Below are 57,671 nucleotides of genomic sequence, written 5' to 3' on the forward strand. Positions count from 1 at the left end.
CAGTACTCTTGCTTGGTCAAGCTTTGGCAGCGCGAATCAAACTGGCGAGTCGACGCTCATAACGCCTCATCGGGAGCCTACGGAATTCCACAGTCGCTGCCTGGTGTGAAGATGGCCACCGAAGGCGCTGACTGGCAAACCAACCCAGAGACTCAAATTCGCTGGGGTGTGAAGTACATCAAGGGTCGTTATGGCTCGCCTTGTGGTGCGCTGGCACACTCAGACAAACTCGGCTGGTACTAAGTGCCACGCAGCAATCGCCCTAAGCGCTCAAAAAAAGAAGAGCCCGAAGAGCTAGATTTTTCAACCGTTAGATTTGGTTTTCGCCGCACCGAAATTAAGCGCGGAGTCGAATACACAACACAAACCACCGTGGGTGCCAATGCCGAAGATGACAAGGTATGGGTCTGCCCACATTGCCACCTGCAGATCGCAAAAGGTGTTAGCCACATTGTTGCTTGGGATGAAGTGCGTGGCGTAGAAACCCGACGACACTTTCACAATGCCTGTTGGAAATCATTTCAGGGGCCGCTGCTGTGAGCATTGAAATTCGATCAAGCGTTGAACTGCCTTCGGTTCGTGAGGCCATAACCTTAACCACTCAAGATGGCCTAAAACTGATTGGCGAACTGGCAATGCCTGTTGGGCGTGCTCCAGTTGCCACGCTCGTTACCTTGCACCCGTTGCCTACCCACGGCGGATTCATGGATTCCCACATTTTGCGTAAGGCCGCCAACCGTTTGCCAGAGCTTGCAAACGTTGCTGTGTTGCGCTTCAACACTCGTGGCACATCCTCACCACACGGCACCAGCGAGGGAACCTTTGGTGAAGGAATCACCGAGCAACACGATCTTGTAGCCGCATTGCAGTTTGCGAAAGAGCGTGGGTTGCCAAACCTCTGGCTCGTGGGTTGGTCTTTTGGAACCGAGTTGGCTTTGAAATATGGCTCTGACAAAGATGTTGTCGGCGCAATTTTGTTGTCGCCGCCGTTGCATCGCGCTTCGGATGTTGATTTAGAAAAATGGGCAACCAGCGATAAGCAATTGATTGCCTTGATTCCAGAACACGATGACAATCTAAAGCCGGTCGAAGCTGCAGCGAGATTCTCATTGGTCCCGCACGTCAAACTGATCGCGGTTGAGGGCGCAAAGCATCTTTGGGTGGGCGAAGAATCAACAGCACGAGTGCTTAACGAAATTGTGAAAGCAGTGAATCCAGCCGCTTATCCATTGCCAACCCTGTGGCAGCCAAACGCCTAAAGCGTGTCTTGGCGAGGAACAATAACCTGACGCAAAATCAGCATCACTGATGCTGCCACTGGAATAGCAACCAGCGCACCAAGAATTCCTAGAATCGCACCACCGGCAAGAGCCGCAACCACAACAACAGCACCCGGCACCTGCACCGCGCGGCTCATGATCTTTGGGCTAATCAGGTAAGCCTCAATCTGCATGTAGACCAGGTAGAAAACGCCAACAATAAGAGCCGTGATTGGTGAAACACTCAGTGCAACCAAAGTTGCAATAACCGCGGCGGTAATTGTTCCCACTAGAGGCACCAGGCCAAGCAGCAATGCGATTGCTGAAATGACTAGCGCGAATGGCACGCCGGTGACTGACAGCAAAATGAAGACGAAGAATGACTGGATGACACCGATAACAACTTGGCCCATCACATAGCGACCAACTGATTCGGCAATCTGCTCAGCCAAGTGAGCAAACTTATCGCGACGCGAAGCCGGAACCAACGAGTAAGTCCAGCGCTTGAAGCGGTCGAGTGAAGCCATGAAATACAGCGTGAGAATCAGAATGATTAGCGCGCCAAAGAAGCCATTGAAAATTGACAGGCCTACCTGCCAAAGCCCGCCAAGCATTCCTGGCCAGTTAGCCGAGTTGCCCAGAAAATCCCCAGCGTTTGTAACGGCTTGAGTGATGCTGCCGTTGAATTGACTGTCGAGGTTGGCAATGAATGAAAGGTTAAGAATTGAGTCAAACACCTCAGGTGCTGACTTGATGAAGTGAGCTGCCTGGCTGGCTAGGGGAGGGAACACCGCTGCGAAAAGCACTGCAATCACGGCAAGCAAGCTGGCGATCACGGTGAGAATCGCAAATTTGCGCGGCATCTTGAGCTTCTCGAGTTTTGCAACCACCGGTTCGAATCCGAGGGCAATAAAGATTGAAGCAGCGATGTAGGTGAGCACGTTGGCAATCGATGCAATTGCGCCGCCGAGCAATAATGCTGCGAGCACACCTAGGCCGCCTAGAAGGCCAACCTGGAAGGCATTGGTGATTCTTGTATTCCCCTGCATGCCTCTAAACCTATCGGTTAATAGCGAGAATCTGGGTTTTGCTGGGTTGGCGCTGCCAACACATTTCGAAGGTTTCGAAGGTAGACCTCAACCGATTCGCGTTCTGCCTGAATCTTTTCGAGGGCATCTTTAGCCTCGTTGATTTTGCGCTCAGCGGCCTCTTGCGCTTGGGCAACCAATTGACGTGCCTCGGCCTCGGCTGCGGCGATGATTGCGTCGGCTTTTTTGCGGGTTGCAATCGTGGTCTGTTGGTTGATTGAAATCGCGGCAGCCTCAAGCGTCTCGGCTTCTAGGCGGGCAGCATTCGCGCGAGTCAAAGCGTTCGAAAGCTGAGCGTTCGCGTCGTCCAAGTATTTTTGGGTGGCGGCAACCGCGTGCTGGTGCTTGTCAAGATATTCAGCTTCAGCTTCGGCGCGACGTGCGGTTAGTTCAAGTTCAAGGTCGATTCGCGCCTGCTCACTGATCAGTGCATTTGCAGAATCCATGTCTACGCCACGAGCGATGTCTCTAAAGGTCATCATTTTTTGCTCAGCTAGGTTGCGTTCAACCTTGGCCTTCATCGATTCAATTTCACGCTTGGCATTGGCACGCATTTTGGCAACTTCGGTTGAAATTGCGCCACGGATAGAGCCGGCTTCGCGAGTGGTCTCTTCTGAGATGCGAGTTGCCTCGGTGCGCGCCTGGTTAACAATTTCGTCGTAGTCGGTGCGGGCTGCGGTCATGATGCGGTCGGCTCGACGCTGGGCCTCGGCAACCAGAGAATCGTAGTAACCCTTGGCCTCGCCATGCAGCGCCTCAATCTCGGTTTCAAGTTGAGCGTGCAATTTGGCAGCTTGGTTTTTGGCCTCGGTAAGCAGGGTGGCGGCCTGGTCTTCGGCGGTGCTCAAAATAAGAGCTGCACGAGCGCCCACGCCTGAGTAAGACGGGGTGCCAGCCTCGGCCACCAAAATATCGGCTTGCTCGCGGGCGGCACTGGCTTCTTTTAGTTCTTGTGCCAATTGAGCGTTTTGGGCCGAAAGGCGCATCAGGTCTTTGCGAAGGTCGCGCAGGGCGTCTTCAACCGCAGCGCGCTCGTAGCCACGCATGACTACGGGGAATTCGGTCTCTTCGCCAGACAAGGACGGCTCCTAGGCACTTCGGTAGAATGAACAGGGCAATTCCGCCCTTGGCAAGTTTACCCGATTGGATATCGCATGCGCTTTCTGATTGCTGCTGCGCTATTTATGATTTCGGTGTTTTTGCTGCTTGGTGGTTTGGCTCAGCGCACTATCTGGGCGCCACCAACAGAGATTCGCCAGTCAATCGAGGCCGATTCCGCTTCGGCGCTGGTGTTGATTCCCAATTCGGTGCTCGAATCTCACCCGGGCACTCCAGTTCTTGAGGCCAACGCCGCGGGCCAGATTTTTATGGCCTCAGGTCGCGAATCCGACATTGTTGCCTGGATTGGCAACGCGGAATATCTTCAGGTGGCCGCTGACCCAAAAACCAAGAAATTGGGGCTCGAAAAAAATCTTGGCGTTAGAAACTCGGGCAGCCCTATGGGTTCAGACCTTTGGCGCACCGAGCGCACTGGTCAAGGCGCTGCAACTTTGAAACTTAACCCAGCTTTGGATGGCGCCGGGCTGTTGGCCAGCGACGGCTCATCCTCTGCGCCTCAAAAATTTGAGCTTGTTTGGCGATTGCCAGTAAGCAATTTTTGGTCGAATGCCTTGTTGATTGGTGGCGCTGCATTCTTGCTGGCCGCAATCATTTTGAACACCATCGCCTACAACGTGATGCGTCGCAAGCGTGGCCCAAGACGTCGCACCCCAAGTGCGCCTAAGCCACCGCAGTACCGACCAAAGAAGAAAGCGAATGCGGCACCTGTTCGAGGCCGCCGCTCGGTTCGTCGAGCCAAGATTGCGCTCCCGGCTTCGCTAACAATTCTGGCGTTGCTCACCGGTTGCGTTCCTGCTTCATCGCAATCACCGAGCCCTTCACCGTCAGCTAGTGGGGCCGAGGTTCCACCTGCAGCAGTGACCTATCAGCAGATCAAACGCATCCTTGCCGACACCGCCCAGGTTGCCGCCGATGCAGACCTGACCTCGGATAAAAAAGTCCTGAAATTCCGTTTCGCCGGTGCCGCCCTTGAACAACGCACCGCTCACTATTTGTTGCGCACTCGATCAACCAAGGTTGAAGCGTTGCCAGCGATTGTTGCCAAACCCATTTCATTTAGCCTTCCTTCGGCAACTGCTGGTTGGCCACGCGCAATCATGGCCGTAACCGATGAGGCGGGCAATGCCCTGCCACAAATGTTGGTGCTAGAGCAGCAAACACCGCGAAGCCCATATCTGCTTTGGTACAACATTCGCCTGATGCCGGGTTCAACGCTTCCAGAAATGCCAGCATCTTCTGTTGGTGCAATTCCGGTCGAGTCAAACTCGCTGTTCCTAAAAATGCAGCCTAAGGATGTAGCCGTGGCATACGGTGACGTAATCAACAAGGGTGCCAGCAGTCTTAGCTCAGCACTATTCAATCTCGACAAAGACGAGTTCTACAAGCAGGTTTCGGCTAGCCAAAAGAGCCAGGTGGCAAATCTAAAAACTGCCAACATGAAATTTGTGCACTCGCTTGGCGACCCAAATGTAATTTCTCTTGCTACTTCAAACGCTGGCGCGTTGGTTGCGGTCTACATGAAAGACACTTACACGATTCGCCCCAAGAAGCGCGGTTCTGCAGTGGCAGTCACCGGTCAAGAAAAAATCATGTTGGGCGCAGATGGTTCAACCACTGGTGTTCGCTCGGTTTATGGCGACATGCTGCTGTTCTATGTTCCAGCGCTAAGTGATGATGCTCAGGTTAAGTTGCTCGGCGCCACCCAAGGTCTAGTTAGCGTGCGTGGTTTGTAGTGGCAGATTTCACTTCGCGCGCAAACCTTGCGGGCGCCTACGACCTGTCGTCGTTGCGCAAGCCGGAGGCTCCGGCTCAGCCAACGCAGGCAGCCGCTCCGCAGCAAAATATGGCCGAGGTTGCAGTACCTGATTTGGTTACGGTTGGCACCGAAGCTAACATCAAGGCCTTTTTGAATCTTTCTAAGTCGGTTGCCGTTGTTGTTGAATTTTTTGCAACCTGGAGCGAGCCAAGCAAGGTGCTAGGCGAGAAAATCGAAGCCGCAGTGCGCGCAAAGCAAGGTCAATTGCTGTTGGTTCGTGTTGATGCCGACAGCGCACCTACGCTGGTGCAGGCTTTTCAGGTCAAGTCGGTGCCGAGCGTTCTAACGCTTGTCAAAGGCCAGTCAGTTCCGTTGTTCGAGGGCGATCAAAGTGCCGAATCGGTATCCGCAGTTTTAGACCGTTTGCTAGAAGTTGGCAAAGAGAACGGAATCACTGGCAAGGTTGTGGTTTCTGAGGGCGCCAAGGCACCGGAGCCAGAACTGCCACCTCTGCACAAAGCTGCATTCGACGCGATTGACGCAGGGGATTACCCGGCAGCCGTTGAGTTTTATAAAAGGGCCTTAGCTGAAAAGCCGAGCGACCAACTTGCCGTTGCCGGTTTGGCTCAAGCAAACCTTTTGGTGCGCACCAGCCAATTTGATGTTGATGCCGCCGTTGCTTCAGAGCCAAGCCAACTGCAAGAAATTCTCAACAAGGCAGATGCTTGTGTTGCTTTGGGTCACGCGCAGCAAGGCTTCGATGTGATTCTTAAGCGCTTTGCAATTGCCGATCAAACCGAGCGCGAAATACTGCGCAAACACCTGCTCGAACTATTTCAGGTTTGGCCTCAAGACTCATCTGAGGTTATTGCAGCTCGTCGCGCACTAACCGCGCTGCTTTTTTAATTCGACTACTTAGCCGGCTTGAACCAAACTGCACCCAGTGGCGGAACCGAAATGGTTGCCGAGTGGGGTTGACCGTGCGAGCCTTCGCCGTTGGCAGTGATTCGACCAAAGTTTCCAACACCCGAGCCGCCAAATTCTTCGGCATCGGTGTTTAGCACTTCAATCCATTCGCCACTGATAGGCAGCCCCAACTTGAAGTTGTGGTGTGGGTGCCCAGCAAAGTTGATAACTACTGCAAGCGGGTTGCCAGCGTCGTCATAACGCAAGAAGCTCAGCAGATTGGCGTCGGCGTTGCCACCATCAATCCACACGAATCCTTGGTGCTCGTGATCGCGCTGCCAAAGCGCCGGGGTAGCGGTGTAGATCTTGTTGAGCACGCCAACCAATGAGTGCAAGCCGCGGTGACTTGGTTGATCAAGAATCCACCATTCCAAACCGCGCTCTTGGTTCCATTCAGATTGCTGGCCGAATTCCGAACCCATAAACAAAAGTTGCTTGCCTGGGTGAGACCACATGAATGCCAAATAGGCACGCACGTTAGCCAGCTGCTGCCAGCGGTCTCCAGGCATCTTGGCAAGCAATGAACCCTTGCCGTGCACGACTTCGTCGTGGCTGATTGGCAGGATGAATTTTTCATCGTAGGCATAGAGCATCGAGAAGGTTAGTTCGCCGTGGTGGTAGCGACGGTAGGCCGGGTCTTTCTCAATGTATTGAAGGGTGTCATTCATCCAACCCATGTTCCATTTGAAACCGTAGCCAAGGCCGCCACCGTCGGTTGGCGCACTTACGCCACCCCAACTGGTTGACTCTTCGGCAATCATCATGATGCCCGGGTTGCGGCGATATGCCGTTGCGTTCACTTCTTGCATGAACGCAATTGCGTCTAGGTTTTCTCGACCACCGTATTGGTTAGGCAGCCAGTTGTCACCTTCACGTGAATAGTCCAGGTAGAGCATTGAGGCAACAGCGTCTACGCGAAGGCCGTCGATGTGGAACTCTTCGAGCCAGTAAAGAGCGTTGGCAACCAAGAAGTTTTTAACTTCGGTTCGACCAAAGTCAAAGATGAAAGTGCCCCAGTCTGGGTGCTCGCCACGGCGCGCATCTTCGTGCTCATAAAGCGCGCGGCCATCAAAGCGACCCAATGCCCATTCGTCTTTTGGAAAGTGCGCTGGAACCCAGTCCAGAATTACGCCGATGCCAGCTTCGTGTAGGCGATCGATTAGGTACTTCAATTCATCTGGAGAACCGAATCGCGATGTTGGTGCGTAGTAGCCAGTTACCTGGTAGCCCCATGAAGGTGCATATGGGTGTTCAGCCAATGGCATGAACTCAACGTGGGTGAAACCAGTTTCCAAAATATAAGGAATCAGTTCGTCTGCAAGTGAACGGTAGTCCAAGCCAATTCGCCAAGATCCTGCGTGCAATTCATAGATCGACATTGGTGACTTGAGTGCATCGCGTTTGCTGCGGGCTTCAATCCACTTTGTGTCGTTCCACTTATATGAAGAGTCGGTAATGACCGATGCGGTGTTTGGTGGCACCTCGGTGGCGCGGGCCAGTGGGTCGATCTTTGTGATCCAATTGCCATCCTGGGTAAGAATTTCGTATTTGTATTTATTGCCAAGGCCTACACCTGGGATAAAGATCTCCCAAACGCCACTTGAGCCCATCACGCGCATTGAGTGTGCAACGCCATTCCAGTGGTTGAAGTCGGCGACCACGCGCACAGCTTGTGCGTTAGGAGCCCAAACAGCAAAACGGGTGCCGGCTGTATTGCCAAGGCTGCTGGTGAAGCTAACGATGTGAGAACCCAGTGCTTTCCAGAGTTCTTCGTGGCGGCCCTCGCGAATTAGGTGCAGATCAAGTTCGCCCAGGGTAGGTGCGTGGCGGTATGGGTCGTCAACTCGCCATGTGGTGTCTGCGCCATCGCCTTGATAGGTGGCAACAATGCGATAGTCAGGTGCGCTGTTAGCTGCTACGAATCCCTGCCACACGCCATGCGCAAGGTGCTGCAAGTCGATCATTTCGCCAGCGGTCAATTCGGCCTTAACCGATTTGGCAAGCGGCTTTAGGGTGCGAATTACCCAGCCACCATCAACCGGGTGTGCACCAAGCAGAGAGTGGGGGTCGTAGTGAGCACCATGGGCCACGTGTGAAACATAGTTGCCATCAAGTTCAGGAAGTTTGCCTGTCAATTTCTTGTCTGTCATGAACAGTCCTTTGCCTAAACGAGTTTGCCGATTTTGAAAATGTGTACCGGTTCTAAGAATGCATCAAGTCGAACGTAGTTATCGCTACTCCAAGTAAACACTTGGTTAGTAATCAAATCGGTGACCTCGAAACTTGAACCGTATGGCAGACCGAGTTTGGCAAGATCTAGGTGCACGGTAGTTTCACGCACGGCGTGTGGGTCAACATTGGCCACCACCAAAATCACGTCTTCTTGATTTGCCACGGTGTGTTCTGCGGCAATGCGCTTTGAGTAGGCAAGAATCGCTGAGTCATCGGTGTGGTGAAAATCAATGTTGCGAAGTTGTCGAATCGCAGGGTGTGCAGCGCGAATTTGATTCAACTTTGTGATGTAGCCCGCAATGCTGCGGCCAGATTTCTCTGCCGCTGCCCAGTCGCGAGGGCGGTATTCATACTTTTCGCTGTCGATGTGTTCTTCGGCGCCTGGTCGAGCAACCGACTCGCACAGTTCGTAACCGGCATACATGCCCCAGCTTGGCGAAGCAGTAGCTGCAATTGCGGCGCGAATCTTGTGTGCTGCCGGGCCCCCGAACTGAAGGTATTGGGTAAGAATGTCTGGCGTGCTGACCCAAAAGTTAGGTCTAAAGAAATCAGCGGTGTGCTGTGACAATTCGGTTAGATAGGTTTCAAGCTCGTGCTTGGTGTTGCGCCAGGTGTAATAGGTGTAGCTCTGCTGAAAACCAGCTTTGCCAAGCGCATGCATCATTGCCGGCCGGGTAAACGCCTCAGCCAAAAAGACCACGTCACCAAATTCACGATTTACTTCGGCAATCAACCATTCCCAGAAGGCCACAGGTTTGGTGTGTGGGTTGTCGACTCTAAAAATTTTCACGCCAAATGAAATCCAGTGATTAACCACACGCAAAACTTCGAAGTAAATGCCCTGGGGGTCATTGTCGAAGTTGATTGGGTAGATGTCTTGGTATTTCTTAGGTGGGTTCTCGGCGTAGGCGATTGTTCCGTCAGCGCGGGTGGTGAACCACTCTGGGTGTGATTTAACCCACGGATGATCTGGCGAAGCCTGAAGCGCTAGATCAAGTGCAATTTCGATACCAAGGTCTGTGGCGGTTTTAACGAAAGCTTTGAAGTCAGCTTCGGTGCCAAGGTCTGGGTGAATCTTGTCGTGGCCGCCATCTGCTGAACCAATTGCCCACGGTGAGCCTGGGTCTTGTGGCCCAGCCTGCAAAGTGTTGTTCGGGCCCTTGCGATAAGCCACGCCAATTGGGTGGATAGGCGGCATGTAAAGGATGTTGAAACCCATAGCCTTCACGGCTGGAAGTCGAAGTGCAGCAGTCTTAAAGTTGCCCGACTTCCAGGTTTTAGTCTTCGCGTCGAACACTGCGCCTTCACTGCGCGGGAAAAATTCATACCAGGCACCAACTCCGGCGCGTTCGCGTTCGCAATCGATCACCCACTCATCGCTGAGGGTAATCAGGCTGCGGATAGGTTCTGCGGCCACGGCCTTCAAGACAACATCGGCTTCTGCAATTGCTAGGCGGTCTTTTGCCGGGCGCTTTTGGTTTGCCAATTCCTCAGCCAGAGTCAGAAACAGTTTTGCGCTTTGCGCACTGCGGCCCTTTTCGGTTGCGCCACGATTGAAAAGCGCGATGCCTTCAAGCATCATCAAGTCTTCGTCAATGCCAACGGCAATTTTTACGGTTGCGTTGTGGTGCCAGGTGTCATAGTCGTCACCAAAGGCTCGAATTTGAAAACGATACTGGCCCTTTTCTTGCAACCAAGCAGAGGTCAGCCAGCGGTCGGTGCCAGGGTCACCAGGGGTCATTCGGTAAACCGATTGCTTGCCCGATGGGGCAGTGAGCAACAGTTCTACGCCAAGGCTGTCGTGGCCTTCTCTAAAAACGGTGGCTGCAAATGGCACAACTTCGCCAACTACAGCTTTTGCCGGCCAACGACCTCCTTCAACAGAAGGTGAGACTCCCAAGATTGGCAGTCTGCCGAATGGCTGGTCGTTAAGGTAGCTGATTACGTTCGTTTTGCTCACACTTCATAACTTAGTGAACTTTTTATACCGCTCGGAATAGCTGGATAGAAGTATGCGACATCGTTATCTCGGCACCGGCTGAGAATTTTGCCATTTCGGCCGGAGGAACTTCGTCGGCGCTATTCCAAAGCAACTCAAAGTCATCTGCTCCTAGGCCTTCGGGCAGGCGAACGACCTGGGCGGTTTCAGCTCCATGAATCACCAGCAGCATGGCATTCTTGCCGCCATCGGGCAAAAGGTGCTCGGTGAAGCGGCTGATCGTGCGGCATTCGGTGTTTTGCCAGTCTTCGCCAGTCATGATTTCACCGTCGGCGTTGTACCACTTGACTAGATCTTGGTCGCCGGATGCAATGTTGAAATCGCCAAAGGCCTTAGGGCGAAGCACTGGGTTGCCATGGCGCAACTTAGTTAGGTAAGCAAAGGTCTCTTCGAACTCAATTTCATGTTGCTCTAGGTCCCAGTTCACCCAGCTGAGAACCGTGTCTTGGCAGTAGGCGTTGTTGTTGCCATTTTGAGTCTTGAGGCGTTCGTCACCCGCGGTCACCATTGGAATTCCGGCAGAGAACATCATGGTGGCCATTAGGTTTCGAGCAGCCTTGCGACGCGCAACGCGAACCTCTTGGGGTGCACCGGCACCCTCGTGTCCGTGGTTAAACGAGTGGTTTCCGTTTGTGCCATCGCGGTTGCTTTCACCATTCACCTGGTTATGTTTGGTGTCATAGCTCACTAGGTCACGCAGGCAGAAACCGTCGTGCGCGGTGATGAAGTTAACGCCACCTAGCGGGCCGCTTGGGCCATCGATGATGTCGCGTGAACCAGATAGGCGAGTGGCCAAATCTGCAACGCCGTTCCAGTGCTGTCCGCTATTGCGCGCATTGGCAACATCCGAAAGCCAGAATTTGCGAATGCTGTCGCGGTATCGGTCGTTCCATTCAGCAAAACGGTCAGGAAAGTTTCCGGTTTGCCAGCCACCCAGGCCAACATCCCAAGGTTCCATGATCATTTTTGAGTTAGCGAAAATTGGGTCGTCAACAATTGCCCGCAGCAACGGGTGACCCGGGTCAAAAGTGTTGCTCGCATCGCGCGCAAGTGTGGTGGCTAGGTCGAATCTAAAACCGTCTACCTGCATCTCTTCGGTCCAGTAGCGCAAACTCTCGATGGTGAGCGCAACCACCTGTGGGTTAGCAAAGTTCAGCGAGTTTCCGCAACCGGTGGTGTCGTGATAGTGACCGTTGTCATCTTGACGGTAGTAGTTGGAATTATCTAAGCCGCGGAATGAGTAGGTGAGGCCACCGCCACCACCTTCGGCAGTGTGGTTGTAAACCACGTCAAGAATCACTTCGATGCCATTTCGGTGCAGTTCACGAATAGAAGTTTTTAGTTCGTCGATGATTGCGGTTGGCCCAGCTTGGATTGCATTTCGTGACGCATAGCGAGGGTGAGGCATAAAGAAGTTGATGGTGTTATAGCCCCAGTAGTTGATCAAGCCCATGTTCATCAGGCGAGGTTCAGAAATGAACATGTGAATCGGCAAAAGTTCAACCGCGGTCACACCAATATTTTTTAGGTGGGCGATGGTGCTGTGGTGCCCTAGTGCTGCATATGTGCCACGCAACTCATCTGGAAGGTCTTGGTTGCCGCGGGTTAGACCGCGTGGGTGAGCTTCATAAATAATGGTTTGCTCAAGTGCGGTATTCGGTTTTTCAACGCCTTGCCAATCAAAATCACTGGCAATCACCTGGCAGTGATATTCGCGGGCGCTCTCACGAATCACACCACGGGCATATGGGTCAATCAAAAAGAGTGCGTTGTTAAAGCCATCCCGTGGGCCATCAGGGCCATCGGCGCGCAGCGCATATTTGGCGCCGGCAATCAGTTTGGGGTGCGAGCCAGACCAAATGTGATCCGCTCCCGCTTGCAATTCAACTGACGCGGCAACAGTGCGCGGGTCATCCGAGTTCAGAATGCAGAGTTCAATAAAAGTTGCGGTCTCGCTGTAAACGCGAATGGTGCCGATTCCGTTTTCGATCGTCACGCCAAGTTGACCCTGACCTGCGGCAATAATCGAGCTCATCAACACCACTTATTGTTATTGGCTGCCAAGCGGGCAACCTTACAAATTCTAACCATTGTTACATTTCGCAATGATTAACCGATGGGCAAAACTAGGCTTATCAAATGGCCGTTTATCTAGATCATGCAGCCACCTCGCCGATTCGGCCCGAGGTGCTTTCGGTCTATCTGGCGGCACTGCAAGAGGTGGGTAACCCATCCTCGGTGCATAGTTTTGGTCAAAGTGCCCGCCGAAATCTCGAAGAGGCACGCGAATCATTAGCCAAATCGTTAGATTGCCACCGCAGCGAGGTAATTTTCACTGCTGGCGGCACCGAAAGCGACAACAGCGCCATTATTGGCCTCTACTGGGCTCGAAACACCCCGGATGCCTCTAGGCGGCTGGTTGTAACAGCAGGTACCGAGCACCACGCCGTGATTGAAACGGTGGAATGGCTAGAGAACACACAGGGTGCCGAAGGCGTTTTTGTGCCGGTAACGGCAGAGGGGCAACTCGATTTGAGCTGGTTGCGGCAGTTTGTTGCTGAACGGCACGACGAAATTGCCTTGATTTCCCTGATGTGGGCCAATAACGAGACCGGCGTAATTTTTCCGATTTCTGACATCGTGGCCTTGGCTAAGCCCTATGGCATTCCGGTGCATAGCGATGCTGTGGCGGCTTTTGGTCAGATTCCAATCAGCTTTAAAGACAGCGGGCTCACTGCAATGTCTATCACTGGCCACAAAATCGGCGCCCCGGTTGGTGTTGGTGCGTTGATTGCTTCGCGTGAAGCCAAGATTTCGCCAACTTCACACGGCGGCGCCCAAGAGCGGGGCATTCGCTCTGGCACGTTGAGCCCAGCGCTAGCCACCGCGTTCGCCAAAGCGGCCGAAGTGGCAATTGCCGAGCTTCCAATCAAATCGGGTTCTGTAGCCGCTATGCGCGATCGTCTGGTTGCGGGGGTCAAACAGATTGCCCCTGATGCGGTGTTTAGTCGAGGCAGTCAGCCCGGGTTGCCAGGCACCGCTCATTTCACTTTTCCCGGCTGCAGCGGCGACTCTCTGCTTTTTGTGCTCGACATGAACGATGTCTCTGTTTCGAATGGTTCGGCTTGCCGAGCCGGTGTGGCACAGGCATCCCATGTTTTGTTGGCTATGGGACGCAGTCGTGCCGATGCCTCAAGCGCACTGCGAATCTCAATGAATTGCACCACCACCGAGGCCGACGTTGACGCCTTTTTGGCCCAGTTGCCCAAGGGCTATGAGTCGGCCAAGGCTGCCGGCATGCCCTCCAAATAAGAATTCTCAGAAAGTAGACTTGAACCCATGAAGGTTCTTGCTGCGATGTCTGGTGGAGTGGACTCTGCCGTTGCCGCTGCTAGGGCTGTTGAGGCGGGTCACGAGGTTGTTGGCGTGCACTTGGCGTTGTCACGCAACTCAGGCACATTGCGCACCGGTTCGCGCGGTTGCTGCACAATCGAAGATTCAATGGATGCTCAGCGAGCAGCAAACGTTCTCGGAATTCCTTTTTATGTCTGGGATTTCTCGGAGCGTTTCAAGACTGATGTGGTTGATGACTTTATTGCCGAATATCAGGCTGGCCGCACCCCAAACCCTTGCATGCGTTGCAACGAGCGCATCAAGTTTGCTGCGTTGCTAGAAAAGGCGTTAGCCCTGGGTTTCGACGCAGTGTGCACCGGGCACTATGCGAGTTTGCTTACCGACGCCGATGGCAATCTCGAATTGCACCGCAGTGATGAGTTAGCGAAAGACCAGTCATATGTTCTTGGTGTGTTGACTGCAGATCAGTTGAAGCATTCGATGTTCCCATTGGGCGCAACGGCATCCAAAGACTTAATTCGCGCCGAGGCTGATGCCCGTGGGCTAGCGGTTGCCAATAAGCCAGACAGCTACGACATTTGTTTTATTCCAGAGGGCGACACTCAGGATTGGTTGGCTGAAAAAGCTGGCAAGGCCGAAGGTGAGATTGTTGACCGCTCGGGTGCCGTGCTTGGTCACCATGAGGGTGCTCACGGTTTCACCGTTGGTCAACGCAAGGGTCTTTCTATTGGTCGCCCTGCCGCGGATGGTCGCCCGCGCTATGTGCTTGAGATTCGCCCTAAGACCAACACGGTCGTGGTTGGCCCTCAGGCGGCATTGGCAATTAATGAAATGGTCGGCAATAAGTTCACTTGGTGTGGAGTAGCGCCATCAAATGTTGACGAATGGATGCCAGTTCACGTTCAGGTGCGTGCACACGGCGACGCCATTGAAGCGGAATTTAGAATTCACGAATCACAAATGCAGATTCGCGTGCATGAGCCAATTCTTGGTGTTGCACCGGGACAGACCGCAGTTGTTTATCAGGGCACACGAGTGCTTGGTCAAACCACAATCGATCGAACCGTCAGTGCAATTCCGGTTGATGCCGAATGACTGATTTGATTCAAGCGGCTGCAGCAAAACGCGTAGCCGAGTTGGTTGACGAACTAAATAAACACCGCCGCGCATACTACGAGGGCAACACTGTTCTAATTAGTGATGCCGAATACGACGCGATGCTGCACGAGCTTCAGGTTCTTGAATCGCAACACCCAGAGTTAATCACTGGCGATAGCCCAACTCAAACTGTGGGCGGTGCTGCCAACCAAGCATTCGCTCCGGTAGAGCATCTTGAGCGCATGATGAGTCTCGACAACGTTTTCTCTTTTGATGAATTTAAAACTTGGGCAGAGCGCGCAGGCAGCGGGCCTTATCTTTGTGAATTAAAAATTGATGGCTTAGCAATTAACCTGCGCTACCTCAACGGTCAACTCGTTTCAGCTGCAACGCGAGGCGACGGTGTAGTTGGTGAAGATGTCACAGCGAATGTTTTAACCATCGCATCGATTCCAAAAAAACTGGCTGGCAAAAACCACCCGGCGCAAGTTGAAGTTCGCGGCGAAATTTATTTTGCTTTGGATGACTTTGCAAAACTTAATGCCGGCCTGGTTGCCGAGGGCAAGGCGCCTTTTGCCAACCCACGAAATTCAGCAAGTGGATCGTTGCGCCAAAAGGACCCAAAGGTCACAGCAACTCGACCGCTAAAAATGTTGGTGCACGGCATTGGTGCCTGGCCCGATGCGCCAGCCGCAAATCAGAGCGAGATGTATGCGTTGCTCAAGAGCTGGGGGCTACCGACTTCAGATCGCGTGAGTGTGGTCAACACAGTTGACGAAGTGCTCAAATACATCGCAGATTTTGAAGCACACCGCCATGACCTTGAGCACGAGATTGACGGCGTAGTTGTAAAGATTGACAACCTCGCTCGTCAGCGTGAACTCGGATTCACCAGCCGTGCGCCGCGTTGGGCCATCGCCTATAAATATGCTCCTGAGCAAGTGAACACCAAGTTGGTTGACATCAAGGTGTCGGTTGGTCGAACCGGCCGTGCCACGCCGTATGCGGTTGTTGAACCGGTAAAGGTAGCGGGTTCAGTTGTTGAATTTGCCACCCTGCACAATCAAGACGTTGTGAAAGCCAAGGGAGTGCTGATTGGTGACACTGTTGTGCTTCGCAAAGCCGGCGATGTCATTCCCGAAATTCTCGGCCCGGTGATTGAACTTCGTGATGGCAGCGAGCGAGCGTTTGTGATGCCAAGCACTTGCCCTGCGTGCAACTCGCCGCTGGCGCCGTCATCCGAGGGTGATGTTGATTTGCGTTGCCAAAACGCAAAGAGCTGCCCGGCACAGTTGCGTGAGCGCATTGCCTACATAGGTTCACGTGGCGTGCTTGACATCGAGGCACTTGGTTATGTTGCCGCCACGGCGCTAACTCAGCCAATTGCGCCAGAGGGTGCTGGCCTGAAATCTGAAGCCAAGCTTTTTGATTTAACTTTGGATGACTTGCTGCCAATTCGCACCACCGTGCTTGATGCCGATTCAGGTTTGCCAAAACTTGATGAAGATGGCAATCCAAAGATTGTTGAATTCTTTAAGAAGAAAGATGGCACCCCGGCAGAAGTTGCGCTCAAGTTACTTCGCAATCTTGAAGATGCGAAAACCAGACCGCTTTGGAGAATTCTGGTGGCGCTTTCTATTCGCCACGTTGGCCCAGTTGCTGCACGCGCGCTTGCATCGCACTTTGGTTCGCTCGACGAAATTTTTGGCGCCACTGAAGCTGAGCTCAGTGAGGTTGACGGCGTTGGACCAACACTTGCGCAATCGCTAACCGAATGGATTGCGGTTGATTGGCACAAAGAGATCATTGATTCTTGGCGCGCAGCCGGGGTAGTGCTTGAAATCGAAGGCCATGCTGGGCCGGGTGCGTCAACCAACGACGGAATCTTTAGTGGCATGAGCATTGTTGCTACCGGTTCGTTGAAGCAATTCACGCGCGATCAAATTGAAGAAGCGATTATCTCGAATGGTGGCAAAGCCGCGTCGTCAGTTTCAAAGAAAACATCATTTGTGATTGCGGGTGAAAATGCTGGTTCGAAGTTGGCGAAGGCAGAAGAGCTTGGCGTCGAAGTTATTGACGAAGACGAATTCATAAAGCGACTCGCAAAATAATTCTTAAACAAAAAACCCGCCAATCACGGCGGGTTTTTATTTGCTAAAACTTAGTCTTGCTCTGAAGCCGCGTTCTCATCTGCAGCAACCATTGACTCGGTGGTCATCAGGTTGCGCAAGGTGCCTAAGAAGTCTTCGATGTCGGCGCGCTCGTGCTTCATGCGGCTAAGACGCTCTTCGCTGTCTTTGATTGCGTTCTGTGCGTAGCCTTCAGCCTTGCGAGTGAGCATTTCTGCACGGCGGCGCGACTGATTGATCAAGTTGGTTGCGGTGCGGTTGGCATCTTCTAGCAACGCGTTTGCAGTTGCCTGTGCCTCGCGAGAAATTGACTCGGCTTCGCTGATTAGAGCGGCTGCCTTTGCAGATGCCTCAGAAAGGTTGGCGCTTGATTCATCGGTTACCTGCTGAGCCTGAGCAACGGCGTTTTGGTATAGACGAAGAGCCTCTTGCTCGGTCTCGTCGCGCTTGGCGCGAATCTCGGCCTCTAGCTCAACACGAGCCTGTGCGGTCTTTTGAGTAAGTTCTGTGGCTAGAGCACGCGCCTCTTCGGTTTCGCGGTGAACCTGAGCACGAAGTTCGGCGGCGTAGCGCTCGCCTTCAGACTTAATGGCTGAGGCTTCGCGCTGTGCGGTGCCAATCTTTTCGCCGGCTTCGGTTTCACGAGCCTTGGCTGAAGCAAGAATTTCGGTAGCTAGACGCTCAGCGTCAAGGCGAGCCTCAACTAGCTTGGCTTCGGCCTCGGCCAAAACTACGTCTGCCTTTTGCTGAGCCTTGCGAGTTAGTTGCTCGCTTTCGGCCTTTGCGGTTTCGCGAATGCGGTTGGCATCTTGGCCGGCATCGGCAATAAGTTTGGTGGCCTGCTCTTCGGCAAGGCGCAGGGTCTGCTCAAATTGAGCACCAAGCTCGGCATAACCAGGTGCGCCGCCCTTGCGAATCTTGGCTTTGGCTTCTTCTAGCTCGTTTTTAAGGTGCTCAACCTCAGATGAGGCATTGAAGTTGTACTCGCGAACGTGCTCTAGTTCTGCACGAAGCTCGGCCAAGACGCGGTCGACTTCGTCTTTTTCGTAGCCACGAAATGCAATCGTGAACTGTTCGTTTTCCAAGTTTGAGCCTTTGCAGCTAGGGGATTGGCGTGTCGGTGCAAACACCAGCCACAAGTCCTTAGTTTATAGGGGTTTATCCGAGGCTGAAAAATATTTTCGCCCAATCGGTGCCGTGGTGGCAGAGCCATGTTCGGGTCAGGTCACATTTGCCCGTTTGGTAGGCTGTAAAGCAACCCCGAACGCCTAGCGAGTGGATTTATGTCTGAAATTACCCCGGATTTGGTGAGGCACCTTGCCAACCTGGCCCGCATCGATGTCAACGAAAACGAAGTGGCGCTTTTTGCCGACCAGCTCAACCTGATTGTTGATTCGGTTGCCGCTATTAAAGACGCCGTTGCTGGCGACGTGCCGGCCACTAGCCACCCAATTGCAATGGCAAATGTCTTTCGCGAAGATGTGATCGAGCCTTCGTTGACCCAAGAGCAGGCCCTTTCTGGCGCCGCCGACAGCGCCGATGGCCGCTTTCGCGTTCACGCAATCTTGGATGAGGAGTAGACCATGTCAGATCTCATTCGCAAAAGCGCCTCAGAGCAGGCTGAACTTCTTCGCACTGGCCAGGTTTCTTCGGTTGAACTGACCCAGGCGCACCTTGACCGCACTGCAGCTGTGGATGGCGACGTTCACAGCTATCTTCACGTTGGCCCAGAGGCTGCGCTTGCCGCCGCCGCCGACATTGATCGTCGTCGTGCCGCAGGCGAGCAGTTGCACCAGCTTGCTGGTTTGCCAATTGCCGTAAAAGACAACCTGACAACTACTGATGCGCCAACCACCTCGGGCTCAAAGATTCTTGAGGGTTGGGTTCCGCCTTACGACGCAACTGTGGTTGCCAAACTTCGCGCCGCTGGCATGCCAATTTTGGGCAAGACCAACCTCGACGAATTCGCCATGGGTTCATCAACCGAGTTCTCGGCTTACGGCCCAAGCAAAAACCCTTGGGATCTAGGCCGCATCCCGGGTGGTTCTGGTGGTGGCTCGAGCTCAGTGGTTGCCTCTTTTCAGGCGCCGCTTGCAATCGGTTCAGACACCGGTGGTTCAATTCGCTACCCAGCATTCGTAACCGGCACCGTTGGCGCCAAGCCAACCTACGGAGCGGTTTCACGCTACGGCTTGATTGCGCTGGCAAGCTCGCTTGACCAGGTTGGCCCGGTTTCTCGTAATGTTCTTGACTCAGCTTTGCTGCAGGACGTTATTGCCGGTCACGACCCACACGACAGCACCTCGTTGCCTGAGTCACTTGGCTCAATGGCCGAGGCTGCTAAAAAGCTTGACGTCAAGGGCATGCGCATTGGTGTTATCAAGCAGTTGAATGGTGAAGGTTTCGCCGCTGGAGTTTCAGCTCGTTTTAACGAAAGCTTGCAGCTGTTGCAGCAGGCCGGTGCCGAGATTGTTGAAGTTGACTGCCCAAGTTTTGAATATGCAATCGCTGCTTACTACTTGATCTTGCCTGCAGAGGCCTCTTCAAACCTTGCAAAGTTTGATTCAGTGCGTTTTGGTTTGCGCGTGACTCCAGAAGGCACACCAACCATTGAGCGCGTGATGGCGGCCACTCGTGAGGCTGGTTTCGGTCCAGAGGTTAAGCGCCGCATCATCCTGGGCACATATGCACTTTCAAGTGGCTATTACGACGCGTACTACGGCAGTGCCCAAAAAGTGCGCACCCTGATTCAGCGCGACTTTGATGCAGCATTTGCCAAGGCTGATGTGTTGGTTTCACCAACTGCACCAAGCGTTGCGTTTAAGTTTGGCGAGAAGCTGGATGACCCACTTGCAATGTACCTAAACGACATCGCAACCATTCCGGCAAACCTTGCGGGCATTCCGGGCATCGCGGTGCCAAACGGTTTGGCCGAAGAGAACATGCCATCTGGCATTCAGTTCTTGGCGCCTGCACGTGAAGACGCTCGTTTGTATCAAGTAGGTGCAACCCTAGAGAAGCTTCACGAAGATGTTTGGGGCAAGCGAATGATTGATTTTGCACCCGAGTTGCAGGAGGCTCGCTAATGGCTAAAGACGAGTTGATGAACTACGAGAAGGCCCTTGAGCAATTTGAAGTTGTGATTGGTCTTGAGGTTCACGTTGAACTAAACACCAATACCAAAATGTTCTGTGGTTGCCGCAACGAGTTTGGCAACGAGCCAAACACCAACGTTTGCCCAATCTGCATCGGCCTGCCTGGTTCGCTGCCTGCAGTAAACAAGAAGGCTGTTGAGTCAAGCATCAAGATTGGTTTGCAGCTTGGTTGCGAAATTGCCCCTAACGGTCGCTTCGCACGCAAGAACTACTTTTATCCAGACTTGGCAAAGAACTTTCAGACCTCGCAATTTGACGAGCCAATCGCTTTTGAAGGCGCTTTGGACGTTGAGGTGCCATCTGGCAAGGTTTTCACGATTCAAATTGAGCGTGCTCACATGGAAGAAGATGCGGGCAAGCTGACCCACGTTGGTGGATCAACCGGTCGCATTCAGGGTGCCGAGTATTCACTTGTTGACTACAACCGCGCCGGTGTGCCTCTGGTTGAGATCGTGACCAAGCCGGTTTATGGCGCGGGTGCTGAAGCTCCTGAACTGGCCGCGGCTTATGTGCGATTGATCCGAGAAATCGTGAAGAGCATGAACGTTTCAGATGCTCGCATGGAGCGCGGAAACGTGCGCTGTGACGCAAACGTTTCACTGCGACCACACGGTCAAGAAAAACTTGGCACTCGCACCGAGACTAAGAACGTTAACTCTTTGCGTTCTATCGAGCGTGCTGTGCGTTATGAAATTCAACGTCAGGCAGCACTTTTGGCCAAGGGTGTTGCAATCACTCAAGAGACTCGTCACTGGCACGAAGACAAGGGTGCAACCAGTTCTGGTCGCCCTAAGTCAGACGCCGATGACTACCGCTACTTCCCAGAACCAGACCTGGTTCCGGTGCAGCCTTCAAAAGCCTGGATCGAAGAAATTCGCGCAACCTTGCCAGAAAACCCAGCCGACCGTCGCAAGCGCGTGCAGGCTGAGTGGGGCTTTGCCGATCTTGAGTTCCGCGATGTTGTTAACGCAGGATTGCTAGACCAAATTGAAGAAACCGTAAAGGCCGGCGCAAAGCCACAGGCTGCTCGCAAGTGGTGGACCGGCGAACTTGCTCGTATTGCGAACACTCAAGACCAGGATGTGACCGACCTAGAAATTTCTGGTGCCTACGTTGCCGAACTTGCTGGCTTGGTTGAAGCAGGCAAGATCAACGACCGTTTGGCTCGCGAAGTTTTGACTTTTGTTTTGGCTGGCGAAGGTAGCCCCGCTCAGGTAGTTGCAGCTCGGGGCCTTGAAGTTGTATCTGACGACGGCGCCCTGATTGCGGCTATCGAAGCTGCGTTGGCAAAACAGCCAGATGTGCTCGATGCAATTCGTGAAGGCCGCATGCAGGCCGCCGGTGCCGTTATCGGTGCAGTTATGCAGGCCATGAAGGGCTCTGCGGATGCCGGCCGTGTGCGTGAACTGCTAATCGAAATGGCAAATAAATAATTTGCGTTGGCAAATCGACTGCCTTGGCGATCGATCAATAAATATTGAATCTGGTTTAAATAAATAGGGTTCCACCTGGTTTTAATAACCAGGGCTTCGCCCCAATGAATAAAGTCCCCGGAATTTACTTCCGGGGACTTTAAACATTCATTGGGGTGAGTAACGGGGCTTGAACCCGCGACCCCCTGGACCACAACCAGGTGCTCTACCAGCTGAGCTATACCCACCATGTGCTAAACCTTTGTTTAACAACCAAGTAAGCCTATCAGTTTGAAGCTAGTTAGTGCCCGCGATGTTTGCAGATGCCTCTTTGGCCTGGTCGGTGCTTGGGCCGGGTGCAGGAACCATTACTGTTTGGCGGTAATAACGCAGCTCTTGAATTGATTCACGAATGTCTGCCAGGGCACGGTGGCCGCCGTCTTTTTTAGGCAACTGAAAATAGACCCGCGGATACCAGCGGCGGGTGAGCTCTTTGATTGATGAAACGTCGATGTTTCGATAGTGCAGATGCTCGTCGAGTGCTGGCATGTAGCGGTTGATGAACATGCGGTCGGTGCCAATGGTGTTGCCGGCAAGTGGGGCCTCTTTGGCGTTTGGCACGAAGCGCTTGATGTAGCTAAGCACCACTTCTTCGGCTTCGGCTAGCTCAAGACCATTTTCAACTTCGGTGATGAGGCCTGATTCGGTGTGCATGTTGCGCACGAAATCGTTCATCTGCGCCCATGAATCCTCGCGAGGTTTGATCACCACGTCGATGCCTTCATCCAAGATTTCTAGTTCTGAGTTGGTGATTACGACCGCAATTTCAACCAGGCAATCCTTCTCAGGATTCAGGCCGGTCATTTCACAGTCGATCCAAACTAAGTTGTCAGAAATCTCAATCACGTTCCAAAAATAGGGGAGGTCTCCGACATCAGTCGGAGACCTCCAATTCTAACCAAGCGGATTAGGCAGCCTTGGCCTTCTTGGTGCGCTTCGCAAGACGGTTTGCTGCTGCCTTCTCTTTGCGGCCCTCAACCAATCGGTAAAGCACCGGCACGATAACCAGGGTCAACACAGTTGATGAGAACAATCCACCGATAACCACGATCGCAAGTGGCTGTGAAATGAATCCACCACCACCCGTGATTCCGATTGCCATCGGTGTCAAAGCAAAGATGGTTGCCAACGCGGTCATCAAAATTGGGCGCAGGCGTTGACGTGCTCCATCCATGATGGCTTCAACGAGCGGGCGACCCTGCTTGCGATATTGGTTGATTAGGTCAATCAGCACGATTGCATTTGTGACCACAACACCAACTAGCAACAGCATGCCAATCAAAGAAGGCACACCCAGTGGCGTGTCTGTGGCTAGCAATAGACCAAGTGCACCGGTTGCTGCGAATGGAATCGAGATCAAGAGAATCAGTGGCTGAATCAAACTTGAGAATGTCGCAACCATTACGATGAACACGATTGCAACCGCAGCCAAGAGGGCTACACCAAGCTGCTGGAATGATGATGCCTGGTCGGCGCTCACACCGCCAAGCGTTGCAGATACTCCCAAAGGCAATTCAGTTGCGTCAAGGCGCTTGCTAACTTCAGCTGAGATTGCGCCGAGGTTGTCGCCAGATGGGGTGAGCGATACCTTGGCGGTGCGGTCACCCTTCTCGCTGGTAATTGAAACTGGCACTTCAACCTGTTCAACACGTGCAATCGAAGACAATGACACCAATCCAGTTGCGGTTGGAATCTTGATTGCCTTAATTTCTGCAACCGTGTCTGGAGTATTTGTCTGCACCACATAGATAGAAGTCTCAACATTGTTGAGGTTTACCTTGCCAATGCTCGTTGGCTTCAGCTTCGATGAAACGATGCCACCCACTGCAATTTCACTTAGTCCAAGTTTTGCAGCCGCTAGACGATTCACAGTCACACGCAAGGTGCGCTGCTTCTCGGCTAGCGAGTTAGTTACCTCGGATACATCCGGGGTGCCTTGCATTGCTGTTTGCAACTTGGCAATCGCGTCGTTGAGTTTGATGTCATCTGGGGCTGTCACCTTGATGTCAATGGTGCTTGATGAACCGAAGCCCGGGCCGCCGCCTGAGGCAAATTTAATTGTGCCCAGGCTTGGGTCTTGCTCAAACTTTGTAGTCAGCTTGTCTTGCAATGCTGGCAAGTCTGTGCCGTCTACAGCAGTGGCCTGAATTGAGATGCCTCCGGCCGATGCGCCGAATGCAACGCGACCGTCACCGCTTGAGCCAATTGATGTCTGCACGACTTCAATGGTTTTTTCGGCGAGCAGTAGTGACTCGACCTTGGCTGCGGCCTCATCTTGCTGCTTCAAGGTTGCGCCAGCCGGCAAAGTTTGATTGATCACGAAACCGTTCGAACCTGAAGAGCCAATGAAGTCAGTTTTCAAGAATGGCACCAGCGCAAAGGTGAAAACCAAAACGATGAATGCTGAAACGATAGTGATTACCGGGCGCTTCTGAGTCCAAGTTAGAACTGGCAAGTAGCCGCGCTGCAACCAGCTCTTGCGCTCTTTTTCTTCCTCTGCCAAGCGGGCCTTTTCGGCGAACTTGTCGAGGTCCTTTTTCTTTAGGGCATCACTTTCTTTAGGGTTCTTCAAGAACCAGTAAGCCAAGACTGGAACGATGGTTAGCGACACAAAGAGTGAAGCGACCAGTGCAATGGCGAAGGTAAAGGCGAAAGGTCTAAAGATTTCGCCAATCAGGCCGCTCACCAATGCTATTGGCAAGAACACAGCCACGGTGGTGATGGTGGCTGCCGTGATCGCGCCAGCAACTTCCTTCACTGCGTCAAGAATTGCTGTGCTCTTTGGCTCGCCATAAGAAAGGTGACGGTTAATGTTTTCGATAACCACGATTGAGTCATCGACAACTCGACCGATTGCAATCGTTAGCGCACTCAGCGTCAAGATGTTCAATGAGTAGCCGAATTGGTTGAGGCCAATAAATGTAATCAAAACCGAGGTTGGAATTGAAATTGCGGTCACCAAAGTTGATCGCACAGATAGCAAGAAGAGCAAAATTACGAGAATCGCAAAGCTGAGGCCAAGCAAGCCTTCGGTGCTTAGGTTTTCAAGTGACTTCTCAACGTATGGTGCCTGGTCAAAAACTGTCACAACTGTTACAGCGCCTAGCTTCTTTTGTAACTCAGCAATCTTGTCGTGCACCGCGTGTGAAACGGCAACAGTGTTGCCATCCTGAGTTTTAACAATTGAAATCGAAAGAGCAGCTTTGCCATTTGTGCGGGCGATGCTCGTGGTCGGTGCATCTTCGTAGTTGACTTTGGCAACATCGCTAAGTTTCAGAGCAACTGTGCGAGTACTCACCGTTGGTGTTGTTGAACCAGGAATAGTGAATCCACTTGGAATTCCACCCATTCCAGCAAGGCCGGCGGGAATCGAGGGGGTAGTCGGTGCAGTGACCGTAGTCTTTGTGCCAATTAGCGGAAGTGACTTGAGCTGCTCAAGGCTGTTGACCGGGGTTCCAACTTCAACTGAGATCGACCCATCTTTGTCAGAGATTGTTCCAGCAGGAATGATGAAGCCGTTTACCTGCAGAGCGCTAGTGATTGATTGCTGAGTTAGCCCGTTGGCAGTCATTAGAGAAGTGTTCAACTTGAGGTTCACGCGCTTTTCACGAATGCCCGAAATTGTCACATCGCGAACTCCGCTGATCTCACCAAAGAGTTGTGGTGCCACATCTTGAAGTGTTTGAGCGATTGATTCGTTGTCACCGTTGTTAGCCGAAACGCCTAGAGCAATAATCGGCACTGAATCGAAGCTGCCTGAAAGAACATTTGGTGTTACATCTGCTGGCAACGCCGATTGAATAGAAGCCAACGCAGCTGCCAAGGTTTCTTTAACTTTGGATGTTGCAGTGCCGTAGTCATACTCAACGCGAACGATCGAGATGTTGCTCTGCGAGGTTGAAGTGGTATTGACGATGCCGTCGGTTTGGCGCACCGCATCTTCGATTACCTGGCTGACCTGCTTGTCGATCACCTCAGGCGAGGCACCTGGGTATGCGGTGACAATTGCCGCCTGTGGCACTTCAAACGAGGGGATGAGTTCTTGCTTGAGCGACCCCAAGGAAATGAATCCGAAGATTGCAACGATGATAGTGATTAGGGCAACCACAGAACGGTTGGCAACACTCAATTTGGCAAGACTAAACAAAGCAGACCTTTCAACGGAATACCTCAAGGCTAACCGCCATAAACCGAAAGTAATTCCAATCGCAGTAGCATTTAGTAATGTCTGAGAACCTGCCTCCGTGCCCTAAATGCCAGTCTTTTTATACCTATGAAATGGGTTCGCTCTTGGTTTGCCCAGAGTGTGCAAATGAGTGGCAGCCCGAGGCCGAAGAGGCTGAACCGGTTGCCGCAGAGGTCAAGGATTCGGTTGGCAACGTATTAGCCGATGGCGACACCGTGACGATCGTTAAAGACCTCAAAGTCAAAGGAAGCTCGACCTCAGTAAAGGTTGGCACCAAAGTGCGCAACATTCGGTTAATTAGTCCTGTGGATGGGCACGACATCGACGCAAAAGTCGATGGATTCGGCTCGATGTATCTAAAGTCGAGCATTGTGAAAAAGGTTATTTAAGCAGCGAAGCCATCTGCTTGTAAATCAGGTTCGCAGCAAAGATTGGGTTTAGTCGGCTCAGGCGATCCATCAACTTGGCGTCTGAGCCAATGCAAATGCGTGGCACATTGTGTTCGATGGCATCAACCATTGCACGAGCGGCAACCGGCGCCGGAGTGGTCTTCATTTTTGAGCTCTCAGCTGCATCTGCAGGCATGTCCATGCCCGAGTTAGTTGCAATGTTGGTTGCGATTGCGCCAGGGAAAACTACGGTGACGCCGACATTGGTTCCCAGAAGTTCTGAGCGCAGACCTTCAGTGAACAACTTGACGGCTGCCTTTGAAGCTCCATAGACGCTCTGACCAGGAACCGGAGCGTAGGCGCCCATCGATGAAACGTTGAGAATGTGGGCCTCAGGCTGGGCAAGTAGGCCTGGCAAGAACGCCTTAACCATAAGAAGTGGGCCGGTGAAGTTAACGTTCATTACTCGGGCGGCAGCCTCAAGGCTTAGCTCATTAACTTTCACAAACGGCTGGATGATTCCGGCGTTATTGATGATTGCGTCGATGTGGGCACCCATGCGCTCACCAATTTCTCGCGGCAGGTTGGCAACGTGAGCAGCATCGGTGATGTCAACCACGAAAGTCTCAACTCGACCGCCAAGAGCGTCAGCCAGAGCCTTGGTTTCGGCAAGGGTCTCGGCACGCATGTCGATTGCAGCAACTTGAGCGCCGCGCTTAATCAGTTCAAGGGTTAATTCGCGACCCATTCCGCTGCCGGCACCAGTGACTACAACAACTTTTCCTTGAACCTTCATTTTGCCCCCTCGAATAATGGCTAGATATCTTCATAGTATGCCCGTTTCGGAGAAATTCGCTAAGAGCAGCGGGTGACCAGAAAGTAAACTAATCCTTGGCTCTTTAGGCCATGCCCTCGTAGCTCAGTGGATAGAGCAAGAGCCTTCTAATCTCTTGGTCGCAGGTTCGATTCCTGCCGAGGGCGCACGCTTGCGCGAAATGCTAAAAGTTAGGCAATTGCAGTGATTATTGATGTTTGGTCTGATGTGGTTTGCCCTTGGTGTTTCATTGGCAAACGCCGTCTAGAGAAGGCAGTGGCGTCGTTGCCCGATGGCACTCAGGTTGAAATTCGCCACCGCGCATTTCAGCTGCAGCCAGACATCCAGGGCGTGGTGTCAACTACCGAGCACCTAGCGAGCAAATATCGCCTGGACAGCGAAGCCGTTGCCCGCATGCAGGCCAACGTATGTTCAATCGCCGATGGTGAAGGCCTTTGCTACGACCTTGAAAACACTTTGTCTGGCAACACTAGGGATGCTCACCGCTTGCTGTTGTGGGCACAATCACAAGGCAGGCACGCCCAGCTGCTGGAGGCCATGTATTCGGCCTATTTTGAAAAATCTGAGGCCCTGTTCAGTCACGAAGATTTGATTGCAGTAGCAACTCGAGCTGGTTTCAACAAAGACACAATCGAGGCCGTGCTCAATTCAAATGATTTTGACGGCCAGGTGACCGAAGATCAGCAACTCGCGTCGAACCTTGGAGCAACTGGTGTGCCATTCTTCGTAATCGACATGAAGGTCGGAATTTCTGGAGCACAACCGCAGGAAGTTTTCAATAACGCACTTGCTCAGGCGCTGTCGAACTAAAACTTATCTTTTAGCGAGATCGCGACGCACCTTGATGATGCTGGCAATTGCTGAAACTGCAATCGACGCAACGATGACAATCAACGAAGTGTTTGTTGAAATCTCTGGTGCCCACTCGATGTGCGCACCGCCGTTAATAAATGGCAGCTCATTCACGTGCATGGCATGCGCAACCAGCTTGACTCCAATAAACGCCAGGATAAACGCGATGCCGTACTTGAGGTATTCCAGGGAGTCGAGCAAGCCGCCCAACAAAAAGTAAAGCTGCCGCAGGCCCATCATGGCGAAGATGTTTGCAGTGAACACAATGAATGGGTCAGTGGTGATTCCAAAGATTGCCGGAATAGAGTCGAAGGCAAACATCACGTCGGTCAATGCAATGGCAACAAACACAACAAGCATTGGAGTGAACATCTTTTTTCCGTTGTGAACAGTGCGAATTTTGGCACCGTCATATTCCGGCGAGAACTTGATGCGCTTGCGCAAAGTTGAAATCAACTTGCTTTCAGTTTCTTCATCGTCGTCGTGACCGCGGAAGGCCTGGTGGTAGGCGGTGTAGATCAAGAAGGCGCCGAATAGATAGAAGATGGCGCTGAAGCTTTCGATCAAGGCTGCTCCGGCAAGAATAAAAATGCCTCGCAGAATCAAGGCCATGATTATGCCGACCATCAAAACTTCTTGCTGGTATTTCTTTGCAACATTGAAGCGATTCATGATGATGACGAAAACAAATAGGTTGTCGAGGCTCAAGCTGTATTCCGTTAGCCAGCCCGCATAAAACTGCGATGAAGCTTCGGCGTTTCCTATCCAAAGAATAATCAGACCGAAGATGACTGCCAGCAGTGCATAGAAAACCACGAAAACAGTCGACTCTTTAGCGCTAGGGATGTGAGGGCGCTTAAATATGAGCAAAATGTCGGCGGCAAGAATTGCGAGCAGAACGGCAAATGCGCCGATTTCGAAGGCCAGAGGCAGGTCTAGATGCATTTATTAAGTTTACGAGCAAAGCAGGTTAACTTGGGTGAGTTGCTGGCAGATTGGTGGCAGGATGAAATTGAGTGAGCCTCACAAGGGAGTTTCAAATGCGTATCGCAGTGCCAACCGAAGTGAAAAATAATGAATACCGGGTGGCCATTACACCCGCTGGCGTGCACGAACTGGTTCGGCACGGTCACGAGGTGTTTATTCAAGCCGGCGCTGGGCTGGGCTCAAGTTACAGTGATGTCGATTATCTGAACCAGGGCGCCAAGATCGTTGCCACTGCGGATGACGCTTGGGCCGCCGGCGACTTAGTTCTCAAGGTCAAGGAGCCACTAGCCAGCGAGTACCCGCTGCTTCACCGCGGGCAGATTCTGTTCACCTATTTGCACCTGGCCGCATCCAAGGCCTGCACCGATGCCCTGATTAGTTCGGGCGTCACGGCTATCGCCTATGAAACTGTGCAATTGCCAAACCGGAGTTTGCCGCTACTTCAGCCGATGAGCGAAGTGGCTGGTCGCCTTTCAACCCAAATCGGCGCCTACCAACTTATGAAGAACGAAGGCGGTCGAGGCGTGCTGATGGGTGGAGTGCCTGGTTCGGCCAAAGCCAAGGTAGTTGTGATTGGTGGTGGTGTTGCCGGTGAGAACGCGGCAGCAATGGCTCTCGGGTTGCACGCAGATGTAACCGTGATCGATGTGTCTTTGACAAAGCTTCGTGAACTAGATGCTCGATTCAATGGGGCAGTGCGCACCCGCGTATCTACTGCCTACGAAATTGCTGAACAACTTCGCGATGCCGACCTGGTTATTGGCTCAGTGCTCATCCCGGGTGAAAAGGCGCCAAAGCTGGTCACCGATGCAATGGTGCAAACCATGAAGCCAGGTTCGGTTTTGGTTGACATCGCAATCGATCAGGGTGGCTGCTTCGAGAATTCAAAGCCAACCACGCACGATGACCCAACCTTCAAGGTTCACAACAGCACCTATTACTGCGTGGCAAATATGCCGGGTGCGGTGCCAGTGACTTCAACAAGTGCACTTACCAATGCCACGCTGCCATACGTGTTAAAAATTGCAGACCTCGGATGGCGTGTCGCGTGTGAACAAGACTCGGCTTTGGCCGCCGGTTTAAATGTTCACGAGGGAAAGATTTATCACGCGGGAGTTGCGCACGCGTTTGGCCTTCAACTTACCGAGTTTTAACTCGCAGGTTTTTAGAGAGTTAGTTGGCCGGCTCTGAAAGGTCGCCAATTTCGGCATCTTGTTTTTCAATCTCGGCACGAATTTCGTTCATGTCAAGATCGCGCACAGCGGCGATAAGTTCTTCTAGGCCAGCACCTGGCAATGCGCCTGGGCGGTTGTAAAGCAAGATGCCATCGCGAAAGACCATCAGAGTAGGAATTGAGCTGATGCCCGCTTCACCGGCTAGTTGCTTTTCAGCTTCGGTGTCTACCTTGCCAAAGGTGATGTCTGGGTGCTTGGTCGAAGCCTCTTCAAAGATTGGCGAGAACTGACGGCAAGGGCCACACCACTCTGCCCAAAAATCAACAATGGTGATGCCTTCTTTAACAACGGTGTCGCCAAAAGTTTCAGCGCCTAGTTCAATGCTTGCCATCTTTAAAGTCCTAATCCTTGAATTGCATGTTCATCGATTTGCTTCAGTTCTTGAAGCGTCAAACTAGGTGAACTAATTGCGGCCAGGTTTTGTTCCAGCTGCTGCACAGAACTTACTCCCACCAGTGCCGAAGCCACGGTTGGCTGGCGAAGCACCCACTTCAAAGCCAGTTGGCTCAGGCTTTGGCCACGACCCTTGGCAATTTCATTTAGCGCTCGGGCGTGAGTTAGGTAGTCAGCGCTGATTCTTTCGCTCTTTAGGTAGTGCTCTTGAGCTGCCCTGGAGCCTTTGGGGGCGAATCCCGATAAGTAGCGGTCTGAAAGTAATCCCTGCGCCAATGGTGAAAAGACAATCGCGCCCACGCCTTCGACGCCAAGGGTGTCGAAAAGTGCGGTCTCTGGGGTGCGATCGAACATTGAGTAGCGCGGCTGGTGAATCAGCAGGGGCACGCCCATTGAATCGAGGATTGCCTTTGCCTCGCGAGTCTGGGCAGCGTCATAGCTTGAAATGCCCACATAAAGCGCACGACCAGATTGCACTGCGGTTGCAAGTGCACCCATGGTTTCTTCAAGGGGAGTGTTCGGGTCAAAGCGGTGTGAATAAAAGATGTCAACGTAGTCGAGCTGCATGCGCTTGAGGCTTTGGTCAAGCGATGCCAAAAGATATTTGCGTGAACCCCACTCGCCATAAGGTCCTGGCCACATGTCATAACCGGCTTTGCTCGAAATGATTAATTCATCGCGATATTTGGCGAAGTCCTTTTTCATGTGCTTGCCAAAGTTTGCTTCGGCCGAACCAAAGGGAGTGCCGTAATTATTTGCCAAATCAAAGTGAGTGATGCCAAGGTCGAATGCACGACGCAAGATTGTGCGCTGGCTCGAGAGGCTGGTGGTGTTGCCAAAGTTATGCCAGAGGCCCAGTGAGATTTCTGGAAGTTGCAAGCCACTCTTGCCCACGCGGCGGTATGGCAACTGCTGGTAGCGGTCTTCTTGTGCTTGATAACTCATGCGTCAAGCCTAGGCTAGAGCCATGATGAGTTTCGTTTTGGGTGGCGGTTGCTTTTGGTGTCTCGATAGTTGCTACACGCAATTTAAGGGTGTTCAAGATGCGGTGGTTGGCTACATGGGTGGCTCAATTGCAAACCCCGGATACGAGGCTGTGTGTGGTGGTAATACCGGCCACGCCGAAGTGGTCAAAGTGATTTTTGATGAGTCGGTTATTCCGGCGGATGTGATTCTCGATTTGTTCTTCACCATGCATGACCCAACCCAGTTGAACCGACAGGGCCATGACGTTGGCACTCAATATCGCTCTGTGATGTTTTATGCCGATGATTCGCAGAAGCAAATGTTCGAGGCTGCTATTTCTCGTGCTGCCGAGCTTTGGGATGGCGAAATCGTGACTGAGCTGTCACCGGCAACTGAATTTTGGGTAGGCGAGGAGTATCACCAAGATTTCTTCGACAAGAATCCAAATCAGGGATACTGCAACGCAGTGGTCGCGCCAAAGATGGCCAAGACCCGCGCTGTGTTCACAAATTTCTTGAAGTAGTTATCCACAAATTTCTAACTCGCCGGTTTCGCACCGGCTCAAATTGTCAAACTCAAATCACTCCATCTGGCAGCAGCCAAATGGCAAATTTGAGAAAGGCAATTCATGTCAGAAACTCTTTCGGTCACCGGCTTGGTGGCCACAACACCACGTCACCTGGTTACTCAAGATGGCCTGCCAATCACATCGTTTCGATTGGCTTCTTCGCAGCGCCGCTTCGACCGCAATCAAAACAAGTGGGTTGATGGCGAGACCAACTGGTTCACGGTCACAGCGTTTCGCCAACTAGCAATCAATGCAGCCGGTTCGGTTTCTAAAGGCGATCGCATTGTGACCACTGGCAAATTGCGCGTTCGCGACTGGGATAACGGGGAGCGCGCGGGCACCTCGGTTGAAATTGAAGCGGATTCACTTGGCCACGATCTAACCTGGGGCAGTTCTGTGTTTACTCGCACGGTCTTGGTTCGAGAAGCTGAACCCGAAGACGAACCAGCTGAGGCAGAGCCAGAGCGCGAATTGGCCGGCGCCAAGAAATAAGACCACTGGGTCTTAGAGCGCTCACCCCTCGAACAATCTAAGGCTCAGTTAGCCTCGCCATCGAGGCAAGCACCCTCAATCGTCTAAGTCAGCATTCATGGCCCACTGCGGGCCAATATTGGTCGGGTAAAGTTATACCCATAGCTGACTAAGCGACTGAGGGTGCTTTTTCTATTCGGCTAGCAAACCAACCGAAAGTGATTGATTTTTCATGGCTGAATTCATCTATCAGATGATCAAAGCGCGCAAGGCGCACGGCGACAAGGTAATTCTCGACGACGTAACTTTGGCGTTTATCCCAGGTGCAAAAATCGGTGTGGTTGGCCCAAACGGTGCCGGTAAGTCAACAGTTTTGAAGATTATGGCCGGTCTTGACTCACCAAGTAATGGTGAAGCTCGCCTGAGCCCTGATTACACAGTGGGCATGTTGATGCAGGAGCCACCGCTTGACGAAACTTTGACAGTCTTGGGCAACGTTGAACTTGCTGTGAAAGACACCAAGGCAAAGCTTGATCGTTTCAACGAGATTTCGGCTTTGATGTCTGAGCCAGATGCAGACTTTGATGCGCTACTTGCCGAGATGGGCACTCTGCAAGAGCAGATCGACCACCTTGACGCCTGGGATCTTGACTCGCAGCTGGAGCAGGCGATGGATGCGCTGCGTTGCCCGCCGAGTGACTCGATGGTTACTTCTCTTTCTGGTGGTGAGCGCCGCCGCGTGGCTCTTTGCAAGCTTCTACTTGAGAAGCCAGACCTACTTTTGCTTGATGAGCCAACAAACCACTTGGACGCAGAATCTGTTTTGTGGCTTGAGCAGCACTTGGCAAAGTACCCGGGTGCGGTGTTGGCCGTAACGCACGACCGTTACTTCCTCGACAACGTTGCCGAATGGATTCTGGAGCTCGACCGCGGTCGCGCTTATCCATATGAAGGCAACTACTCAACTTATCTGGAGAAGAAGCGTGAGCGTCTTGAGGTTGCCGGCAAGAAAGATGCAAAACTTGCCAAGCGTCTGAGCGAAGAACTTGATTGGGTTCGTTCTTCTTCTAAGGCACGTCAAACCAAGTCGAAGGCTCGTTTGGCCCGCTACGAAGAAATGGCTGCCGAGGCAGACCGCACCAGAAAGCTCGACTTTGAAGAAATTCAAATTCCAATGGGTCCTCGCTTGGGTGACATCGTTATTGAGGCCAAGAACTTGCAAAAGGGTTTTGATGGTCGCTCGCTAATCAACGGTCTATCTTTCAGTCTGCCGCGCAACGGCATTGTTGGCGTGATTGGTCCAAACGGTGTTGGTAAGTCAACTCTCTTCAAAACCATCGTTGGTCTTGAGAATCTTGATGGTGGCGACCTAAAGGTTGGCGAAACCGTAAAGATTTCATACGTTGACCAGAGCCGTGGTGGCATTGACCCAAACAAATCCCTTTGGGAAGTTGTTTCGGGCGGGCTTGACTACATTCAGGTTGGCAACCAAGAAATGCCTTCGCGCGCATACGTTGCAGCGTTTGGTTTTAAAGGGCCAGACCAGCAGAAGCCTGCCGGCGTTTTGTCGGGTGGTGAGCGCAACCGCTTGAATCTTGCCCTGACTCTCAAAGAGGGTGGCAACCTCTTGCTACTCGACGAGCCAACAAACGACTTGGATGTTGAAACACTTAGCAGTCTTGAAAACGCGTTGCTTGAGTTCCCTGGTTGTGCCGTGGTCATCACGCACGACCGTTGGTTCCTAGACCGCGTTGCTTCGCACATTTTGGCTTATGAGGGCACCGATGAGAATCCTGACCAGTGGTACTGGTTCGAAGGAAACTTTGAATCCTATGAAGAGAACAAGATTGCTCGCCTTGGCCCAGATGCCGCTAAACCACACCGTTCGACCTACCGTCGATTGACTCGCGACTAAAAATTGCAAATAAAAAACCCAGTCACTCGAGTGGGTTTTTTATTTGGGTGCGAGATTATTTCAATTCGGGCACTCGAACCATGCCTTCTTGTGCCACGGTTGCAATTAACTCACCTCGACTGCTAAAGATTCTGCCTAGAGCTAAACCTCGACCGCCTTGCGCACTCGGAGATTCCTGTGCGTAAAGCATCCACTGATCCACGCGCGCTGGTCGATGAAACCACATTGCATGATCAAGGCTGGCTGATTTCAATCCGGGGTGTGACCAAGCAATGCCGTGACGTCGATAGATGCTTTCGAGAATTGAATAGTCGCTGGCGTAAGCAAGGGCAGCGGTGTGCAGTGCTTGATCGTCTGGCAAGTCTCCCAATGCGCGAAGCCAAACCGCCTGGTGGGCAACCGGTTTTCCTTCAACATTGAAATAGATTGCAGATTCAACGTGTCGCATATCAAATGGGCGAGCCTTTGCCCAGTACTGTGCAACCGGGTGTGGGTTGTCACCGATTAGTTCGGCGGCACTTGGTAGCGATTCTGGATCTGGGATGTTCTCTGGAAAGTCATCCTGGTGTTCGAGACCTGGGTCGTGTTCTTGAAACGAAGCAATCATCGAAAAGATTGGCAGGTCCTCTTGAAATGCCTGAACTCGGCGAGTGCTGAACGAGCGACCATCACGCAAGCGATCAACCGAAAATGTCACTGGAAGATTAATGTTTCCCGGGCGCAAAAAATAGCCGTGCATTGAGTGCACATCGCGTTGCTCAATTGTGCGTGAGGCTGCAACCAAACTTTGGGCCAACACCTGGCCACCGAAAACACGTCCGTGCGGCATCCATTGGCTTTGACCGATGAATGTGTCTTCGTTGCTTGCTGAATTGCTGGTTGGCTCAAGGTCGAGCGTTGCAATCATCTCTGCCAATGGGTCGCTAGGAATCTGGTGGCTCAAAATTTCGCTCAATTCTTTGGGGCAACATTGCCAATCTCAGGCTAGTTTAGACAGGTCATGATTAACCCCTTTGTGCTTGCAGACCGCGAAACCGCGGCTGATCTCCAGTCTTTCTTGAATCGCGCCAAGCGTCTAGATCCAGATGGTTTGGTGCGCCTTCGTGCCTTTGGCAACATTCTTGCAGCCTATGTTGCGCCAATTTTTTCTGGCAACCTGATGGATTCGGGGCCGACGGTTTTGGGCCTGCGCACGGCTGAATTGGCAGCTGACGCCGAGCTGGATGCGCTCGTGCCAATCGCAGCAATGCAGGAGCGACTGGCTCACCTTTTGGGCAGCGAAGAAACTGCTGAGTTCAAAGTGCAATTGCTGGACACTCAACGAGCGCCTTGGGCCGGCATTTCACCGCCGCGCCAGGGTTGGCTGCAAATCGGCACCATCAATGAAAACCGACTAACTCAAATTGCTAGGGATGGCATCGCCGAAGTAGCTGCAGCACTTCCCGAGTCAGTGGGTGGGCCAATCGCGGCACGCATCCGCGGTGATATCTGGGGCCGGGGAATTGACCTTGAAACCAAAGTGCCAACCGGCGCGGCATTTGCAGCGGCTGGGTTGGGGTTTCTAACCGAGAACGAAGAGGTTGGCCTTTATCAAGCCGATGGTTGGATTCGCCTGAGCAGTTTGCACGGACACGTGCTGGCTAAAGTGGCAACCCGCTTTTAGGGGTTTGCGAATTAGTCTTCTGCGCTGTTGAGCAGCGATCTTGCTGCGCTGTCTAGGTAGCCCCAAAGTTCAGCTTCTTGCAGTGGTGGCAGTTCAAGAGATTCCAATGCGGCACGCATGTGCAACAACCAAGCGTCGCGAGCAGTTGGGCCGATCTTGAACGCATTGTGTCGCATTCGAAGTCGAGGGTGACCGCGCTGTTCTTGGTAAGTGCTTGGCCCGCCCCAATATTGCTCAAGAAATAATTGCAAACGTTCTACTGCAGGGCCTAAATCCTCTTCGGGGTACATCGGCCTTAGCAATGCATCGCCGGCAACTCCCTCATAAAACTTGTCAACGAGCTTCTTGAAAGTTTGCGCACCGCCAACCATGTCATAGAAACTGCCGCCAACACGTTGGCCTTCAGAGTTTCTAATCTGCACCGATTGAATCTTGCCGGCCTCTTCGAATCCGTTAGCCAATTACTTGACCGCCTTGCCGGCAACTTCAACGTAAATGTTTTGGTTGCTTGCGGCGAGTGAAATTTTTGATGTGTGCAGTGCCTTTTTTATGCGGGCGCGAAGTTCGCGGGCAAGCTCATCTTGTTTCGTTGGTTTTACTTTTTGCACAATGCGCAGCACAACCTGCTCGCCGCTTAGAGCTTCAATTCCCCAAACCTCGGGCTTGCCAATTACTGAACTCTTGAATGAGGCTTCAGCAATTAATTTTTGGGCTGCATCGGAAATCACTGTCGTGGCTTTGTCGACGTTTGTTGAGTAATCCAGTGCGATATCAAGAACAACTCGTGACCATCCCTGCGATGAATTGCCCACTCGAACGATTTCACCGTTGCGCACATACCAAAGCGTGCCTTGCACATCGCGAACCTGTGTAACGCGCATGCCAACAGATTCGACAACGCCGTTTGCCTGGCCCAGGTCAACAACATCGCCCACGCCATATTGGTCTTCAAAAACAATGAAAAGACCTGAGATCAGGTCGCGCACCAGGCTTTGAGCACCAAAACCGATCGCCGCTCCCAAAATTCCGGCACCGGCAATAATGGCACCCACTGCAACACCAAGCTCGCCAAGAATCATCGATGCACCAAGGATGTAGAGGCTCCAAGTAATGAAGTTGCTCAGCACCGAGCCCATTGTTTTAGCTCGTTGAACAACGCGGGCCTGAGTCATAGGTGAGTCAATTTCTTGGCTCAGAGCAGCTTTGTTGGTTTTGCCTTTTACTCCGGCGATGATTCCGCGAACGACTCGTCGAACTGAAATCAGCAGCAGTGCACGAAGAACAATTACACCAATCACCATCAATACGATGCGAATCAGAGTTTGGTAGTCGTGCCAAAAAGCCACGGCCAAATCAATTGCGTTGGTGTAAAAAGTCATGCCTAGCCCTTCAGGTCACGAGCTTGTGCCGCAAGTGCACGCTCAACATTTGCCAAACCTTCTACCAAAATACGCTTCAACGCCGGAATCTCGGCGATTTCGGCGCGTTCGATTGCTTGCTTTGATTTCGCAACCAATTCTGGGCTGGCAATAATGCTCGGGTACAGATTTTCAATTAGGTACTCGGCAATTTTGAAGGTGTTGTCGTTCCAAATTCGAACCACGTTTGCAAAGTATCGATCAACAAATGGCTCAATCAGTGAGCCGTCATTGACCCGAACAAATCCAAGGCTGGCCGCATCAACCAAAACATTTGAAAGTTTGTGTGTCTCGGTTAGCAGTTTCCAGGCAGTCTCTTTATCGGCGGCGGTTGGCAGCGCGGCGCGTGCACCGGCAGCAGCCTTTTGTCCGTTAGCAGTGTTATCGCTTGCCAGCTCGGCATCGATGTCTTGCGCCTTGCGTCGACCGCCCACAACCAAGCCAGCCAACAGCTCCCAGCGAAGGTCGGCATCAATGGTGAGTTGCGGCAACATTTCTTTGCCCACAAATAGCGCTTCGAGAGCATCGAGTTGCGAAGCGGTGCTGGCAAACGATGCAAAGAACTTGGTAAATTGCAATTGCGCATCAGAGCCAGGCTCAGCATTTCGTGCGAGCGCCAAGAGGCCATCGCCGATTTCGGCCAGTGCAGCCTCGCGATTCTGAGGAGCAACATAAAGATGCGCAGCGGTAGTTAGTTGACGAAGCAAAGTCAACATGGTGGTTGATTCGGTTTCGGTAGCAATGTTGTTCAACACCAGCTTGATGAAATCGCGTGGGCTGGTTTCGGCATCGCGAGTTGCATCCCAAGCAGCACCCCAAATTAGCGTGCGGGCGAGTGAGTCGTCGAAGTTCGATAGGTGAGACAGCGCAGTGTTCAATGAGTGGTCGTCAAGGCGAATCTTGGAGTAAGCCAGGTCGTCGTCATTGAGCAAAACTAAGTCTGGTCGGTCTAGACCAACCAACTCATCGACATTCGTGGTTGCACCGTCAACATCGAGCTCTAGGCGGTGCACTCGGGTCAATTTGCCGTCGACCAAGTTGTAGAAACCGATTGCCATGCGGTGTGGGCGAAGAGTTGGGTGTTCATCGATAGCTGTTTGCTTCACCACAAATGACGTGATCTTGTTGCTTTCGTCAACCACGATGATTGGGCGAAGAGTGTTCACGCCTGCAGTCTCAAGCCAAAGCTTTGACCAACTTCGTAGCTCGCGACCCGACTGCGCTTCAAGTTCAACCAGCAAGTCCGAAAGTTCTGTGTTTTGGTAGGCGTGCTTCTTGAAATAACTGGCCACGCCGGCGAGAAATTTTTCTTGACCAACCCAGGCAACAAGTTGCTTCAATACCGAAGCGCCCTTGGCGTAGGTAATGCCATCGAAGTTCACCTGAACATCGGCTAGGTCATTGATCTCGGCAACGATTGGGTGAGTGGATGGCAATTGGTCTTGGCGGTAAGCCCATGACTTTTCGAGTGCGGTAAAAGTTGTCCAGGCGCCTTTCCACTCGGTGGCTTCGGCTGTGGCGAGTGTTGAAGCATATTCGGCGAATGATTCGTTTAGCCAAAGGTCGTTCCACCACTTCATGGTGACCAAGTCGCCAAACCACATGTGTGCCAACTCGTGCAAAATTGTCACCACGCGGCGCTCGCGAATTGCATCGGTCACCTTCGAGCGAAATACATAGGTCTCGGTGAATGTAACCGCGCCGGCGTTCTCCATGGCGCCAGCGTTGAATTCTGGAACAAACAGCTGGTCATACTTTTCAAACGGGTAAGGCTGATCAAAAGCTTTTTCATAGAACTCAAAACCTTGACGAGTCTTCTCAAAGATGTAATCGGCGTCCATGAACTGAGCCAATGACGCGCGGCTAAACACGCCAAGTGGAATTTCGCGACCGTCAGAGCTGGTCAGTGAACTGCGAGTTTCAACATAAGGCCCCGCAATAATTGCTGTGATGTAGCTAGAAATGCGTGGGGAAGGGGCAAAGTTCCAAGTTGCTTTTCCTTCACCGGCGGCATCCGGAGCAGGTGAGGTCTGGTTCGAAACAACTTTCCAGTGTGAAGGCGCTGTGATGCTGAAAGCGAAAGTTGCTTTTAGGTCTGGTTGCTCAAACACTGCAAAAACACGGCGAGAGTCCGGCACCTCGAACTGGGTATAGAGGTATACCTCATTGTCAACCGGGTCAACAAATCGGTGCAGGCCCTCACCGGTATTCATAAACAGCGAGTCTGACTCGACGATCAATTCGTTGCGAGTCTGCAGGTTGTCCAATTGAATGCGAGTGCCATCGGCAACTGCATTCCCATCAAGCTCGACTCCGTTTAGAATCACTCGATGAACTTTGTCGGTGATGGCATCAATGAATGTGCCGGCGCCTGCCTGGTGTGAGTTGAAATTCACTGTTGTGGTCGATTTGAAAACTCGATCACTAACGGTGAGGTCTAAAGCTACTTGGTAGCTTTCTACGCTGAGTAGTTGGGCGCGGGCGGCAGCCTCTGCGCGGGTTAGATTCTCTCCAGGCAATTTACATCCGATGCTTTTGTTTATGTTTGCATAAGCCTAACTCGCGCATTTATTAGCCGATAATGAACCTATGGATACGCTGCTGGCGGCAATTTCATCGTCAGAAACCCAAAGTCTGGCCTTGGCAGAAATTGGCGCGCTTTTATTGGTGCTCGGCATCGCAGCCTTCTTCGCCGTCTGGGTAAAACTCTCCGTCATCCCTTTTTATTTGGTGATCGGCTTGCTGCTGGGCAAGGGCGGCCTTTTTCCTTTGGAACTCAGCGAGGACTTTCTTAAGACCGGCGCGCAGTTGGGCGCCATCTTGCTTTTGCTCATGCTTGGGTTGGAGCACTCCGGGCCAAGTTTGGCTTCGGCATTCATGGAGCGAAAATCCATTGGTGCCATTGATTTTGCTTTGAATGCTTTGCCAGGTGCAGCAATTGGTTTTCTGATGGGCTGGGGCTTTCTCGGCGCCTTCGTGCTCGGAGGCATTACCTATGTGAGCTCTTCGGGCATCGCATCGCAAATGATAAAAGAAACCGGCTGGCAGCGCTCTGAAGTTTCGAGACGCGTCACCACGGTGCTTGTGGTTGAAGACCTCACGCTTGCCCCTTATCTGCCACTTTTGGCAACTATCGTGGCCGGGCTAGGAGCAATCGCTGGTTTTGTTTCAGTCGCAGGCGCCATTTTGATTACCGGGCTTGCTTTGGTGATTGCCTTCCGAGGTGAAAACGCGCTGGGGCGAATTTTGAACACGCAGGCGCAAGGTGGGCTTTTGCTGACCGTTTTTGGCGCAGCCTTGCTTGCTGCCGGTTCGGCTGAACTGATTGGTTTCTCTTCGGCAGTTGCAGCATTTTTGGTTGGCTTGGTGCTCACCGGCGAAGTGGCCTTCGCAGTGCGTTTGCGTCTTGCGCCACTGCGTGATCTTTTCGCGGCAATCTTCTTCTTATTCTTTGGGCTCAGTGTTTCACCAGTCGAAATGTTGCCAGTCCTGCCGTTGGCACTATTGCTCACCGCCCTGGGAATCCTTGGCAAAATGTATGTCGGTTACACCATTGCCAAAGACATGTCAGATGGCTCAGCCTGGAAACGTGCCGGGGCCTTCTTGATTGCGCGAGGCGAATTCTCGATTGTTATTGCCGGCCTGGCGGCCACAACTGCCTTTGGCGGGCAACTAAAGGCCTTGACTCTTACCTATGTGTTGTTAACCTCGATATCGGCATCCGTGGTGCTTCGTGCTTTTCGAAGCACTTTCGAAAAAGCCAGGGCAAAGAAGAAGCCTTAAACTGGTGCCATGCGCATTCACATCGCCACCGATCACGCGGGCCTAGAGCTGAGCCACTTTCTTATTCGCGAACTAACCAAGCAGGGTCACGAGGTTTTTGACCACGGGCCAGTTGAATATGACGCTTTGGATGATTACCCAAGTTTCTGCATCAATGCAGCACTTGCCGTGGTTGCCGATGAGCAAGCGGGAACTCAGGCGCTTGGCATTGTGCTTGGTGGTTCGGGCAATGGTGAGCAAATTGCTGCAAACAAAGTGAAGGGCATTCGTGCCGCCTTGGCCTGGAACGAGTCAACCGCAAAATTGGCGCGCGAACACAACGACGCCAACGTGATTGCTGTTGGCGCTCGTCAGCACAGCCAAGAAGAAGTGCTGCACCTAATTGAACTTTTCATTGCCGAGCCTTTTAGCAACGATGAACGTCACGTGCGTCGCATTGGCAAGATTGGCACCTACGAACAAGCGGGAGACATTCTCTAAGTGCCAGAAGGGCATACCGTTCATCGCATCGCGAATGACTTTAATCGGTTGTTTGCGAAGCAAGTTGTGCGGGTCACTTCGCCTCAGGGTCGATTCGCCGACAGTGCTCAATTAATCAGTGGGCACCAACTTGTCAAAGCTCGAGCAATCGGCAAGCAAATGTTTTTGCTTTTCGATAACCAACTAACTCTTCGCATTCACCTGGGCATTTACGGAAAGTGGAATGTTTCCGAGATTGATCCGGAGGCAATTCCAGATCCGGTGGGGCAGGTGCGCGCCCGGTTTATCAGTGGGCAGAACCTAGCTGACCTGCGCGGGCCAACGGTTTGTGAGGTGCTAACCAAGGCCGAAGTGAAGGTGGTAGAAAAACGCCTCGGGCCGGACCCGCTAAACCCAGATCGGGATGGCACTGAGCAAGAACGCTTCGTGCAAAAGGTGCTCAGTTCGAAAACCGCAATCGGTTTGTTGCTGATGAATCAAGATGTGATTGCCGGCATCGGCAACGTCTACCGAGCAGAGATTCTTTTCCGCGCCAAAATTGATCCGCATCGCCCAGGCAACACGTTGCAGGCATCCGAGGTCGAAGAAATTTGGCGAGACGCAGTAGACCTGCTCAAGGTGGGCGTAAAAACTGGCTTCATGATTACTCGCGATGAGCTGCGTACCAAACGGCCGAAGCGGGCGGATCGCAACTTTGTTTATAAGCGCGAGGGATTGCCGTGCCGAGTTTGTTCGACAAATATTTCGATAGAAATCATGGCGGCCCGAAAACTTTATTTTTGCGTTGGGTGCCAGATTAATTAAAGGCCGTTGGCCGAGTGGCCAATTGGCCAGTGATTATTTGCAGCAACAGAGCGGGCGACGGGAATCGAACCCGCACAATCAGTTTGGAAGACTGAGACTCTACCATTGAGCTACGCCCGCGGGTGGTTGACCAATTTCAGTGAAATCGACGCAACCTCTCTATTCTATGGGATAGAGTTACGGAGGTTGTTCTGGTTTCGATCAGAAAATCAACCGGGGTGTAGCGTAGTGGCTAGCGCGCCTGCTTTGGGAGCAGGATATCGCAGGTTCGAGTCCTGTCACCCCGACCATTCGGTCTAGTTATTGCGAAGACCATTGATAAAAACCGGCTCGTCTCATTTTGGGGCGAGCCCTTTTCAGGAGAAGCCCTTGAAAACCTCTGTAGAACGCATCAAGCCAACCCGCGCGAAGCTAACCATCGAAGTAACTCCAGCGGAATTCCGCCCGAGCATCGATCACGCTTACGAGCACATCGCCGAAACCGTAAACATCCCTGGTTTCCGCAAGGGAAAGATTCCTGCTGCGATTCTTGACCAGCGCGTTGGTCGCCCGGCTGTTTTGGCTCACGCCATCAACGACGGTCTAGACAACATCTATCGCGAGGCTCTTGAAGAGAGTAAGTTGCGCCCATTGGGTCAGCCTGCTGCAGACATCAAGCAGAGCCCAGACGAGAAGACTTTCGAAGGCAACCTAATCGTTGAGATCGAAGTTGAAGTTCGACCAGAGTTGAACCTAAAGGAATACAAGGGTCTTCAGGTTAAGGTCGATGCAATCAAGGTTGGCGGAATCGAAGTTGACGCAGAGCTAGACGCATTGCGTGCTCGCTTCGGCAGCCTAAAGACCGTTGAGCGCCCAGCAAAGAAGGGCGACTTCACCACTATTGACTTGAGCGCAACCATCGATGGCAAAGTTATCGACTCAGCTCAGAACATTTCATACGAGATCGGCGCTGGCAACTTGCTAGACGGCATCGACGAAGCGCTTGACACTCTTACCGCCGGCGAATCAACCACTTTCAAGTCAAAGTTGGTTGGTGGCGAAAAGGCTGGCCAGGAAGCAGAAGTTGCAGTTACTTTGACCGCGGTTAAAGAGCGCGAACTTCCAGAGGCAGACGACAAGTTTGCTCAGCTTGCAAGCCAGTTTGACACCTTGGCTGAGCTAAAGGCAGACCTAGAGGCGCAGATTGCTCGCTCAAAGAACTACGAGCAAGGCATTCAGGCTCGCGATCTACTTACCGACCAGTTGCTTGAGCTAATCGAGGTTCCAGTTTCAGAAGAACTAGTTGAAGCCGATGTGCACCGTCACCTAGAAGGCGAAGGCCGTCTAGAAGACGCAACCCACCGCGCCGAGGTTCTAGAGCAGAGCACTCGCTCATTCAAGGTTCAGATGTTGCTAGACGCAATCGCCGAAAAAGAAGAAATTCAGGTTGGCGAGCAAGAGCTAATTGCTTACCTAGTGCAGAGCTCTCAGCAGTACGGCATGGCACCAAACGACTTCATCAAGGCAATCAGCCAGCAGGGCCAAGTGCCTATGTTCGTAGCCGAGGCAGCTCGTCGCAAGGCTCTATCGATCGTGCTTGAGTCAGCAGCCGTCACCGATTCAAAGGGTGCCAAGGTTGATCTTTCTGAGTTCACCAAAACCGACTTTGAAGCCGCGGATGACCACGCTGGTCACGACCACGACTAATCAAAAGTTTCTGAAATCCCCGTCAATTGATTGGCGGGGATTTCCTTTTGCCTTATAAGGTTGGTTTGGAACACTTGGGGGATTTAAATGGCAAAGGTAGCCAAGCACCACATCATAAATGGGTCTGTGGCGCTTGCAGTTGCATTGATCGTTTCGGCTACGACTTGGTTGGTTGTTGAACCAAACCTAGAAAGCATTGCGGCGGGCAGCTCGCGCACTGCATGTTTCGAGAAAAAGACCGGCCACGTTTACCTGCGCACAATTTGCAAAAGTACCGAAACCAAGTTGGTCATCAATTCTGCCGGCGCCAATGGCGCCCAGGGCTTGCAGGGGCAATCCGCCTATGCGTTGGCTGCCGAATATGGCTTCACGGGAACTGTGACTGAGTGGTTGGCAAGTTTGGTTGGCCCTCCTGGTGCAACCGGTCCACAAGGACCAAGTGGTTACTCTGGTTCAGATGGCGGGCGAGGCTCAACAGGACCACAGGGTCCGGTTGGTCCGGTTGGTCCGGCTGGCACCAACGGCACAAACGGAACTAATGGTTTCGTGCCTGACTATGGCTACTTCATTGACGTGACTTCACAAACCATGACTGCGATTAACACACCAACAGCAATGAAATTCGGTACCAGCCTCATTTCCGACAAAGGCGTGACCATTGTGAATGGAAATGAGATTCACTTTGCCAAAGCTGGAACCTACAACGTGTCGTTTTCAGCCCAGGTATTTAAGGCATCATCCACTGCGCCCGAAGACATTGACATCTGGTTGTCGAAGAATGGCGCAGACGTCTTGAATTCGAACACTCAGCTGACCATCGTGAACGACGTTGCAAAAACCGGAAAGGCCGTGGCGGCCTGGAACTTTTTCGTCACCACAACCGCGCCGAACGAATATTGCCAATTGATGTGGTCTGCAGCCAGCACCGTAATTTCAATTCCTTATGTTGGTCCGCAAACCCTTCCGGATCGTCCGGGCATCCCATCACTCATCCTGAGTGTTAATCAGGTTGGCTGAACCGCTTAGACGCGCACTTTAGCCACGGGCGAACAAGGTAATGAATTGCCCGGTGTTGCGGTTATCTTAGTCAGGCAACCTCAAGACTTAGGAGTACTTCATGGCTGAAAACCCAATGGGCCCAAACAGCACTTTCGAGCGACTGCTCAAAGACCGCATTATTTGGCTGGGCACCGAAGTTCGCGACGACATGGCCAATGAAATTTGCGCCAAGATTCTGCTGCTAGCTGCCGAAGACTCACAAAAAGACATCTTCCTTTACATCAACTCACCCGGCGGCTCAATCACCGCAGGCATGGCAATCTACGACACCATGCAGTACGTTCCAAACGACATCGTCACAGTTGGCATTGGCATGTGTGCCTCGATGGGGCAGTTCTTGTTGTCATCGGGCACCAAGGGCAAGCGCTATGCAACCCCAAACACTCGCGTGCTATTGCACCAGCCACACGGTGGCTTTGGCGGCACCGCATCAGACATTCAGACTCAGGCTGAGCTAATCGTTTCGATGAAGCGTCAGCTGGCTTCGATTACCGCTGAACAGACCGGCAAGACTGTTGAGCAGATTGAAGCCGATGGTGACCGCGACCGCTGGTTCAGTGCGCAAGAAGCACTTGACTACGGATTCATCGATCACATTCAAAAATATGCAGCAAGCCAAACCGGCGTGGGCAAGAACTAAGGGCGGGCACCAACATGACTAAATCAAACATTTTTCAGAGCCCAGAGGCTCGCTACATTCTTCCTACTTTCGAAGAGCGCACCTCTTACGGTTTCAAGCGTCAAGACCCATACAACAAGCTTTTCGAAGACCGCATCGTGTTCTTGGGTGTTCAGGTAGACGACGCCTCTGCGGATGACGTTATGGCGCAATTGCTGGTTCTTGAATCACAGGACCCAGATCGCGACATCACCATGTACATCAACTCACCGGGTGGTTCATTCACTGCGATGACCGCTATCTACGACACCATGCAATACATTCGCCCACAGATTCAAACCGTTTGTTTGGGTCAGGCAGCTTCTGCTGCTGCGGTGTTGTTGGCTGCTGGCGCACCCGGCAAGCGTCTAGCTTTGCCAAACGCCCGCGTGCTGATTCACCAGCCATCAACCGGTGATTCAGGCCGTGGTCAGGCTTCGGATATTGAGATTCAGGCACGTGAAATCATGCGCTTGCGCGAGTGGCTAGAGAGCACCTTGGCAAAGCACACCAAGCGTTCAATTGCCGAGGTCAACCACGACATCGATCGCGACAAGATCTTGACTGCTCCAGAAGCGTTGGAATATGGCCTGATTGACCAGGTTCTAACTTCACGCAAAAACGCGTAAATACCTTTAGAAATAGCGAAATGCGGGTGGGCGAGGCTCATCCGCATTGTCGTTTCTGGGTTATAGAGTTCTTGCATGACCAAGCTCGGTGAATCAGGCGACCTGCTTAAGTGCTCTTTCTGCGGAAAGTCACAGAAGCAGGTTCGCAAACTAATTGCCGGCCCAGGGGTCTACATTTGCGATGAATGCATCGAGCTTTGCAACGAAATCATCGAAGAAGAACTTGGTGCTGCTGTTGCCGAGGGCGTTGAAGAAATCGATCTGCCTAAGCCTCGCGAAATCAAAGGCTTCCTAGACGAATACGTCATTGGTCAAGACCAAGCCAAGAAGGCTTTGGCGGTTGCCGTCTATAACCACTACAAGCGCCTTCGCTCACGCGGCACACTTACTGCTGCTGGCAAAGAGCACGATTCAATCGAAATTGCCAAGTCAAACATTTTGATGATTGGCCCAACCGGTTGTGGCAAAACCTATTTGGCACAAACCTTGGCTAAGCGTTTAAACGTTCCGTTCGCTGTTGCTGATGCAACCGCACTAACCGAAGCCGGTTATGTTGGCGAAGACGTTGAAAACATTTTGCTCAAGCTTTTGCAAGCCGCAGACTTCGATGTAAAGCGTGCAGAAACCGGCATCATCTACATTGACGAAATCGACAAGATTTCTCGCAAGGCCGAGAACCCTTCAATTACTCGCGATGTTTCGGGTGAAGGCGTTCAGCAGGCTCTACTAAAAATTCTTGAAGGCACTGTTGCTTCGGTTCCACCTCAAGGTGGCCGCAAGCACCCTCAACAAGAGTTCATTCAAATTGACACCACCAACGTGCTGTTCATCGTTGCTGGTGCTTTTGCCGGTCTTGAAGAAATTATTTCTCAGCGCTCAGGCAAGAAGGGCATCGGTTTTGGCGCACCAATCTCTGGCAAAAATGACGACATCGAAATCTTCACCGAGGTTCAACCAGAAGACCTTCGCAAATTTGGTTTGATTCCTGAGTTCATTGGCCGCTTGCCTGTGATTGCAACTGTAACTCCACTAGATCGCTCAGCGCTGATGCAAATTCTCACCGAACCAAAGAATGCTTTGGTAAAGCAATACCAGCGCATGTTTGAGCTTGATGGTTTTGAGCTCGAGTTCGACAAGCCTGCACTAGAAGCGATTGCAGATCTTGCAGTTGCTCGCGAAACCGGCGCCCGCGGGTTGCGCGCAATCATGGAAGAAATTCTTGGCCCGGTAATGTTCGAAATTCCAGGCAGCGATGTTCAAGGTGTTGTAAAAATTACCAAGGCCGTTGTTAGCGAAGGTGCTGTGCCTCAAACGGTTCCGTTTAAGAGCAACCGCAAAACTGCTTAAGCTTCTGGTTTTTCTGCCAGCACAACATCAACCATCGCAACAACTTCGCCTTCGGCGTAGCCCAGGGTTGCAATGCGACCAACCGACTTCAAGTCAGTCTCAAGCAAACGCAAACTTGTCAATGTTGCAGTCGGTGCTTCAATAACCGCAGATTCAACATCAGCCTTCATAGAGACCTTGGCGTCAGACTTAGCCTTGCGAACGCCAAGCAGTGCAGTCGATGCAAGCTCAAGCAGGCCAAGGTTGCTGCCATCTAGGTCGGCTGCAATCTCTGCGTGAGTTGGCCAGGCTGCACGGTGAATTGAACCCGCATCTTTCTGCCACCAGCCCCAAACCTCGTCGGTTGCAAAAGGCAAGAACGGTGCAAACAAACGCAACATGGTGTGCAGTGCCGTGCGAAGTGCAATTGCCGCGGATGCCTGCTGCGCAGCGTCAACGCCACCCTGACCGTATGCGCGTTCTTTGACTAGCTCAAGGTAGTCGTCGGTGAAAGTCCAGAAGAACTTCTCGGTCAACTCGAGTGACTTGGTGTGGTCGTAGTTCTCGAATGCTTCGGTAGCCAAGGTCACAACGTTGGCTAGATCAAGCAGCATGGCCTGATCAATAGGTTCAGTCACCTTGGTGTGGCCGGCAGGCACTTCAAATGAAAGTGCAAACTTGGCAGCGTTCAAAAGTTTGATTGCCAAACGGCGACCAACCTTCATCTGACCTTCGTCAAATGCTGCGTCGGTGCCAAGACGAGCAGAAGCAGCCCAGTAGCGAACCGCGTCGGCGCCGTGATTATCAATCGGCTCTGCAGGCACAACAACGTTGCCCTTTGACTTCGACATCTTTTTGCGGTCTGGGTCAAGAATCCATCCGGAGATTGCCGCGTTCGACCATGGCAACTGACCGTGCTCTTGCTCTGAACGCAACAGGGTTGAGAACAACCAGGTGCGAATAATGTCTTGGCCCTGAGGGCGAAGGTCGTATGGGAAAACCTTCGCAAACTTTTCTGGGTCGGCAATCCAACCACCAGCAAGCTGTGGGGTCAACGATGAGGTCGCCCAAGTGTCCATGATGTCCATCTCGCCAATGAAGCCGCCGGCAACGCCGCGCTGCGCTTCGGTGTACCCCGAAGGTACATCGATTGATGGGTCGATCGGGAGCGACTCGGCACTAGGAACCAGGGGAGTCTCAAAGTTAGCTTCGCCGTTGGCATCCAATGCGTACCAAACTGGAATTGGAACACCAAAGAAACGCTGGCGTGAAATTAGCCAGTCGCCGGTTAGTCCGTTTACCCAGTTTTCAAAACGCACGCGCATGAAATCAGGGTGAAAGTTCAACTGCTTGCCAAGTTCGATCAAACGCTCGCGCACATTTGCATCCCGACCACCGTTGCGGATGTACCACTGGCGAGTTGAAACGATTTCGAGTGGCTTGTCGCCCTTTTCGAAAAACTTCACATCGTGAGTGATTGGCTTTGGGTCGCCAACCATGTCGCCAGATTCCTGCAGCAGTTCAACAATGCGTTGCTTGGCAGAGAACACGGTTTTGCCAACAAGTTCTGCATAGGCAGCCTTGCCCTGCTCACTCACAATTGCGTCTGGCACCTCTTCGATGATTCGGCCATCCCAGCCCAAAATTGCGCGGTTTGGCAAGTCAAGTTCGCGCCACCAGACAACGTCGGTGACGTCACCAAAAGTACAGATCATGGCAATGCCCGAGCCCTTGTCAATCTGCGCCAAGCGGTGCGCAACCACTGGAATCTCAACATCGAAAAGCGGAGTCTTCACGGTCTTGCCAAACAAACCCTGGTAGCGCTCGTCATCTGGGTGCGCAACCAAAGCAACACAGGCCGGCAATAGTTCTGGGCGAGTGGTTTCGATGAAAATCTTGCCGTCTGGGCCGTTGAAACCAAGACGGTGGTAGGCGCCCGGTTGTTCACGGTCTTCAAGTTCGGCCTGTGCCACTGCAGTTCTAAAAGTGATGTCCCACAGGGTCGGGGCCATCGACTGATAAGCCTCGCCACGGGCAAGGTTGTTCAAGAAAGCTTTTTGCGAAACAGCAATAGCTGCAGGCGAAATGGTTTGGTAGGTCTGGCTCCAGTCAACCGAAAGACCAAGGCGGCGCCAAAGTGCCTCAAATTGCTTCTCGTCTTCGGTAGTCAAACGTTCGCAAAGTTCAATGAAATTGCGGCGTGAAATGGCAACTTGGTCGGCAGCCTTTGAGCTCTTGTTGTCGCCGCCCTCAAACGGTGGCACGAAGCCATCCACATATGGAAGTGACGGGTCGCAACGAACACCGAAGAAGTTCTGCACGCGACGCTCGGTTGGCAAACCGTTGTCATCCCAGCCCATTGGGTAGTAAACCTCTAGGCCCTGCATGCGCTTATAGCGGGCAACAACATCGGTGTGGGTGTAGCTAAAAACGTGACCCACGTGCAGCGAACCAGAAACGGTTGGCGGCGGGGTGTCGATCGAATAAATCTCATCGCGCGAAGCCTCGCGTCGAAAACGATAGACGCCTTCTTCTTCCCAGCGCAGCCCCCACTTTTCCTCGAGGCCCTCGACGCCCACTTTTTCGGGTGCGTCGGCGGGGCTAAGGATGCTCGATGAGCCGGATTGGGCAGTATTCACGCGTAAAGTCTCCAAGAAAGGGGTTTGTTACAGGTTAACATTGATAACAGAAATCCTTTTGCTTGACTGCCAGAAAGCCCTGCATGTATCCCAAGAACGCCGATTCGACTAACGCCGCGCGCGAAGGTGTAAACCCAAGCCCTAGTTTTCCGGCAGTTGAAGAGCAAATTCTTGATTTCTGGGCTAAGGATGGCACTTTTCAGGCCTCGATTGACCAGCGCAAAGGTGCCGGCGCCGAGGAATTCGTCTTTTACGACGGCCCTCCATTTGCCAACGGTTTGCCTCACTATGGCCACCTACTTACCGGTTATGCCAAAGACATGGTTCCGCGTTTCAAGACCATGCAGGGTTATCGCGTTGAGCGTCGCTTTGGTTGGGACACCCACGGTTTGCCGGCCGAAGTTGAAGCCGAGCGTCAGCTAGGCATCTCGGGCCGACCTGAGATCGAAAAATACGGCATCGACAAGTTCAATGACTACTGCCGCACCTCAGTTTTGAAGTACACCGAAGAGTGGCGCAGCTACATCACTCGCCAGGCTCGCTGGGTTGACTTCGACAACGACTACAAGACGCTAGACACTCCTTATACCGAGAGTGTGCTCTGGGCATTTAGCGAGCTGCACAAAAAAGGTTTGATCTACGAGGGTTTCAAGGTGTTGGCATATTGCTGGCGCTGCGAGACTCCGCTTTCAAACCACGAGCTGCGCATGGACGACGAGGTTTACAAAAACCGTCAAGACCAAACCCTCACCGTGACTTTCCCAATTGCTGAGGGTCAAGAACTTGAGGGTGTGCGTCTACTTGCCTGGACGACTACTCCTTGGACTTTGCCAACCAACTTTGCGTTGGCAGTTGGCCCAGAAATCGAATATTCGATCGTGCCTGCCGGTGCGGCTGGCGCAGCTGATGGCGGCGCCCCTGGCACTCGATACATTTTGGCTAAGTCACTTGCTGCAGGTTATGCAAAAGACTTGGGATACGAATCATCCAAAGCTTTGAACGAAGCGATTGGTGACACCTACCTGGGTCGCGAACTTGCAGGTCTGAAGTATGAGCCTTTATTCAACTACTACGCAGACGATACCAAGTTTGAAATTTCAAATGCTTGGCAAGTTTTGGCGGATGAGTATGTTGGCAGCACCGATGGAACTGGCATCGTGCACCAGGCACCTGCCTACGGCGAGGATGACCAGCGCGTTTGTAACGATGCGGGCATTCCTACTTATGTTTCGATAAACGAGCGCGGCGAGTTCAACAGCATCGTCACCGACTTTGAGGGTCAGCACGTTTTTGACGCCAACAAGCCAATCTCGCAAAAGCTAAAGACTGAAGGTCGTGTGCTTCGCCAGGCTTCTTATGAACACTCTTACCCACACTGTTACCGCTGCAAGAATCCTCTAATTTACAAGGCTGTTTCTTCGTGGTTCGTTGAGACCACAAAATTGCGTGATCGCATGCTTGAGCTAAACCAAGAGATTGACTGGACTCCTGAGCACACCAAGGATGGCTCTTTCGGCAAGTGGCTCGAAAATGTTCGCGACTGGGCAATTAGCCGCAATCGTTTCTGGGGCGCGCCAATTCCAGTTTGGAAATCAGATGACCCAAACTATCCGCGCATTGATGTGTACGGTTCGCTAGATGCTCTTGAAAAAGACTTCGGCGTTCGCCCCGCAGACTTCCACCGCCCGGTAATCGATCAGCTGACTCGACCAAACCCAGACGACCCAACGGGCAAGTCAACTATGCGTCGTGTGCCAGAAGTTTTGGACTGCTGGTTTGAGTCTGGTTCGATGCCATTTGCGCAAGCGCACTATCCGTTTGAAAACCGTGACTGGTTCGACACTCACAACCCAGGCGACTACATCGTTGAATACGTTGGTCAAACTCGCGGTTGGTTCTACACGCTGCACGTTCTTTCAACTGCTTTGTTTGATCGCCCAGCGTTTAAGTCGGCCGTTTCGCACGGCATCATCCTTGGCAATGATGGCCAGAAGATGTCGAAGTCTTTGCGCAATTACCCAGACGTAAACGAAGTGTTCGACCGAGATGGTGCTGACGCAATGCGTTGGTTCTTGTTGTCGAGCCCAATCTTGCGCGGTGGCAATCTGATTGTTACCGAGCAGGGCATTCGCGAAGGTGTGCGTCAGGTGCTATTGCCACTTTGGAACACCTGGTATTTCTTCTCGCTTTACGCCAACGCTTCAAACTATGAGGCCAAGCGTTCAACCGACAGCACCAACGTGCTCGATCGCTACTTGCTCTCAAAGACTCACGACCTAATCAACGAAGTTGAAGGTCACCTAAACAACTTCGACTCTTACTCGGCCGCTTCGGCACTTCGCGATTTTGCCGATGTTCTTACCAACTGGTACGTGCGTCGTTCGCGCGATCGTTTCTGGCAGGGCTCATCCGAAGCATTCGACACTCTCTACACAGTGCTCGAGACAATGTGTCGCGTTGCGGCGCCACTGCTGCCAATGGTCACCGAAGAAATTTGGAAGGGTCTCACCAACGGCCGAAGCGTGCACCTAGAAAGCTGGCCGGTTGCCAGTGAGCTGCCGCACGACGCAGCGCTGGTAGAAGCAATGGACCAAGTTCGCAGCGTCACTTCGGTGGCTTCAAGTTTGCGCAAGGCCAACGGGCTTCGCGTGCGCTTGCCACTTGCCAAGCTAACCGCGGTCACTAAAAACGTTGCTGGTCTCGAAGAATTTAGCGAGATTATCGCCGACGAGCTAAACGTGAAGCACGTGCAGTTGGTTGAGATGTCACTCGATTCCACCACTGAGTTTGGTGTGATCAAGCGTCTGACCGTTAACTCGCGTGCTGCTGGCCCGCGTATTGGCAAGAATGTTCAAGCAGTAATTCAAGCCGCTAAGGCTGGGGACTGGACAGATGTTGACGGTGTCGTAATTGCCGGTGGCGTGCCACTCATCGAAGGCGAATATGTAATCGACTTGGTAGCCGACACCTCAGAGAAACTTGAAGAAACCGGAGTCACCGAATTCATCGGAATTCTGCCATCCGGTGGATTCCTGATTCTGGATGGCAAAGTGACTGCAGAGTTGGCTGCCGAAGGTTTGGCTCGCGATGTAATTCGTGCAATTCAGCAGGCTCGAAAAGATGCAGATCTTGATGTGAGCGATCGCATCAAGCTAACTCTCACCGCGCCCGATGATGTGCTCGCTGCAGTCGCCGAACATGCCGAACTTGTTAAGAGTGAAACTCTGACCCTTGAAATTGAAACCGTAAGCAACTCTGCACCCGCAAACGCGGTTGCGGTTGGTGAAAACCAACAGGTTCAAATTTCGGTGGCAAAGCTTTGAGCGATCACCTAAGCGACGATCACTACTGGCAGTTGCTGGCTGCGCAGGTCGAAGAGGCTTTGCTGTCACGCATGCCAGAGAACAAACTTGAACCACGACTCAGTGCAACCATGCGAGCGGCTGAGCTGCTAGGTGACCCGCAAAAGGCTTACCGAATCATTCACGTCACCGGCACCAACGGCAAAACCAGCACCAGCCGATTCATTGAGCGATTGCTGCGCGAGCACGGTTTGCGCACTGGTCGTTTCACCAGCCCGCACCTTGTGAAAATCAACGAGCGAATTTCTTTGGATGGCGACCCGGTAACTGACGAACGTCTTTACAACGTGTGGACCGAAATCGCACCGATTCTAGAAATTGTTGACGCCGAACTCGACGCTGCTGGCGAAAACAAGTTGACATTCTTTGAGGCGCTAACTGTTCTGGCATTTGCCATTTTTGCCGATGCTCCGGTTGATGTTTTGGTGCTTGAAGTTGGCATGGGTGGCGCTTGGGATTCAACCAACATTGCCGACGGTGACGTCGCGGTGTTCACTCCAATTTCAATCGATCACACAGATCGCCTTGGAAGCACGTTGAAAGAAATAGCGCAAACCAAATCTGGCATCATCAAACCTGGTGCGTTGGTTGTGTCTTCAATTCAAAACCAAGAGGCGCTTGCTGAGCTGCAGAGCAAAGCCAAAGACCTTGCAGAATCATTCAAAATCTACGGTTCAGATTTCGAAGTTATCGACAGCGAACCAAACATCCTTGGTCAAAATGTGAGCGTGCGAAGCATTGCAGGGGAGTATCGCGATTTGAACCTGCCAGTGCATGGCTACTACCAAGCTCAAAACGCAGCTCTTGCGGTTGCCGCCGTTGAGGCGTTTCTCGGTGGCGGTCAACAACGAATTATGGATGACGTAGTTCGTGCCGCGTTTGCCGACTTCTCATCACCCGGTCGCTTGCAGGTTGTTGGTCGTGAACCACTAACGATTCTCGATGCGGCACACAACCCAGATGGTGCGCATTCTTTGGCCAGAGCTTTGAAGGACTCTTTTGGTGCACCATACGCGGTTGGCGTTATTTCAATCCTTGGTGACAAAGAGGCCGGGCCAATTCTTGAAGCGCTCGACGATAGCTTGGTAGAAGTCATCATCACGCAGTCTTCCTCGCTTCGCGCGATTGCCGCAGAAGAGCTGGCGACCCTTGCTCGCAAGATTCTTGGCAACGACCGAGTGACCATTCAAGAGAACCCGCAGTGGGCAATTGCTGAAGCGGCGCTCAAAATTCCTGCTGGTCAACCTGGCGCAATTGTGGTCACCGGTTCGGTCACGCTAGTTGGCGACGTTCTAAAGTTGAAGCAGATAGAGGCAGATCAAGATGAGTAGACCCAAGGCAAAATCAACCCAACGCGCACTTAGTTCAATGCTGTTGGCGTTTGAATCATTCGTAGTCTTTTTTGCAACCCTCGTGGCCTTTGGTCTCAAGGTTGCCGATGGTCCGCTGGTTTGGGCTATTGGTCTAACCATCGCTTTCTTGCTAATCATCACTCCAGCGGTTTTGGGCACCAAAGTTTCTTATTACTGGGGATGGTTCCTGCAGCTTGTAGTGCTTAGCCTCGGCGTTTGGGTTCCATTGATGTGGTTTGTTGGTGGCATCTTTGTTTGTCTTTGGGCGTGGGCCATGATTGCCGGTGTCACCATCGATCGCGCTCGTGCTGCGCTAGATCGTCAAAATGGTTTTGTAGTTGAAGCAGAAATCTCAGAGGAGAAATAAATGAGCGAATCGACACTCGTATTGATCAAGCCAGACGGTGTTGGTCGCAATCTGATCGGTGAAATTATCCGTCGCTGTGAAGCAAAGGGTTATGTGGTTGGCGATCTAAAGCTAATGACTGCAAGCCGTGAATTGCTCGGTGCGCACTATGCCGAACACGAAGGCAAGCCTTTCTATGAGCCACTGATTGATTTCATGATGAGCGGCCCGGTTGTTGCCATCAAGCTCGAGGGCAACAGTGTCATCGAGGGTTTCCGCTCGCTAGCTGGCGCAACGAACCCAACAGTTGCTGCACCAGGCACCATTCGCGGTGACCTTGGCCGTGACTGGGGATTGAAGGTTCAGCAAAACCTGGTTCACGGTTCTGACTCAGCTGAGTCTGCAGCTCGCGAACTGGCTCTTTGGTTCTAAGCATTAAATAAAAAAATCGGGCCTGCAATGCAGACCCGATTTTTTTATGTCTAAAACAGTGTTGGCCAGAATTTCCAGAAACGAATCACGATGGTCAAAATCACGATTGCCTCGGTGATCGCGGTGAAAAGCCAAGCCTTGTTGGCGGCCCAGTCAAAGAATCTTACCCACTTGATTGGGGTGTCAATAAAGCCGTCGTTGGCACCGAAAATAAACACGCGCCAGAACATTGGCACCATGGCCGCCCAGGCAACCATGCAATAAGGGCACAGCACGTTAATCACAAAGGTGCTCTGGCTAAACAGCCAAAGCACAAACAAGAAGCCCACGGTCACGCCAAGGGCAAACAGTCGCCAGAACCACGCAGCAAAGCGGGCGCCGGCGAGAATTGCCACACCCACCACAATTGGGGCAATAAAAGCCGCTAGGCCGATAATCGGGTTCGGAAATCCGAGGAGTGAAGCCTGCGGGGTCAACATCACTGACTTACAGCTAATAAATGGGCTGATGTCGCAGCTTAGGGTGGCATCTGGGTTGCCGGCCACGTGAATGCGCTCGAGCACTAGCGAGAAGGCCGCAAACCAGCCCACGATGCCCGTAATTATCAAATTCCAGGCAAAACTCTTGCTTGGCTGCAGCGTAATTGTGTTTGAAGGGTTGCTCATCAAATCAGTATCGCACGCGTCTTTGGTGACATTTCACGGCCCAGATGGCATACTGATAGGAGTTGCGCCACCACACTGGTGCGACTAAAGATTTTGCAAGTGCTTTGGCGTTGACGTCGCGCAAGACCCATCGGGCAGCGAGAACCGCAAAAAATAAGCAACTTGCACACAGTTTTGGTCATTCACAATCGTGAGTGACAACGGTTTTTAAGCCTTGGAACTAGTGCGTGTGGCCTAGGGCTAGGCAGCTTGGAGTGCACCAGAAATGGTGAAAAACGAAGATTTTGAACAGCCTGTTAAGGCAACCCGCGTTCGCAAGGCAAAGGCAACTGCAGTTGATGCAGTTGCGGCGGCCACCGACGAAACTAAAAAACCAGCAGTCAAAAAGGCAACTGTGCGCAAGCCGGCTGCTAAAAAGGCGCCTGCCTCGGTTGACGAGGTTATAGCCAAGGCCGAAAAGCCTGCAGCAAAGAAGGCACCGGCAAAGCGCGCCACCAAGGCCAAGGCTGAAAAGCCTGCCGAATCAGAAGCTACTGCGGTTGCTGCAGCCCCTGCAGCACTAACCCCGCCATCAGCCACATCGTTGATGTTCATGGCGCCAGACTTGCCAACCCCAAAGATCGACAGCAAGCGCGGTCGCCCAGTTGCCGATGCACCAGAAGGCGATGACAGCCACAAGCGTCGTCGTTCACGTCGTCGCGCCGGTGAAGAGGGCACCGTTGATGCCGTTGACCCAAACACAGTTGTCAAGGTGCGCACCCCGCGCGAACCAAAAGCTCCGAGCAACGAGCCAACCCGCGTTAAGGGTTCAACTCGTCTTGAAGCCAAAAAGCAGCGCCGCCGTGATGGTCGCGATGCTGGTCGTCGTCGCACCACAATTACCGAATCTGAATTCCTTGCTCGTCGTGAAGCTGTTGACCGCCACATGGTGGTTCGCTCTAAAGA

General features: G+C 52.5%; 49 protein-coding genes and 4 tRNA genes (2 of these 53 only partly in view). 33 read left to right on the top strand and 20 right to left on the bottom strand.

Annotated elements, in window-relative coordinates; all coding sequences use genetic code 11:
- The 3 genes in view from Q0L28_RS00315 to Q0L28_RS00325 are tightly spaced (at most 2 nt apart) and all read left to right on the top strand, a layout consistent with a single transcriptional unit that may run on beyond the window.
- A protein-coding gene (locus Q0L28_RS00315) for a lytic transglycosylase domain-containing protein (protein WP_296629991.1) crosses the window boundary here: on the top strand, positions 1 to 243 show its 3' portion. The gene continues 414 nt to the left of window position 1, outside the view; 243 of the gene's 657 nt are visible here — the last part of the coding sequence; the start codon falls outside the window, past its left edge; the stop codon is at positions 241 to 243.
- Positions 244 to 540 (top strand): hypothetical protein, encoded by a 297-nt coding sequence (locus tag Q0L28_RS00320; RefSeq protein WP_296629994.1) that lies wholly within the window; start codon positions 244 to 246, stop codon positions 538 to 540. It begins immediately after the preceding gene.
- Positions 541 to 542: 2 nt separating this feature from the next.
- Positions 543 to 1,259 carry an alpha/beta fold hydrolase gene (locus Q0L28_RS00325; RefSeq protein ID WP_296630213.1) on the top strand — a complete coding sequence of 239 codons (717 nt, stop codon included), beginning with the start codon at positions 543 to 545 and terminating at the stop codon, positions 1,257 to 1,259.
- Here the strand turns inward: Q0L28_RS00325 and Q0L28_RS00330 are convergent.
- Together Q0L28_RS00330 and Q0L28_RS00335 are read right to left on the bottom strand one after the other, a co-directional pair.
- On the bottom strand, positions 1,256 to 2,308 hold the full coding sequence (locus Q0L28_RS00330; protein WP_296629997.1) for an AI-2E family transporter: 1,053 nt from the start codon (positions 2,306 to 2,308) through the stop codon (positions 1,256 to 1,258). The two genes, Q0L28_RS00325 and Q0L28_RS00330, sit on opposite strands and share 4 nt — an antisense overlap.
- Positions 2,309 to 2,325: 17 nt before the next feature.
- Positions 2,326 to 3,426, bottom strand: coding sequence for a hypothetical protein (locus Q0L28_RS00335; RefSeq protein ID WP_296629999.1), 1,101 nt, complete (start codon positions 3,424 to 3,426; stop codon positions 2,326 to 2,328).
- A gap of 75 nt (positions 3,427 to 3,501) precedes the next feature.
- Between Q0L28_RS00335 and Q0L28_RS00340 the strand changes: the two genes are divergently transcribed.
- Both Q0L28_RS00340 and Q0L28_RS00345 read left to right on the top strand, forming a co-directional pair.
- Positions 3,502 to 5,199: a hypothetical protein gene (locus Q0L28_RS00340; RefSeq protein ID WP_296630000.1), complete on the top strand. Its 1,698-nt coding sequence runs from the start codon at positions 3,502 to 3,504 to the stop codon at positions 5,197 to 5,199.
- The gene (locus Q0L28_RS00345) at positions 5,199 to 6,128 is read left to right on the top strand and encodes a tetratricopeptide repeat protein (protein WP_296630003.1); all 930 of its coding nucleotides are present in this window, start codon (positions 5,199 to 5,201) and stop codon (positions 6,126 to 6,128) included. Before Q0L28_RS00340 ends, Q0L28_RS00345 begins: the two co-directional genes overlap by 1 nt.
- Before the next feature lie 5 nt (positions 6,129 to 6,133).
- Here Q0L28_RS00345 and glgB read toward each other — a convergent pair whose 3' ends face one another.
- The 3 genes from glgB to glgX are packed head-to-tail and all read right to left on the bottom strand — an operon-like array spanning position 6,134 to position 12,454.
- Entirely contained in the window at positions 6,134 to 8,338 is a 2,205-nt protein-coding gene (gene glgB / locus Q0L28_RS00350; protein WP_296630005.1) for a 1,4-alpha-glucan branching protein GlgB, read from the bottom strand.
- Between the two features lie 14 nt (positions 8,339 to 8,352).
- A complete protein-coding gene (locus tag Q0L28_RS00355) occupies positions 8,353 to 10,380 on the bottom strand; it encodes an alpha-1,4-glucan--maltose-1-phosphate maltosyltransferase (RefSeq protein ID WP_296630006.1) in 2,028 nt (675 codons plus the stop codon).
- 22 nt (positions 10,381 to 10,402) lie between these two features.
- Positions 10,403 to 12,454, bottom strand: coding sequence for a glycogen debranching protein GlgX (gene glgX, locus Q0L28_RS00360; RefSeq protein WP_296630009.1), 2,052 nt, complete (start codon positions 12,452 to 12,454; stop codon positions 10,403 to 10,405).
- 104 nt (positions 12,455 to 12,558) lie between these two features.
- On the opposite strand from glgX, the gene Q0L28_RS00365 reads away from it, so the two are divergent.
- Genes Q0L28_RS00365 through ligA form a run of 3 tightly spaced genes read left to right on the top strand, consistent with a single transcriptional unit; the run spans position 12,559 to position 16,982 of the window.
- Entirely contained in the window at positions 12,559 to 13,731 is a 1,173-nt protein-coding gene (locus Q0L28_RS00365; protein WP_296630012.1) for a cysteine desulfurase family protein, read from the top strand.
- Between the two features lie 27 nt (positions 13,732 to 13,758).
- Positions 13,759 to 14,868 (top strand): tRNA 2-thiouridine(34) synthase MnmA, encoded by a 1,110-nt coding sequence (gene mnmA, locus Q0L28_RS00370; RefSeq protein ID WP_296630015.1) that lies wholly within the window; start codon positions 13,759 to 13,761, stop codon positions 14,866 to 14,868.
- Positions 14,865 to 16,982 carry an NAD-dependent DNA ligase LigA gene (ligA, locus tag Q0L28_RS00375; RefSeq protein ID WP_296630017.1) on the top strand — a complete coding sequence of 706 codons (2,118 nt, stop codon included), beginning with the start codon at positions 14,865 to 14,867 and terminating at the stop codon, positions 16,980 to 16,982. Before mnmA ends, ligA begins: the two co-directional genes overlap by 4 nt.
- A gap of 50 nt (positions 16,983 to 17,032) precedes the next feature.
- On the opposite strand, the gene Q0L28_RS00380 is transcribed toward ligA, so the two are convergent.
- A complete protein-coding gene (locus Q0L28_RS00380) occupies positions 17,033 to 18,085 on the bottom strand; it encodes a DivIVA domain-containing protein (protein WP_296630020.1) in 1,053 nt (350 codons plus the stop codon).
- Between the two features lie 198 nt (positions 18,086 to 18,283).
- Here Q0L28_RS00380 and gatC point away from each other — a divergent pair, with 198 nt between their 5' ends.
- From gatC to gatB, 3 genes are read left to right on the top strand one after another with little or no spacing between them, the layout of a single operon-like run.
- Entirely contained in the window at positions 18,284 to 18,580 is a 297-nt protein-coding gene (gene gatC / locus Q0L28_RS00385; protein WP_296630022.1) for an Asp-tRNA(Asn)/Glu-tRNA(Gln) amidotransferase subunit GatC, read from the top strand.
- 3 nt (positions 18,581 to 18,583) lie between these two features.
- A complete protein-coding gene (gatA, locus tag Q0L28_RS00390) occupies positions 18,584 to 20,086 on the top strand; it encodes an Asp-tRNA(Asn)/Glu-tRNA(Gln) amidotransferase subunit GatA (RefSeq protein WP_296630025.1) in 1,503 nt (500 codons plus the stop codon).
- Positions 20,086 to 21,588 (top strand): Asp-tRNA(Asn)/Glu-tRNA(Gln) amidotransferase subunit GatB, encoded by a 1,503-nt coding sequence (gene gatB / locus Q0L28_RS00395; RefSeq protein ID WP_296630028.1) that lies wholly within the window; start codon positions 20,086 to 20,088, stop codon positions 21,586 to 21,588. Before gatA ends, gatB begins: the two co-directional genes overlap by 1 nt.
- 151 nt (positions 21,589 to 21,739) lie before the next feature.
- Here gatB and Q0L28_RS00400 read toward each other — a convergent pair.
- The 3 genes from Q0L28_RS00400 to Q0L28_RS00410 form a co-directional block, all read right to left on the bottom strand.
- A tRNA-His gene (locus tag Q0L28_RS00400) sits at positions 21,740 to 21,815 on the bottom strand.
- A gap of 49 nt (positions 21,816 to 21,864) precedes the next feature.
- Positions 21,865 to 22,473, bottom strand: coding sequence for an oligoribonuclease (orn, locus tag Q0L28_RS00405; protein WP_296630031.1), 609 nt, complete (start codon positions 22,471 to 22,473; stop codon positions 21,865 to 21,867).
- Positions 22,474 to 22,534: 61 nt separating this feature from the next.
- Positions 22,535 to 25,756: an efflux RND transporter permease subunit gene (locus Q0L28_RS00410; protein WP_296630033.1), complete on the bottom strand. Its 3,222-nt coding sequence runs from the start codon at positions 25,754 to 25,756 to the stop codon at positions 22,535 to 22,537.
- 95 nt (positions 25,757 to 25,851) lie between these two features.
- Between Q0L28_RS00410 and Q0L28_RS00415 the strand changes: the two genes are divergently transcribed.
- Complete coding sequence (locus Q0L28_RS00415) at positions 25,852 to 26,202, top strand: zinc ribbon domain-containing protein YjdM (RefSeq protein WP_296630036.1); 351 nt, start codon at positions 25,852 to 25,854, stop codon at positions 26,200 to 26,202.
- Here the strand turns inward: Q0L28_RS00415 and Q0L28_RS00420 are convergent.
- Positions 26,195 to 26,998, bottom strand: a complete 804-nt coding sequence (locus tag Q0L28_RS00420) for an SDR family NAD(P)-dependent oxidoreductase (RefSeq protein ID WP_296630039.1) — start codon at positions 26,996 to 26,998, stop codon at positions 26,195 to 26,197. The two genes, Q0L28_RS00415 and Q0L28_RS00420, sit on opposite strands and share 8 nt — an antisense overlap.
- A gap of 112 nt (positions 26,999 to 27,110) precedes the next feature.
- Here Q0L28_RS00420 and Q0L28_RS00425 point away from each other — a divergent pair.
- Positions 27,111 to 27,183 (top strand) — tRNA-Arg (locus tag Q0L28_RS00425).
- Positions 27,184 to 27,220: 37 nt separating this feature from the next.
- A complete protein-coding gene (locus Q0L28_RS00430) occupies positions 27,221 to 27,847 on the top strand; it encodes a DsbA family oxidoreductase (RefSeq protein ID WP_296630042.1) in 627 nt (208 codons plus the stop codon).
- Positions 27,848 to 27,850: 3 nt separating this feature from the next.
- Here Q0L28_RS00430 and Q0L28_RS00435 read toward each other — a convergent pair whose 3' ends face one another.
- A complete protein-coding gene (locus tag Q0L28_RS00435; RefSeq protein ID WP_296630045.1) occupies positions 27,851 to 28,834 on the bottom strand; it encodes a TerC/Alx family metal homeostasis membrane protein in 984 nt (327 codons plus the stop codon).
- Positions 28,835 to 28,929: 95 nt separating this feature from the next.
- On the opposite strand from Q0L28_RS00435, the gene ald reads away from it, so the two are divergent.
- Complete coding sequence (gene ald, locus Q0L28_RS00440) at positions 28,930 to 30,030, top strand: alanine dehydrogenase (protein WP_296630048.1); 1,101 nt, start codon at positions 28,930 to 28,932, stop codon at positions 30,028 to 30,030.
- A gap of 19 nt (positions 30,031 to 30,049) precedes the next feature.
- On the opposite strand, the gene Q0L28_RS00445 is transcribed toward ald, so the two are convergent.
- Both Q0L28_RS00445 and Q0L28_RS00450 read right to left on the bottom strand, forming a co-directional pair.
- Entirely contained in the window at positions 30,050 to 30,442 is a 393-nt protein-coding gene (locus tag Q0L28_RS00445) for a thioredoxin family protein (protein ID WP_296630051.1), read from the bottom strand.
- A gap of 2 nt (positions 30,443 to 30,444) precedes the next feature.
- The gene (locus Q0L28_RS00450) at positions 30,445 to 31,449 is read right to left on the bottom strand and encodes an aldo/keto reductase (RefSeq protein WP_296630053.1); all 1,005 of its coding nucleotides are present in this window, start codon (positions 31,447 to 31,449) and stop codon (positions 30,445 to 30,447) included.
- Positions 31,450 to 31,471: 22 nt separating this feature from the next.
- On the opposite strand from Q0L28_RS00450, the gene msrA reads away from it, so the two are divergent.
- The 3 genes from msrA (at position 31,472) to ettA (ending at position 34,424) form a co-directional block, all read left to right on the top strand.
- On the top strand, positions 31,472 to 31,993 hold the full coding sequence (gene msrA, locus Q0L28_RS00455; protein WP_296630056.1) for a peptide-methionine (S)-S-oxide reductase MsrA: 522 nt from the start codon (positions 31,472 to 31,474) through the stop codon (positions 31,991 to 31,993).
- A 105-nt stretch (positions 31,994 to 32,098) separates the two neighbouring features.
- On the top strand, positions 32,099 to 32,530 hold the full coding sequence (locus Q0L28_RS00460; RefSeq protein ID WP_296630059.1) for a single-stranded DNA-binding protein: 432 nt from the start codon (positions 32,099 to 32,101) through the stop codon (positions 32,528 to 32,530).
- A gap of 211 nt (positions 32,531 to 32,741) precedes the next feature.
- Positions 32,742 to 34,424 (top strand): energy-dependent translational throttle protein EttA, encoded by a 1,683-nt coding sequence (gene ettA, locus Q0L28_RS00465; protein ID WP_296630062.1) that lies wholly within the window; start codon positions 32,742 to 32,744, stop codon positions 34,422 to 34,424.
- A gap of 55 nt (positions 34,425 to 34,479) precedes the next feature.
- Here the strand turns inward: ettA and Q0L28_RS00470 are convergent, their stop codons facing one another.
- Positions 34,480 to 35,331: an acyl-CoA thioesterase II gene (locus Q0L28_RS00470; RefSeq protein ID WP_296630215.1), complete on the bottom strand. Its 852-nt coding sequence runs from the start codon at positions 35,329 to 35,331 to the stop codon at positions 34,480 to 34,482.
- A gap of 93 nt (positions 35,332 to 35,424) precedes the next feature.
- Between Q0L28_RS00470 and Q0L28_RS00475 the strand changes: the two genes are divergently transcribed.
- On the top strand, positions 35,425 to 36,087 hold the full coding sequence (locus tag Q0L28_RS00475; RefSeq protein ID WP_296630064.1) for a hypothetical protein: 663 nt from the start codon (positions 35,425 to 35,427) through the stop codon (positions 36,085 to 36,087).
- A gap of 11 nt (positions 36,088 to 36,098) precedes the next feature.
- Here Q0L28_RS00475 and Q0L28_RS00480 read toward each other — a convergent pair whose 3' ends face one another.
- The 3 genes from Q0L28_RS00480 to pepN all read right to left on the bottom strand — a co-directional run bounded on the left by Q0L28_RS00480 (position 36,099) and on the right by pepN (position 40,024).
- Positions 36,099 to 36,458, bottom strand: coding sequence for a globin (locus tag Q0L28_RS00480; protein ID WP_296630218.1), 360 nt, complete (start codon positions 36,456 to 36,458; stop codon positions 36,099 to 36,101).
- 90 nt (positions 36,459 to 36,548) lie between these two features.
- Positions 36,549 to 37,466, bottom strand: coding sequence for a mechanosensitive ion channel family protein (locus tag Q0L28_RS00485; protein ID WP_296630066.1), 918 nt, complete (start codon positions 37,464 to 37,466; stop codon positions 36,549 to 36,551).
- 2 nt (positions 37,467 to 37,468) lie between these two features.
- Entirely contained in the window at positions 37,469 to 40,024 is a 2,556-nt protein-coding gene (gene pepN / locus Q0L28_RS00490; protein ID WP_296630069.1) for an aminopeptidase N, read from the bottom strand.
- 70 nt (positions 40,025 to 40,094) lie between these two features.
- Between pepN and Q0L28_RS00495 the strand changes: the two genes are divergently transcribed.
- The 3 genes from Q0L28_RS00495 to Q0L28_RS00505 are packed head-to-tail and all read left to right on the top strand — an operon-like array spanning position 40,095 to position 42,572.
- Entirely contained in the window at positions 40,095 to 41,288 is a 1,194-nt protein-coding gene (locus tag Q0L28_RS00495) for a cation:proton antiporter (protein ID WP_296630073.1), read from the top strand.
- Positions 41,289 to 41,297: 9 nt separating this feature from the next.
- On the top strand, positions 41,298 to 41,768 hold the full coding sequence (locus Q0L28_RS00500) for a ribose-5-phosphate isomerase (protein ID WP_296630076.1): 471 nt from the start codon (positions 41,298 to 41,300) through the stop codon (positions 41,766 to 41,768).
- Entirely contained in the window at positions 41,769 to 42,572 is an 804-nt protein-coding gene (locus Q0L28_RS00505; protein WP_296630078.1) for a DNA-formamidopyrimidine glycosylase family protein, read from the top strand.
- Positions 42,573 to 42,621: 49 nt separating this feature from the next.
- On the opposite strand, the gene Q0L28_RS00510 is transcribed toward Q0L28_RS00505, so the two are convergent.
- Positions 42,622 to 42,692 (bottom strand) — tRNA-Gly (locus Q0L28_RS00510).
- 94 nt (positions 42,693 to 42,786) lie between these two features.
- On the opposite strand from Q0L28_RS00510, the gene Q0L28_RS00515 reads away from it, so the two are divergent.
- From Q0L28_RS00515 to clpX, 6 genes are all read left to right on the top strand, one after another.
- Positions 42,787 to 42,862 (top strand) — tRNA-Pro (locus Q0L28_RS00515).
- Between the two features lie 79 nt (positions 42,863 to 42,941).
- Positions 42,942 to 44,258, top strand: coding sequence for a trigger factor (gene tig / locus Q0L28_RS00520; RefSeq protein ID WP_296630080.1), 1,317 nt, complete (start codon positions 42,942 to 42,944; stop codon positions 44,256 to 44,258).
- 87 nt (positions 44,259 to 44,345) lie between these two features.
- On the top strand, positions 44,346 to 45,275 hold the full coding sequence (locus tag Q0L28_RS00525; protein ID WP_296630084.1) for a collagen-like protein: 930 nt from the start codon (positions 44,346 to 44,348) through the stop codon (positions 45,273 to 45,275).
- A gap of 100 nt (positions 45,276 to 45,375) precedes the next feature.
- Positions 45,376 to 45,957, top strand: a complete 582-nt coding sequence (locus Q0L28_RS00530; protein ID WP_296630086.1) for an ATP-dependent Clp protease proteolytic subunit — start codon at positions 45,376 to 45,378, stop codon at positions 45,955 to 45,957.
- 14 nt (positions 45,958 to 45,971) lie between these two features.
- Positions 45,972 to 46,604, top strand: a complete 633-nt coding sequence (locus Q0L28_RS00535) for an ATP-dependent Clp protease proteolytic subunit (protein ID WP_296630089.1) — start codon at positions 45,972 to 45,974, stop codon at positions 46,602 to 46,604.
- A 75-nt stretch (positions 46,605 to 46,679) separates the two neighbouring features.
- Positions 46,680 to 47,951 (top strand): ATP-dependent Clp protease ATP-binding subunit ClpX, encoded by a 1,272-nt coding sequence (clpX, locus tag Q0L28_RS00540; RefSeq protein ID WP_296630091.1) that lies wholly within the window; start codon positions 46,680 to 46,682, stop codon positions 47,949 to 47,951.
- On the opposite strand, the gene valS is transcribed toward clpX, so the two are convergent.
- The gene (valS, locus tag Q0L28_RS00545) at positions 47,948 to 50,569 is read right to left on the bottom strand and encodes a valine--tRNA ligase (RefSeq protein WP_296630094.1); all 2,622 of its coding nucleotides are present in this window, start codon (positions 50,567 to 50,569) and stop codon (positions 47,948 to 47,950) included. The genes clpX and valS overlap by 4 nt on opposite strands.
- A gap of 83 nt (positions 50,570 to 50,652) precedes the next feature.
- Between valS and ileS the strand changes: the two genes are divergently transcribed.
- From ileS to ndk, 4 genes are read left to right on the top strand one after another with little or no spacing between them, the layout of a single operon-like run.
- Positions 50,653 to 53,892 carry an isoleucine--tRNA ligase gene (gene ileS / locus Q0L28_RS00550; RefSeq protein ID WP_296630097.1) on the top strand — a complete coding sequence of 1,080 codons (3,240 nt, stop codon included), beginning with the start codon at positions 50,653 to 50,655 and terminating at the stop codon, positions 53,890 to 53,892.
- Positions 53,889 to 55,262 (top strand): folylpolyglutamate synthase/dihydrofolate synthase family protein, encoded by a 1,374-nt coding sequence (locus Q0L28_RS00555; RefSeq protein ID WP_296630099.1) that lies wholly within the window; start codon positions 53,889 to 53,891, stop codon positions 55,260 to 55,262. Before ileS ends, Q0L28_RS00555 begins: the two co-directional genes overlap by 4 nt.
- Positions 55,255 to 55,650 (top strand): DUF4233 domain-containing protein, encoded by a 396-nt coding sequence (locus Q0L28_RS00560; RefSeq protein ID WP_296630101.1) that lies wholly within the window; start codon positions 55,255 to 55,257, stop codon positions 55,648 to 55,650. The genes Q0L28_RS00555 and Q0L28_RS00560 overlap by 8 nt, the downstream gene beginning before the upstream one ends.
- Positions 55,651 to 56,061: a nucleoside-diphosphate kinase gene (gene ndk / locus Q0L28_RS00565; RefSeq protein ID WP_296630103.1), complete on the top strand. Its 411-nt coding sequence runs from the start codon at positions 55,651 to 55,653 to the stop codon at positions 56,059 to 56,061.
- 50 nt (positions 56,062 to 56,111) lie between these two features.
- Here the strand turns inward: ndk and Q0L28_RS00570 are convergent, their stop codons facing one another.
- Complete coding sequence (locus Q0L28_RS00570) at positions 56,112 to 56,726, bottom strand: vitamin K epoxide reductase family protein (RefSeq protein ID WP_296630105.1); 615 nt, start codon at positions 56,724 to 56,726, stop codon at positions 56,112 to 56,114.
- A gap of 265 nt (positions 56,727 to 56,991) precedes the next feature.
- Here Q0L28_RS00570 and Q0L28_RS00575 point away from each other — a divergent pair, with 265 nt between their 5' ends.
- Positions 56,992 to 57,671, top strand: partial view of an Rne/Rng family ribonuclease gene (locus Q0L28_RS00575; RefSeq protein WP_296630107.1) — the 5' end (the start) only. Its footprint extends 1,612 nt past the window's final position; the window shows 680 of its 2,292 coding nt (coding positions 1-680); the start codon lies at positions 56,992 to 56,994; its stop codon lies beyond the right edge, outside the window.

It is taken from the genome of Rhodoluna sp., assembly GCF_024639375.1.
GTDB lineage: Bacteria > Actinomycetota > Actinomycetes > Actinomycetales > Microbacteriaceae > Rhodoluna.

Excerpts from the sequence above, each read along its gene's own strand:
- Q0L28_RS00330 (WP_296629997.1), bottom strand. The coding sequence starts at position 2,308 with ATGCAGGGGAATACAAGAATCACCAATGCCTTCCAGGTTGGCCTTCTA.
- Q0L28_RS00340 (WP_296630000.1), top strand. The coding sequence starts at position 3,502 with ATGCGCTTTCTGATTGCTGCTGCGCTATTTATGATTTCGGTGTTTTTG.
- glgB (WP_296630005.1), bottom strand. The coding sequence starts at position 8,338 with ATGACAGACAAGAAATTGACAGGCAAACTTCCTGAACTTGATGGCAAC.
- glgX (WP_296630009.1), bottom strand. The coding sequence starts at position 12,454 with ATGAGCTCGATTATTGCCGCAGGTCAGGGTCAACTTGGCGTGACGATC.
- Q0L28_RS00365 (WP_296630012.1), top strand. The coding sequence starts at position 12,559 with ATGGCCGTTTATCTAGATCATGCAGCCACCTCGCCGATTCGGCCCGAG.
- mnmA (WP_296630015.1), top strand. The coding sequence starts at position 13,759 with ATGAAGGTTCTTGCTGCGATGTCTGGTGGAGTGGACTCTGCCGTTGCC.
- ligA (WP_296630017.1), top strand. The coding sequence starts at position 14,865 with ATGACTGATTTGATTCAAGCGGCTGCAGCAAAACGCGTAGCCGAGTTG.
- gatC (WP_296630022.1), top strand. The coding sequence starts at position 18,284 with ATGTCTGAAATTACCCCGGATTTGGTGAGGCACCTTGCCAACCTGGCC.
- gatA (WP_296630025.1), top strand. The coding sequence starts at position 18,584 with ATGTCAGATCTCATTCGCAAAAGCGCCTCAGAGCAGGCTGAACTTCTT.
- gatB (WP_296630028.1), top strand. The coding sequence starts at position 20,086 with ATGGCTAAAGACGAGTTGATGAACTACGAGAAGGCCCTTGAGCAATTT.
- Q0L28_RS00415 (WP_296630036.1), top strand. The coding sequence starts at position 25,852 with ATGTCTGAGAACCTGCCTCCGTGCCCTAAATGCCAGTCTTTTTATACC.
- Q0L28_RS00420 (WP_296630039.1), bottom strand. The coding sequence starts at position 26,998 with ATGAAGGTTCAAGGAAAAGTTGTTGTAGTCACTGGTGCCGGCAGCGGA.
- Q0L28_RS00435 (WP_296630045.1), bottom strand. The coding sequence starts at position 28,834 with ATGCATCTAGACCTGCCTCTGGCCTTCGAAATCGGCGCATTTGCCGTT.
- ald (WP_296630048.1), top strand. The coding sequence starts at position 28,930 with ATGCGTATCGCAGTGCCAACCGAAGTGAAAAATAATGAATACCGGGTG.
- Q0L28_RS00445 (WP_296630051.1), bottom strand. The coding sequence starts at position 30,442 with ATGGCAAGCATTGAACTAGGCGCTGAAACTTTTGGCGACACCGTTGTT.
- Q0L28_RS00450 (WP_296630053.1), bottom strand. The coding sequence starts at position 31,449 with ATGAGTTATCAAGCACAAGAAGACCGCTACCAGCAGTTGCCATACCGC.
- msrA (WP_296630056.1), top strand. The coding sequence starts at position 31,472 with ATGATGAGTTTCGTTTTGGGTGGCGGTTGCTTTTGGTGTCTCGATAGT.
- Q0L28_RS00460 (WP_296630059.1), top strand. The coding sequence starts at position 32,099 with ATGTCAGAAACTCTTTCGGTCACCGGCTTGGTGGCCACAACACCACGT.
- ettA (WP_296630062.1), top strand. The coding sequence starts at position 32,742 with ATGGCTGAATTCATCTATCAGATGATCAAAGCGCGCAAGGCGCACGGC.
- Q0L28_RS00470 (WP_296630215.1), bottom strand. The coding sequence starts at position 35,331 with ATGATTGCAACGCTCGACCTTGAGCCAACCAGCAATTCAGCAAGCAAC.
- Q0L28_RS00475 (WP_296630064.1), top strand. The coding sequence starts at position 35,425 with ATGATTAACCCCTTTGTGCTTGCAGACCGCGAAACCGCGGCTGATCTC.
- Q0L28_RS00480 (WP_296630218.1), bottom strand. The coding sequence starts at position 36,458 with ATGGTTGGCGGTGCGCAAACTTTCAAGAAGCTCGTTGACAAGTTTTAT.
- Q0L28_RS00485 (WP_296630066.1), bottom strand. The coding sequence starts at position 37,466 with ATGACTTTTTACACCAACGCAATTGATTTGGCCGTGGCTTTTTGGCAC.
- Q0L28_RS00495 (WP_296630073.1), top strand. The coding sequence starts at position 40,095 with ATGGATACGCTGCTGGCGGCAATTTCATCGTCAGAAACCCAAAGTCTG.
- Q0L28_RS00500 (WP_296630076.1), top strand. The coding sequence starts at position 41,298 with ATGCGCATTCACATCGCCACCGATCACGCGGGCCTAGAGCTGAGCCAC.
- Q0L28_RS00525 (WP_296630084.1), top strand. The coding sequence starts at position 44,346 with ATGGCAAAGGTAGCCAAGCACCACATCATAAATGGGTCTGTGGCGCTT.
- Q0L28_RS00530 (WP_296630086.1), top strand. The coding sequence starts at position 45,376 with ATGGCTGAAAACCCAATGGGCCCAAACAGCACTTTCGAGCGACTGCTC.
- Q0L28_RS00535 (WP_296630089.1), top strand. The coding sequence starts at position 45,972 with ATGACTAAATCAAACATTTTTCAGAGCCCAGAGGCTCGCTACATTCTT.
- clpX (WP_296630091.1), top strand. The coding sequence starts at position 46,680 with ATGACCAAGCTCGGTGAATCAGGCGACCTGCTTAAGTGCTCTTTCTGC.
- ileS (WP_296630097.1), top strand. The coding sequence starts at position 50,653 with ATGTATCCCAAGAACGCCGATTCGACTAACGCCGCGCGCGAAGGTGTA.
- Q0L28_RS00560 (WP_296630101.1), top strand. The coding sequence starts at position 55,255 with ATGAGTAGACCCAAGGCAAAATCAACCCAACGCGCACTTAGTTCAATG.
- ndk (WP_296630103.1), top strand. The coding sequence starts at position 55,651 with ATGAGCGAATCGACACTCGTATTGATCAAGCCAGACGGTGTTGGTCGC.
- Q0L28_RS00570 (WP_296630105.1), bottom strand. The coding sequence starts at position 56,726 with ATGAGCAACCCTTCAAACACAATTACGCTGCAGCCAAGCAAGAGTTTT.